Source organism: Rathayibacter sp. AY1A3 (assembly GCF_002930975.1).
Classification (GTDB): domain Bacteria; phylum Actinomycetota; class Actinomycetes; order Actinomycetales; family Microbacteriaceae; genus Rathayibacter.
In genome coordinates this window covers 1-48071 of the sequence record NZ_PSTO01000030.1, presented here as the reverse complement: position 1 = coordinate 48071, position 48071 = coordinate 1, and the positions used below count along the sequence as shown (strand labels likewise).

Here is a 48071-nt window from a genome sequence, read left to right as displayed (position 1 = left end):
CCGGCCTCCTGGTGGTCGCCGCCGGAGTCGGCGGCATCGTCGGCGCCTACGTTCTGCTGCGGGTCCCCGCGCACCGTCGCCACGGCCGACCAGAGCATGAGGGCGATGAACGCGAGGATCACCACGGCCCGCCACGGGAGTGGTCCCGTCGGCCTCGATGAGGATCGCGATGCCCTCGCGAGCCGCCTCTCGGCGGCTGGGACGCCTGCGATGCCGTGCCCTCCTCCTCCACTGCTCGACCCTGGCGCCGACCCCCGGGGAGGAGGGGTCGCGTCGGTCCTGCCGCGGATCAGGCGGGGCCCTCCTGGAGCCAGCGGCGGAAGGTCTCGACCGAGTCCTTGTTGGTGGTGGTCGGGACGATGTGGCCGCCCTGGTAGCCGTCGCTGCTGTGGTACGCGATCGTCGCCTCCTTGGCGACGGGCAGCGCCAAGCGGCGGAGACGTCCGCCGTGGAGCTCGGCGGGAGCGAGCTGGTCGGCCGTGCCGGCGCTGACGCGCAGGCGGATGCCCTTCCACGCGTCCTGCGGCAGCCGGGCGGGGTTGGTCGCGCGCATCAGCGCCCGGTCTCCGCCGTACACCGCGAGGACGCGGTTCGGCTGGGTGTCGTCGCGCGCCGCGAGGTCCTCGACGTCGAAGACGCTGCTGGCGTGGTACGCCCCGTAGATGTTCGGCACCATCTTCTTCGCGTAGGCCCAGCACATCATCGCTCCGCCGCCGGAGTTCGAACGGAGGAAGCTCGCGCGGACGTTCCAGAGGCTCTGCACCCAGGCCGTGGCCGCCGTCTGCACGGCGAGCGCGGTGGGGTTGGTGTAGTTGCTCGGGCCGCCGAAGTCGGGGCTGATGCTGACGAAGCCCAGGTCGACGAGCGGATCCGCCGAGTAGCTGTACGCGTTGTCGAGGGCTTTGTAGCTGCTGCCGCTGGCGTGGTAGAACCAGGCGACCGGCACCGAGGAGCCTGAATTCGGCTTCGCCGAGTGCGGGACGAAGAGACGGGTGGAGTCGTTGCCGATCTTCACGTCGATGATCTCGTACGGCTTCCTGCCGTTCCTCGAGATCGCGGTGTCGAGGCGCGAGACCTCGCCCGGGAGCCTCGGGATCACGCTGTAGTTCGGCGCGGCGAGCGCCGGGGTCGCTACGAGAGCGGAGGCGGTCGCGGCGGCTCCGACAGCGGAGGCGGCGAGCAGGAGGCGGCGCGAGAGGCCGCGCGGGGTGTCAGTCATATCGAGAATCCTTCGGAGCTTTCGCCATCAGTGTCGAGTCGGCCGACCATTCCGAATTCGACGCACATGAAGTGACGTCCGGCCCCCCAACCCAATCGAGAGTGTACGGGCCGCGGATGACGCGTGGATGTCGTTCTCATCACGTCTGGTCGCTCGGGCGGGGATCAGCGGGAGGAGGGGAAGAGTCGGCGGGAGAGGCCCGAGGACTTCTCGGCCGTCTCGTGCACCACGAAGGGCACGGCGGAATCGGCGGAGACGACCCGCCTCGCCGCGGCGAGTTCGAGCGTCTCGCGGGAGAGGCCCTCGATGTCGACGGTGACCGCGAGGCCGGAGTCGGCCAGTCGCGTGGCGATCTGCACCTGGTGGTCGTCGACGTGCTCGCCGAACGAGGCGCGGCGCGGGACCAGGATCGGCACCCGGCCCTGCTCGATGGCGCTGAGCGCGGTGCCCACTCCCCCGTGCGCGATGACGACGTCGGCCGCCTTCATCGCAGCGTTGAGCTCGTCGTGCGGCACGGAGTGGCGGCCGTCGATCCCGAGCCCGGAGACGTCGTTCGCTCCGGTCTGCCAGAGCACCTCCACGCCCTCGAGCAGCGGCGCGAGCGCGGCGAAGAAGCGGGGGAACGGGTAGCCGTCCTGCGTGCCGACCGAGACCACGGCGCGGCGGATCGGCTGCGGGACGACGTCCTCGACGCGGTAGGTGTCGAAGATCGAGCCGCCGAAGCTCCAGCGGTCGTCGGCCCAGGAGCGGTACTGGGTGTAGGTCGAGACGGCGGGGACCCGGGCGAGGATCCGACCGGTCATCGACGGGCCGAGCACGCGGGCGGCGCTCTCGATGTAGTGCGCGGGGATGCCGCGCGAGGCCGCGAGCGGCAGGAAGGAGAGGGCGGGGCTGGCGCCGGTGCTGAAGACGGCGTCGAAGGAGCCGCGGGCCAGCAGGGAGCGGCCGATCATCGCATTGCGGAGCACCGGCATAACGGCGCGGGGCGGCGGATCGGCGAGGTGGGTCACGCGCCGGTCGGCGAGGAGCGTGCGGCTGAGGGCGCTGTCGACGGTCGCCCAGTGCTGCTCCTCCGGGTCGACTCCGAGGAGCCCCGAGAGGGCGAACATCTCCTTGAGATGCCCGCCGCCGGAGCAGACGAAGAGATACGAAGCCATACGCGCCTTCACTGGTGATGATCGAGATAACAGGCGTGTGGATGATCGATCGTCCGCCGAGAACGACCCCCCGGTCCCTGGTGCAGAAGTCGCCCGATCATAGCAGGGAGGGTCTCCGAGGGGCACTTCTCTGAGAGAACTGTTCACCTCGCCGGAAAGCGATAGGGGCTCATTCGACAGGCGATATCCGCTCACTTCTCCGGAGGGCGGAGAGCGATATCCGCTCGATTCGGGGATGACCGGGAACGCCCATCGAGCGCTCGATACCGGACTGGCCGATTCCCGTCGATCACCTGCACCGCACGGGCCGCGCGCGTAGCGTCGGACCACCGGCGCAGAGGCCGGTCGACCCAGGAGGAGCGCCATGAGCGACAACGAGCAGAACAGCCCCGTGATGGACGGAGCCGAGGACGCCAGCAACGACGAGAAGCTCGGCGGCCTGATCGACCAGGTCGAGCACGACCACGGAGCCGAGGGCGCCGGCGCGATGGCCGACGCGCTCCGCGACCGCGCCGACGAGACCGACACCGAGATCACCGAGGAGTCGGACGCGTCCGGCCCGGTCGAGGACAGCGGCACCGCCCAGGTGTGAGCGACGGGGCCCGGAGGACGACTCCGGGCCCCGCTCCCTGATCGCTGGGGAGAGCGGTGGGCCCTCCGGATCGCTCGTCAGAGCGGCCCGGCGAGCGCCGCCCGATGTGCACCGGAGCGGCCCGGTGAGCGCCGCCCCACCCCCAAAGGCCTGTTTGACGGTGCGGGAGCCGCCGGTCACCATGGCCGCATGTCCTCTCTCGACGAGCTGCGCGCCACCGCGCATCCGATCCGCCTCCGCCTGCTGTCCCTGGTGACGGGAGCGGCGATGAGCGCCGCGGAGGCCGCCCGCGAGCTGCAGCTGTCACAGGCGACGGCGAGCTACCACTTCCGCGTGCTGGAGCGCGCCGGGCTCGTGGCCGTCGTCGAGACCGTGCGCCTGCGGGGCGGCGAGGCGAAGCGGTACCGGCACGAGGCCTCCGGAAGGCCCTTCGACGTGACCGCGTCAGTGGACGCCGGGCCGGAGGAGGAGCGGGACCTGCACCTCGAGGCCCTGATCGAGGAGCTCCGGCGGCGCTCGTCGAGCCGGGCGGACGGTCCTCAGCTCTCGACGGACGCGGAGCTCTGGGTCGACCCCGAGGTCTGGCGGCGGGTGGTGCGGCACGTCGGGGAGGCGTCCGCCCTGCTGCACGCGGCGGCCCGGCCGCCGAGGACGCCCGGTACCGCGCCGGTGTCGATGACGACCGCGATGTTCCCGCTCCGCCGGCCGTGACCCGCGACGGGCGCGGGCCGCTGGCGCACGGTCCTCTTGCGCACGGCCCCTTCCGCTGGCTCCTCGCCGCCCGCACGACCGGCGTCCTCGGCAACGCCGTCGCTCCGATCGCCCTGGCCTTCGCCGTGCTGGACCTGACGGGCTCGCCGACGGACCTCGGACTCGTCGTCGCCGCGCGCTCCCTCGCCAACGTCGCCGTCCTGCTGCTCGGCGGCGTCCTCGCCGACCGGCTCCCCCGCTCCGTGATCCTCGTCGGCACCTCGCTCGCGGCAGCAGCCACTCAGGCCGCGGTCGCCGTGACGGTGATCACGGGGACGGCGACCGTCGCGGCCCTGGTCGTGCTCAGCGTGCTCAACGGCGCCGTCGCGGCGATGAGCCTGCCCGCCGCGGCCGCCCTCGTCCCCGAGACGGTGCCGGTCGGCGAGCTCCGCCCGGCCAACGCCCTGCTCCGCCTGGGCCTGAACGCCGGGAGCATCGTCGGCGCCTCGGCCGGGGCCGCGCTCGTCGCACTGGTGGGTCCCGGGTGGGGGCTGGCGGTCGACGCCGCGGGCTTCGCCCTGGCCGCGGTCCTCTACTCCCGTGTGCGGCTGCCGCGGACGGTCCGCTCGGGCCCGGGCGCCTCCGTCCTCGCCGACCTCCGCGAGGGGTGGCGGGAGTTCACGAGCCGGCGCTGGGTGTGGATCGTCGTGGCGCAGTTCACCGCCGTCAACGCCGCGTTCGTCGGCGCGACCACGGTCCTCGGCCCGGTCGTCGCCGACCGGTCCTTCGGCCGAGCGGCATGGGGACTCGTGATCGCCGCGCAGACCGTCGGCCTGGTGATCGGGGCCGTGATCGCGCTGCGCTGGCGGCCCCGCCGTGCGCTGGGGGCGGGCGTCGCCCTCATGGCGGTGACGGCCGTCCCGGTCGCCGCCCTCGGAGCCGTCCCGGCGCTCCCCGCCCTCCTCCTCGCCTTCGCCCTCGGCGGGGTCGCGCTCGAGATCTTCGCCATCGCCTGGGACCAGTCGCTGCAGACCCATGTCCCCCGCGAGGCGCTCGCCCGGGTCTACTCCTACGACATGGTCGGCTCCTTCCTCGCCGTGCCGCTCGGGGAGGCGCTCGTGGGCCCGCTCGCCGACCTCGTCGGGCTCGACCGCACCCTGCTCGGCTGCGCCGCGGTCGTCCTCGTCGCCTCGCTCCTCGCGGCCTCCAGCAGGAGCGTCCGCGGGGTGGGCACGGACCGTCCGCGGCCGCAGACGCTCTAACGCGTCCCGGGAGGTGCGGGTGAGGGGGCGAGCGGTCGGAGGTGCCGGAGGATCCGCTCCGACTAGGCCGCGAGCCCTCCCTCGGGAACCGGGGACGGACGGTCGTCACCGAGGAGCGGCGCCTGCTCGGGCTCGGCGGCGACGACCATGTCGCGCCCGGACGCGGGGGTGAGGAGCTCGCGCAGCCAGAGGCGGTTCACGGCGTGCAGCCGCGGATGATCGAAGCGGTACTCCAGCACCGCGTTCGGCTGCACGAGGATCGCGTGCGAGCGCGACTCCGACTCCTGCAGCGTCCTCCAGGTCAAGCGGAACGGCTGTCCCTGCTCCATCCGCGCGCGCACCGCGATCCGCACGTGCGCGAGCGTCCGGTCCTCGAACTCGATCCGGCGCCGCCAGGCGCCGAAGATCAGCACTCCCACAGGGGCTCTCCTCATCGTGTCGGTCGAGCAGCCCGCAGAACGGCGGGGGCGGCGGGCGCGAGGCTCGCAGGGCCGGACCGCCATCGGACGGTCCGGTCGTGGGGACCGGAGTAGAGGTGGGTCCGAGGCTGGTCCCTTCCCGGAGGTGTGCGGACGGAGTGCGCTCCCGCGTCAGTCGGCGAAGATCGCGCCGACCGGCTCGCGCTTCTCGGCCTGGAAGCGGTCCTCGGCGCGGCCGAGAGCCCAGTAGGCCGAGAGCGAGAGCGCCCGGCGCTCCACGCCCCACCCGTCCTGCAGGAGGGCGCGCAGCTGCTTCATCGCGGTGCGCTCTCCGTGCGCGAAGACCTCGAGCACGCCCTCGGGCCTCGGCTCGGCCCGGACGGCCGCGACCAGCGCCCGGCCGGCCTCGAGACCGCCGCGGTGCAGCCAGCGCACCTCCACTCCGGCCGGAGCGGGAAGATCGAGCTCGTCGGCGGCCGAGTCGACCTCGATCAGGACCAGGCCGCGCGCGTGCGCGGACATCCCCTCGAGGGCGGAGGCGATCGCCGGCAGAGCGGAGTCGTCGCCGAGCAGCAGGTGCACGGCCTCGGGGTCGGCGCTCGGCGACCAGGCGCCGCCGGGCGCGGAGAGGGCGATCCGGTCGCCGGGAGCCGCGGCGAGCGCCCACGGTCCCGCCACTCCCTCGTCCCCGTGCACGACGAAGTCGACGGCGATCGAGCGCCGCTCGAGGTCGACCGAGCGGACGGTGTAGGTGCGGCGCACGGGCAGCTGCTCGGGGGCGACGCTCGATCGGAGCGCGTCGAGGTCGAAGGGCGGCTGGAGGTCGGAGCCGCGCGGCGGGAGCAGGAGCTTCACGTAGCGGTCGGTCGCGGCGAGGCGCTCGGGGTCGGACTCGGCGAGGAACGCGTCGAGCCCGTCGCCGCCGAGGTGCACGCGGACGAGGTGGCCGGTGAGGCGCTCGGTCCGCAGCACGGTGAGCACGTGCTGGCTGCGGGCACGGCGCGGGCGGTCGGGGGACGGGGCGGCGTCGGTCATCCGTCCAGCATGCCCGGTCGCGCTCGGTGCGGGCCGAGTGCAGGCCGCTCGCGGGCGGGCGGGCGTCGAGGGGTCACGAACGGTCGCTTCGGGAGGACGGAAGGAGCCGTTCGTGACGCATCGGAGCAGGCCGAGGCGAGCCCGGGACGTCGCGGCGGCGCCGAGCGCGAGGCGGCGGCGCGGGCGCGCGTACGGACGAACGGGCGCCGAGGGGTCACGAACGGTCGCTTCCGACGGGCGGAGGGGACCGTTCTCGACGCATCGGAGCAGGCCGGGGGCACGGCCGGGACGTCGCGGCGGCGCCGAGCGCGAGGTGGCGGCGCGGGCGCGCGTACTGATGAGCGGGCGCCGAAAGGTCACGATCGGTCGCTTCGGGAGGACGGAAGGAGCCGTTCGTGACGCATCGGAGCAGGCCGGGGCGAGGCCGGGGCATCGCGGCGGGGATCCGCGCGAGGCGGCGGCGCGGGTGGGCGCTGATCCGTCGCTCACGGCCCGCGGAGGAGCGCAGGACGGGCCGTTCGCGACGGATCGGCGCGGGCCGGGCGCGACTGGGCGCCGCATGCGGAGCGAGCGCGGGCCTGCCGGAAGGCGCCGGGCGTCGATCCGTCACGAACGGCCCGTGCGGGAGGACGGAACGGGCCGTCAGCGACGGATCGGAGCGGGCCGCCGGAGGCCCGGACCGACGGAGCGGAGCGGACAGCAGCGCACGTCGGCGGAGCGGGCGGCGCCGCGCCCGGTCGGCGACGGCTGGGAGCGGGCCGCCGGAGGCCCGGACCGACGGAGCGGAGCGGACAGCAGCGCACGTCGGCGGAGCGGGCGGCGCCGCGCCCGGTCAGCGACGGCTGGGAGCGAGCGGCCGGAGGCCCGGACCGGCGGAGCGGAGCGGACAGCAGCGCACGTCGGCGGAGTGGGCGGCGCCGCGGCGGACGGCCCGGCGGGAGGCCGGTGGCGCGAGGTGCGCTCGCGCGGGGCGCGGCGGCGGGGCCGCGCCTACTCTCGCGGGATGACTGCGACGGCTCCGCGACTCCGGCACGACCGACTGGTCGCCCCCGACGTGCTGCGCGGAGTGGCGGTGGCGGCCATGCTCGTCGCGCACGCGATGCCGCTCGTGCCGAGCGCCCGCACGGGGGTCGTCGGGTTCCTGGCGTGGAACGTCAACGATCTCGCGTCGCCGCTGTTCGCGCTGGTGATGGGGATGTCGGCGGCCCTGGTGCTCGCGCGGCCCGGTGCCTCGCCCGGGCGGGTGCTGCTGCGGAACGCGATCCGCGGCGCGGTGCTCGTGGCGCTCGGCGTCTGGCTCGAGACCTGGGGCAGCTGGATCGCGATCGTGCTGCAGTACCTCGGCGTCGTGCTCGTGCTCGGCACGCCGCTGCTCCTCCTCCGCTCCCGGACGATCGCCGCGCTGGCCGCTGTGCTCGCGCTCGCCGCCGGGCCCGCGAACGCCGCGGTCGCCGCCGCATCCGGCTCTCCGCTCGCCCTCTGGCTCTTCACCGGGCCGAGCTACCGCGCGACCAACCTGCTCCCCTTCTTCCTCCTCGGAGCCCTGCTGCTGCGGCACGGCGCGCAGCGCGACCGCCTGCTCGCGGTGCTCGCGGCGGTCGCGGTCGTCGCGTATCCGGTGCGGCCGCTGGTCGCGCTCCTGCTCGGCGTGGAGTCGCCCTCCGGCAGCCTCCCGGACACCCTGCACGACCTCGGGCTCGTGCTCCTGGCCTACGTGGCGGTGGTGCTGCTGACCACGTCGCGCTCCACCGCGGTCCGACGGCTGCTGGTGCCGCTCCGGGCGATCGGCACGCTCGCGCTCTCGGTCTACGTGCTGCAGGTGGCTCTCGTCGCGGCGCTCGCGCGGGCGGGCCTCGGCTACTCCGCCGACACTCCGCTCGCCGCTCTCGCCCTCGTGCTCGGGCTGTGCGCGGCCGCCGTGCTGTGGTGGCGGCTCCTCGGTGCGGGCCCCGTCGAGCGGCTGACGGCGCGGCTCACCGGGCTCGTGCCGCGCTGAACCGCCGGCCGCCCGGACGAGCCCGCGGCGAGGACCTGAGCCCGCGGCGGCCCGCGGCGAGTTCGCCCGAGCTCACAAGGTCCGCGGCGACCCCGGCTGATCCGCCGACACCCGGCGGCCCGCACACGAGCGCAGGCCGCCGGGTGTCCCCTCCCTCAGCGCGCGAGCGCCGACGCCTCCTTCGCGAGGGCCGGGCCGTGCGCCGCGAGCACCAGGTCGCGCACCGCGGTGGCCGGGAGCGACGCGGCTCCGGCCGGCAGCAGGTCCGCGTCCGAGGCCAGCACGAGCGGAGTGTCCGCCGACGAGGACGGCAGCCTCCCGTGCGTGCCGCGCACGAGCGACGCGTCCAGGGGCACCAGGTTCATCGCGTAGCGCAGCCCCAGGGCCTTCTTGGCCAGGTTGCCCGCCGCCTTCGCCTTCACCAGCGGGTCGGCCGGATCGAAGAAGAGCTCGGCCGGGTCGTAGCCGGGCTTGCGGTGGATGTCGACGCCGCGGGCGAAGTCGGGCGCGCGGTCGTCGTCGAGCCAGTAGTAGTAGGTGAACCACGCTCCCGGCCGGGCGACCACGACGAACTCCCCCGAGCGCTCGTGGTCGAGGCCGTAGCGGGCCTGCGCCTCCCGGTCGAGCACCTCGTCGACGCCGTCGAGCCCCTCGAGGATCGAGCGCACCCGCGGCAGGTCCGCCGCGTCCTGCACGTAGACGTGGGCGACCTGGTGGTCGGCGACGGCGAACGCGCGCGACGTCCACGGGTCCAGCTGCTCGCGGCCGTCCTGCACGTAGACCTCGAGCAGGCCCTCGCGGCGGAGCGCCCGGTTCACGTCGACCGGGGTGTCGGCGTCGGCGATCCCGTACTCGGCGACCACGATCACCGACGCGCCCAGCGCCTCCGCGTCGTCGAGCAGCGGAGCGAGCACCACGTCGAGTTCCGACGCGGCCCGGCGCGCCTCGGGCGAGTCCGGTCCGAAGCGCTGGAGGTCGTAGTCGAGGTGCGGCAGGTACGCCGTGGTCAGCTCGGGCGGGCCGGAGCCGTCTCCGGCCAGCACATGCCGGGTCGCGTCGACCATCCACTGGGTCGAGCGGAGCGACGCGGTCGGCCCCCAGTACTGGAACAGCGGGAAGGCGCCGAAGCGCGAGACCAGCTCGTCGTGCAGCGCCGGCGGGCGCACGTACGCGTCCGGCGACTTGCGGCCGTCGGCGTGGTAGATCGGGCGCGGAGTGACGGTGACGTCGGTCGTCGCCCCCATCGCGTACCACCAGCCGATGTTGGCCGCGCGGTACGGCTCCCCGCTCAGCCGGCGCGCGGTCTCCCAGACCTTCTCCCCCGTGACCAGGCGGTTGTGCTGGCGCCACAGGTGCACCTCGCCGAGGTCGCGGAAGTACCAGCCGTTGCCGACGATCCCGTGCTGCGCGGGCATCGAGCCGGTGAGCATGGTCGACTGCACGCTGCAGGTGACCGCGGGCAGGACCGTGTCCAGCGGCAGGCGCCCGCCCCCGCGGGCCAGCCGCGAGAGGCGGGGCATGTCGGCGAGCGCCGTCGAGGTCAGCCCGACCACGTCGAGCAGCAGCACGGGCCTCACAGCGCCGCCGCCTGCGGGAGGAGGGGCGCCAGCAGCGCCTCGCGGGAGGCGGGCGTGAGCAGGTGCGCGGCCGCCCAGGCGAGCTCGGCGCCGATGCCCGTCGAGAGGTCGCTCGGGGCGTCGGCGAGCACCGACCAGGTGTAGGTCTCGACGTCGAGGTGGATCTCGTCGTACGGCCAGGCGGCGTCCACCGCCGAGACCGCCTCCGCCAGGACGGCCGTGGTCGCCGAGAGCGGCGCCTCCGGCCGGTGATGCAGCGGCACGTGGAAGTGCACGCGCCACGGGCCGGTGCCGGGGAGCGTGTCCAGCGCCTCGGGCAGGTCGTCGACGCGGAGCACCCCGTCGATCCCGTTCTCGCGGGTCTGGTGCAGGTAGCGCTTCTCGACGAACGGCGTGAGCGCGGCGCGGCCCGAGGGGTCCTCCAGGTGGAGCGCGGCCGAGGCCTGCACCTTGACCACGCGCAGACCCGCGTCGCGGATGCGGCGGACGGCCGAGACCGGGTCGGCGAAGGAGACGGCGAGGTGGCAGGTGTCCAGGCACACGCCTACGTACGCCGGGTCGACCACTCCGATGCGCGGGTGCAGCCAGTCGACGACGTCGTCCACGGTGTCGAGGATGCAGCCGGGCTCGGGCTCGACCGCCAGGCGGATCGCGTGGCCGGTGGAGCGGCGCAGGTCGCGCAGCTCCTCGACGAGCCGGGCGAGGTTCCGGCAGGCGGCCTCGTCCTGCTCCCGTCCCCAGCCCTCGCGCCAGCCCAGCGGCAGAGTCGAGATGCTGCCGTCGGCGCCGGCGGGCAGCAGGTCGGCCAGGATCCGCGCGCAGTCGATCGTGTACTGCAGGCGCTCCGGCGTGGTCCAGTCGGGGCGGTAGACGTCGAGCTTCACGACCTCGGCGTGGAACGCGGCGTACGGGAAGGCGTTGAGCGTGCGCACCTCCAGGCCGTTGCGCTGCAGGGCCGCGCGGAGGACGGCGCGGTCCTCGGCGCTGGCGACCAGGCGGGCCGCGAGGTCGCGCGGGATCCACAGGCCGACTCCGACCAGGGCGAGCCCTGCGGCCACGCGCGCGGGTCCGGCGTACACGTCGAGCTGGCGGACGACTCCGGCCAGGTCCTCGGCGGGATGGACGTTGGTGCAGTAGGAGAGGTGCATCACACGACCTCCGCCACGCGCGGCGCGCCCCGGAGCACGGAGTTGCCCTCGAAGGTGCGGCCGGCCGACTCCTGCACGTCGAAGCCCGCGACGGGCGAGAGGTCCAGGCGTCCGCTCTGCCCGTAGAACTCGACCGGGTTCTGCCAGAGCAGCCGGTCCACGTCGCCCGCGCTGAAGCCGGCGACGAGGAGGAGGCGGCCGGTCTTCGCGGTCGTGAGCGGGTCGGAGCGGCCCCAGTCGGCGGCGGAGTTGACCAGCACGCGGTCCAGCCCGATCCGCTCGACCAGCGTCACCAGGCGCGTCTCGTCCATCTTCGTGTCGGGGTAGATGGAGAATCCCATCCAGCAGCCGGAGTCGCGGACCGCGTCGACGGTGACCTCGTTGAGGTGGTCGACGAGGACCCGCCCGGGCTCGAGCCCCGAGTCGGCGACGACCTCGAGGGTCCGGCGGGTGCCCGACTCCTTGTCGCGGTGCGGGGTGTGCACCATCGCGGGGAGGCCGTGCTCGCCGGCGAGCTCGAGCTGCTGGCGGAAGACCTGGTTCTCCTCGGGGGTGAGCGAGTCGTAGCCGGTCTCGCCGACCGCGACGACGCCGTCCTTGGCGAGGTAGCGGTCGAGCTCGGGCAGGACGGCCCGGCAGCGCGGGTCGTTCGCCTCCTTCGGGTTGAGCCCGATGGTGCAGTGGTGGCGGATGCCGAACTGCGCGGCGCGGAAGCGCTCCCAGCCGATCAGGGCGTCGAAGTAGTCCGTGAACGAGCCGACGTTCGTGCGCGGCTGGCCGAGCCAGAAGGAGGGTTCGACGACCGCGCGGACGCCGGCGTCGAACATCGCCTGGTAGTCGTCGGTAGTGCGGGAGGTCATGTGGATGTGCGGGTCGAAGATGCGCATCGTCGCGCCTTTCTCATCGGTGGTGGTGCCCCGCGGTCGGGGCGGCGTTCGGGGGCGGTCAGCTCGGCAGGAGCACCGCCAGATCGTCCGGGAGCGGGCGCCCGGCCGCGCGGCGCTCGTCCGCGAAGCGGCCGGCCATCGCGCGCAGCTCGGCGTCGCTGCGCTCCTCCAGCCCGGCGACCGCCGCGAGCGGGACGCCGAGGAAGACGAGCTTGAGCACCCCGTGCCGCCAGGCGTGCGCATCGAGGTGGCGGCGGGCGAAGGAGCCCATCGCCGCGGCGACGAGCCGGGTGTCGTTGGCGCGCAGGGCGTCGGCGGTCAGCTCGAGGCCGGCGAGGGTCGTCGCCGGTCCCGGGTCGCCGAGGGCGTTCAGCCCGGCCAGCACTCCGCGGCGCTCGGCGCCGTCCCCGCCCCGGTAGAGGCGGAGGAGGAGAGCGGCCAGGTCGTCGTCGCCGAGCGCCTGCGCGGCGGCCTGCACCAGGGCGGCGCGGGCCGCGTCGTCGTGCGTGCCGTGGACGAGGCCGTGCGGGTCCTCGGCGGGCCGGAGCGGCTCGCGTCCGGCCTCGCGGCCCGCGGCGGGGAAGAAGCGCTCGATCCGCGTCGGGCGCTCGAGGACGGCGGCGCGGGCGGCCGCGGTCCACGGGTGCTCGGCGTGCGAGGAGGCGCCGCCGAGCGCCTCCTCCATCGCCGCGAGGCTCGCCACGGCCAGGCGGGGCGCGTCGTGCGAGTGCCGGGGCAGCTCGACGGCGGCGATCCCGCGGTAGCCGATCTCGGCGAGGGTCGCGAAGGCGGCCGCGAGGTCGAGCGATCCGGTGCCGAGCTCGAGGTGCTCGTGCCGCTCCGGGAGCATGTCGTCGACCTGCACGTTCAGGAGCAGGTCCCCGGCGCTGCGGAGGGCTCCGACCACGCCGTCCGGCTCCACCACGACGCAGTGGCCGAGGTCGACCGTCAGCCCGACCGACTCCGGGTCGCCGAGCTCGCGGCGCAGCAGCAGCGCGTCGGCGACCGTCTCCACCAGCATCCCCGGCTCGGGCTCGACGGCCAGCCGCACGCCGTGGCGCTCGGCCGTCGCGACGACGCCGCGCATCCGCTCGACGAGCAGCCGCCAGGCAGCGGCCGCATCGGCGCCCGCCGGCACGATCCCCGACCAGAGGGAGACGGCGTCGGCGCCCAGCAGCGCGGCGATCTCGATCGCGCGCTCGAGGAAGCGGACCCGGGGGCCGGCCTCCTCGTCGACCAGCGTGGGGCGGTGCTTCGCGAACGGGTCGAGCAGGTACCGCGCTCCCGTCTCGACGACCACGCGCAGGCCCAGCTCGTCGAGCCGCGACCGGAGCGCCAGCGTCCGCTCGCGCCAGTCGGCCGCGAAGGGATCGAGGTGCGGGTGCCCGAGGGTGAGCGCGACGGCGCGGTACCCCGCGGCGTGGATCACCGTGAGCGCGTCGTCGAGGGTGTGGTCGGCGAAGCCGTTGGTGCCGTAGCCGAGGACGGGTCCGGTGGTGCTCATGTGATGTCCGCCGTCCGCGGGCGGCGGAGCAGGAGGGAGCCGAGCGCGTCGAGCGCGAGCAGCGCCGCGCCCAGCTCGGGACGCTTCAGACCGGCGAGCGCGGCCTGCAGCGGGATCATCCCGGTGATGCCCGCGCGGGTGGCCGTCCGCGCGGCCGCGGCCGTCGGCGTCCGCACGGACTGCAGCTGCGCGGTGAGCACGAGCAGGAGCCAGCGCCCGAGGCCCGCGGCGACGACCGCGGCGGGGGCGGCCCGGCGCTCGGCCAGAGCGCCGGCCGCGGTGGACAGCGCGATCGCCGCGGTGCCGGCCGAGACCGCTCCCGCCGCGACCGGGGTGGTGCCGTGCACCTCGCCGTGCGAGAGCACGGTGACGCCGAGCGTGTGCGCGGCCACAGCGGCGGAGGCGGGGGCCGCCGCGCGCACGCCGTCGACGCCCGCGCCGAGCAGCACGTCGAGACCGCGGCAGGCCGCCATCACGACCGGGCCCAGCGGAGTCGGCTTCGCGAGCAGGTCGTACGACCAGATCCCGGCCGCGAGCGGCAGCGAGAGCGCGAGCGAGCGCCGCCCGTCCACGACGGCCGCCACGACGATCCCCGCCGCGGTCAGCGCGGCCGCCGTGCCCAGTGCCGCCGAGCGCCGGATGCGCCCCGAGGGGATCGGCCGCTCGGGCCGCTCCCGGGCGTCGAGCTCGGCGTCCGCGTAGTCGTTGAGCGCCATGCCCGCCGAGTAGAGCAGCGCCGAGGACAGCGGGAGCGCGACCGTGCGCGCTCCCACTCCGCGGCCCGCCCACGCTCCGCCCGCGACGGTGTCGCCGATCACGGTCAGCGCGGCCTTCGCGCGGACGAGCTCGAGGTAGTCGCGCAGCTCAGCCATCGCTCCGCGTCCCGCTCGTCACCGGGGTGCGGCGCTCGGCGACGAGCGCGCCGGTGCGGGCGGACCAGGCCACCAGCTCCGCGGTCTGCTCGGCGAAGCCGTGCACGTCGCTGCCCCACGGGTCCTTGAAGAAGAAGCCGAGCTCGCCGACCGGGCCCGAGACGCCGGCCTCGTCCGCGAGCGCCAGCAGGCGGGCGAGGTCGAGGATCAGCGGCGCCGCGAGGGCCGAGTCGTACGCCGACCAGATCGTCTGCACCGTGATCCGCGAGCCGAGGAAGCCCTCGGCGTGCACGTGGTCCCAGGCGGTCTTGACGTCGCCGAGGTCCGGGACGTTGTCGATGTGGAGCGGAGTGACGACGTCGTCGCCGAGGAGGCTGCGGAGTCCGCGGTTCTTCGAGACGAGCTTCGAGCGCACCGCCTCCGGGTCGGCGAGGGTCTGCCCGTCGCCGCCGCCGAGGAGGTTCGCCCCCGCCCAGGAGAGCACGCGCATCCCGCGCGCCGTGAACATCGGCGCGAGCACGCTGCGGAGCAGGGTCTCCCCCGTCTTGCCGTCCTGGCCGGCGATCGGGATCCCGGCCTCGGCGGCCCACTCCTCCAGGGCCGGCAGGGCCAGCGCGGTCGAGGGAGTGAAGCAGGCGTAGGCCGCGCCCGCGACGACGGCCGAGAGGGCGGCGATCGAGCTCGGCGGCAGGAGGCGCTCGCCCGGACGCGCCAGGGCGGCGCGCAGAGCGGCGAGGTCGTGGAACTCGGGACGGTCGGCCGGCAGCACCTCGGTCGAGGCGACGTCGATCACGACGACCCGGGCGAGGCCGTGGCGCTCGCGGAAGGCGACGATGTCGGCGGCCCGGCGGTCGATCTCCTCCTGCTGCGACCCGGCGTCGGAGGGGGCGAGGCGGATCTCGGCGTCGGTCGCGTCGATCCGGTCGGCCACCTCGGCGACGACCGAGGTCGGGAACATGCCGCCGGCCGCGAGGCCCGTGGCCTTCTCGAGCAGCGGGGTCGGCGAGACGTCGTGGCCGCCGATGACGATGTCGGCGAACCCGGCGAGCGGGACGTCCTCGAAGGCGGGGGTCGCGGTGGCGCAGCCCGAGCTGGGCGCGGCTCCGGCGGCGATGGCGTGCAGGCCCACGGCGGCCGTGGTGGCGACGCTGCCCCGGGCCCCGATCAGCCAGAGGCCGATGCGCCCGCTCGATCGGGGGGCGCCTTTGGTGGTGGTGTCGGACGAGGTCATCGTTCTCTCCTGTCTGGAAGGGCTGGCTGAGCGGCGATCGTCGGGGCGCACCCGGGCGATCGGAGTGGGGAGGGGCCTCGGCCGGGCGCGCGTCGCGCCTCCGGCCGGCCGTGTTGCGCAGGACCCGCACGCAGGGCCCGCCGAGATTGCGCGACCGTGCGTCGACTGGTTTCCTCAGGTGTGCTGTCCCCCGAACCCGTTCTCCGGGCCGAGAGAAGGAGCTGAGCGTGGCCGAGCGCGCGGGTACCGCGACCGGCGACATGCTGAGGCTGTTCGCCGACGGTCGACCGCGCACCCGCGCCGAGCTGGTCGAGGAGACGGGCCTCGCGCGGACCGCGGTGATGACGCGCCTGGAGCAGTTCTTCGACCTCGGACTGATCGCGCACCTCGACCGCGCTCCGTCGACCGGCGGCCGCCCCTCCGCGCGCCTCGTCTTCGACCCGGGCGTCCGCTCGCTCCTGGCCATCGACCTGGGCGCGGCGCACTCGACCATCGCGCTGACCGACTTCGACGGCCGCATCATCGCCGAGCGCCGCGAGGAGCTCGACATCGCGCAGGGCCCCGTGGCGGTCCTCGGGCACGCGCTCGACGTCTGCGACGGGATCCTCGCTGCGGCCGGGGTCGACCGCTCCGCCCTCGCGGGCATCGGGGTCGGCGTGCCCGGCCCGGTGGAGCACGCGAGCGGCCGCCCGGTGCGCCCGCCGATCATGCCCGGCTGGGACGGCTTCGACATCCCCGCCTTCGTGCGCCGGCGCTACGACACCACGGTGCTCGTCGACAACGACGTGAACCTGCTGGCGCTCGGTGAGCGGGCCTCGCGCTTCCCGCACGCCCTCGACCTGATGTTCGTGAAGGTCGGCACCGGCATCGGCGCGGGCATCGTCTCCTCCGGGCTGCTCCAGCGCGGAGCCCTCGGCTCCGCGGGTGATCTCGGCCACGTCCAGGTGCCGCGCACGGCCCCGGCCGCGGCGGGCGGTCAGGAGGGGGACCTCGAGGCGGTCGCGGGCGGCTCCGCTCTGGCCGCCGGGCTCGCCCGGGCGGGCCGCGACGTGCAGTCGGTGCGCGAGCTGATCGACCTGCTGAAGGCGCGCGATCCCGAGGCCGTGGAGGCGGCGCGGATCGCGGGACTCCAGCTCGGCGAGGTGCTGGCCACCTGCGTGAGCCTGCTGAACCCCTCCGTCATCGTGCTGGGCGGCGCGGTCGCCCTCGCCAGCCCGGAGATCCTGACGGCCGTGCGCTCGGTGATCGACGAGCGCTCCCTCCCCCTCGCGACGCAGCGGCTCGACGTGGTGACCGCCGAGCTGGGCGGCAGCGGGGGCGTGCGCGGTGCCGCGCTGATGCTGCGCGGGCACCTGCTCAGCCCCGCCGTGGTGGACGGCTTCCTCGAGCAGCTGCGCGCCGAGGGGCGGGCGGTCCGCTAGAGCGGCGGCCGCGCGCCCGGAGGCGGCGGGCCGCGCCGGCGCGATCCCCCGCGGACCGCGTCGGCCGCACCCGGTCAGGAGCGGACCTCCGCGCGGTCGGCGTCCTCCGGCTGGGCGCCGAGAGCGGCGGCGACGGCGGCGTCGATGCGCGCCTGCTCCCCCGCGGCCCGGCGGCGGCGGCGGACGACGGCCAGCACGATGAGCCCGATGAGCAGGGCGAGGAGGAGCACGGCGCTCCACGGCACGGCCGCGGCCGAGGTCTCGGCGGTGGCGACCGGCACGTCGGGGACGACGACGGCGGAGTCGGCCTGCGCGGCCTGGTCGGCGGTGACGACGGTGCCCGAGAGCGCGGCGCGGGCGGTCGCGACGAAGAGCGGCCAGACTCCGGCGACGGTCACGGTGCGCGAGACGGAGGTTCCGGGGAGGAGCTCGGGCAGCGGCTCCGGGTCGGTCGCGGACACCGGCGCGAGGCCGAAGAGGCCGGCGACGCTGATCTCGGCGCCCGGCGCGATGCGGGTGTTGCCCGCGTTGGTCACGGTGTAGTCGACGGTCGCGGAGCCGGGGGCGAAGGGGTTCCAGCCGCCCTGGTACGAGACGGCGAGGCCGTCGATCGACAGGCGCGGGGCGAGCTCGCCGCCGACGCGGAGGTACATCCGCGAGCCCAGGCGCCGGTCGACCGAGACTCCGGTCTCGCCCTGCACCAGGATCGAGGAGACGACGCCCGCGGCGTAGTCGCCCGGGGTCACGTCGTCGGGGACGACGACCTCGAACGGGACCTGCACGCTCTCGCCGGCGGGCACGGTGACCTCGGGCTCGGGGAACGCGATCCAGCTGCCGAGCTGCGTCGAGGGCTCCGCGGCGGGGAGCAGGTCGAGCTGGCCGGCCTCGGTGATGAAGCCGTCGGAGCCGTAGACGCGGAACGTCTGCTCCTCGTCGTCGTAGTTGGAGACGATCAGGGCGTCGCTGAGGCGTCCGCCGGGATCGAGGGCGTACGCGTAGTTCGGCCGCTCGCTGCCCTGCTCGGTGTCGGCGGGGCGCACCCCCCAGGTGACCGGCGTGGAGGCGGGGTCCGCCTCCTGGGCACCCGCCTGAGCCGAGAGGCCGCCGGCTGCGAGGAGCGTCATCAGCAGCAGGGCGGCGGTGGTGCGGGAGGTGCGTGGCATGAGCGACATCGATCAGGCTTCCGTTGCAAGGGGGGATGCCTCCCCGCGGGACGCCGCTCCGGTACGCGGCACGCCGAGCGGGGCGGACCGGAGTGGCGTCTCGCGGAGAGACGGGGTGAGGGTGGGGCGGCCCGGAGGCCGCCCCACCGGTGCTAGCCGAGCGCGGTGAGCGTCAGCGTCGCGGTGTAGGTGCCGGTTCCGACCGAGAGCGGGAGCTTCAGGTCGAGGTCGGCGCCCAGGACCGAGGATCCGGTCGGGTGCTGCGCCGCGGCGGAGCCGAGGACGCGGGGCGTGGCGAGGCCGTTGCCCGAGTCGAACCCGGAGGGGACGGCTGCGCCGGCGACGGCACCGCCCGTGTTCTCCAGGACCTCGGGGGTCCAGCCGAGGTGCTTGCCCGAGAACGTCTTCTCGCCGGAGCGGAAGTCGCTCAGCTGGCCGGTGACCGACCAGGCCGGGCCGTTGAGGCGGGTGTCGGTCACGCGGACCGGCACGAGCTCACCGGAGGCGGCGAAGTGGTCGCCCTGCTCCTCGGCGACGCCGAGGTTCACCAGGTTGCTGGTGCCCTCGAGCGTCCAGGTCAGCTCGCCCTTGTTGGCCTCGGGGACGATGACGGCCACAGCCTGGTCGCCGGCCGCCGCAGCGCCCGCCGCCGTTCCCGTGAAGGTGCCGTCGACTCCGGCGGCGGTGTTGCCCGCGCCGAAGTTGACCGCCGGCGCGTTGTCGGCGAGCGCGATGCGCCCGCCGACCGTCGAGCCCGCGAGCTGGACGTTGCCGGAGTTGCCCGAGAGCGTGAGGTTCCCGCCCACCGTGTTGCCGAGCGCCGAGGCCGAGCCGTCCTCGTTCGCGCCCAGGAGGACGCCGCGCGAGGAGCCGGTGACGGCGAGCGAGCCGCCGACGATGGCGCCCTGCACGTTCACGCCGAAGTCGCTGCCGGCGAAGGTGGCGTCGCCGCCGACGCTGGTGCGGTCGACGTCGACGTAGTTCGCCGCGTCGGTGCTGACCGAGCCGTCGACCGAGAGGTCGCTGAACTCGACGTCGATCCCGCCGGCCTCGACCATGCCGCCGACCGTGAGGTCGCGCAGGTAGAGGAAGCCGTTGCGGCTGCCGTCCGAGAACGAGACGACGTCTCCGCCGACGCTGGTGCCGTCGATCGAGATGCCGTACGCGTCGGTGCCGATGACGTCGCCGCCGATGGTCGCCGAGGTGGCGTCCAGCCAGGCGTCGTCGCCGACGATGACGTTGCCGGTGACGGTCACGTTGCCGAGCACGCAGGTCTGGCCCGCGCCGACGTTGAGGTCTCCGGTGATCGTCTGGTTCCCGAGCTCGGTGGTGCAGTCCGTCGTCGCCGCGAAGGCGGACGGTGCGGCGACCATCGCGAGGGAGGCGGCCGCGAGGACCGCCGTGGGCGTCTTCCACTTCATGGGGGTTCTCCTCGGTGCGCTCGTGCGCGTCGTGCTGGTGGTGGTGCTGTCGGTGCGGCGCGCGCGGCGCGGGCTGCGCTCAGCCACGGAGCGCAGCGATCGCGGAGTAGCTGCGGGAAGCGGCCTCGAGGGAGTTCCCCGTGCTCGGCGGCGTCGCCAGCGTGGGAGCGGTGTCCTGCTCCCAGACGCCGAAGCGCTGGCCGCGGTCGCGCAGCTCCGAGAGGAACGCCTGGTAGGGCAGGTTGCCCGCGCCGAACTCGACGATGTCGTAGCCGTTGGTGTTGGCGTTGTTCGTCTTGCCGTCCTTGAGGTGCAGGATCGGGTAGCGGCGCGGGTTGCGCTTGATGTAGTCGAGCGGCTCGAAGCCCGGGTAGAGCTTCTTGCCGACGTACGCCCAGTAGACGTCCATCTCGAGGTACACGTGACGCGGGTCGGTGTTGTCGTAGAAGAGGTCGTACAGGCGGGTCTTGGGGTCGTCCGTGGCGAACCCGAACTCACCGGCGTGGTTGTGCTGGTAGAGCTTCATGCCCGCGGCCGAGACCTGCTGGCCCCACTTGTTCCACTCCTCCGCCGCGGCGAGGTAGCCCGCCTTGGTGTTGACGTTGGTGGGCGCGTTGCCGGTGCCGAGGTGCGGCGTGCCGAGGATCTGCGCGATCTCGATCTGCTTGCCCAGCTCCGAGCGGAGGAGGTTGGTGCCGACGTGCGAGCCGACGGCGCGGAGGCCGTTGTCGTCGAGCAGCTGGCGGATCTGCTGCGGGGTGATCGCTCCGACGTTGCCCTGGGTGTACCCGGCGAACTCGATCTCGCTGTAGCCGATGCGGCCGAGCTCCTCGAAGACGGCCCGGAAGCCGAGCGACGAGACCTTGTCGCGGACGCTGTAGAGCTGGATGCCGATGCGGTTGATCGGGACCAGGCGCGTGGATCCGGACGAGGGCGCGGGGGCGGCCGTGGCGGGTGCCGCGAGGGCTCCCGCTCCGACGCCGACCGCGACGGTCGATGCGGCCAGGGCCGTCATCAGCGAGCGCCGGCTCATCGGCTTGGCCGTGATGGATGCGTGGTGGTGGTGCATCATTTCTCCTTCGAAATGGCAGATGGTGCAGGGGGTGGGGGGCCGGCCGGCCCGGTCGAGCCGGCCGGCCCCTGCGCGGGGGCTACTGCTGGACGGTCAGGTTCAGCAGCGCCGACGCGGCGTTGGTGTCCGCCGTGGCGGTGTGGGTGACGGTCAGCTTGTAGCTGCCCGCCGCGAGCTTCGGGAGCGTCACCACGACGTGCCCGTTCTCGTCGAGGGTCCCGGTGAGCATCGCGACGGTGGAGAGGTTCCTCTTCACCATCACGCTCACCTGACCGGTGCCGGCGACACCCGTCGAGGACTTCGCGTCGACCGTGACCTGCGCGCTGGCGCCCGGCTTGACCGGGTTGGGCGAGACGGTCGCGGTGAGCTCCGAGGCGGCCTTCGAGACGATCAGGCGGGCGGTGCCCTCCGAGGCCTTGAAGGTGGCGTCCGAGCCGTACGCCGCACGGAGGGTGTGGGTGCCGGCGCCGAGGGTCTTCGGCAGGGCGAAGGTCGCCTTGCCGTCCTTCAGCGTCGCGCGGCCCAGCTCGGTGGCGCCCTCGTAGAGGACGACCTCTCCGCCGGGGTTCCCACCCTGACCGGTGACCGTGACGGTCGCCTCGCCGGGTGCCCCGAAGGTCACGCGGGGAGCCGAGAGCGCCACGGTGGTGGTCGACGCGGCGGTCGGGGCGTTCGCCGCGGCCAGGTCGATCGTGAACTTCACCGTGCCGACCGCCGAGACGTTGCCGCCGGTGTCGGTGGCGCGGTACTGGATCGTCCGGGCGCCGTTCGTGGTGAACGGGACCGTGTACGCGCCGTTGACGGCGCGGACCGTGGTCCACGTCGTGCCGTTGTCGGCCGAGTACTGGACGGTGGAGAGCGCTCCGTTGTCCGTGGCGGTGAGGCCGAGGGTCACGGGCTTGTTGTAGACGCCGCCGACGCCCGCAGGCGCTGCCGGGTCGAGGGTCGCCGCGACGGTCGGAGCCGTCTTGTCACCGGCGCCGGCACCCTGGAAGGTGAGGGAGTCGAGCGACAGGCCGCTGGGCGAGGTCACGTAGAGCGAGCCGGTGCCGCGGGGGACGTTGGTGCCGAAGGGGACGAGGACGTCCTTCCAGCCGGCTCCCGCGGGGATGGTCGCCGTTCCGAAGGGCGCTGCGTCGGCAGCGTTCCAGCGGAGGTCGACGGTGCCCTCACCGGTGGCGCGGACCACGACGCCGGTCAGGTTGGCGAAGTTCACCGGGTCCCAGCGCAGGAAGGATCCCGCACCGAGTCCGCTGACGGCGTTGCCGCCGCTGGCGGTGGTGTCCGCGTAGGGCAGGACGCCCTCACGGGCGGCGTGCTCCGCCTCCTGCGTCTTCGGGTTCAGCCGCAGCGTCGCCTCGGCCGCAGCCGGGGGCAGGCCGTTGAAGCCGCCGTCCGTGTAGGTCACGACGACGGTGCCGTACAGCAGCGCGCCGGGGCCGTGCTCGGGCGAGTCCTTGGACGTCGGGAACGCTCCCTTGGCACCGGTGCCGGTGACCTCGGGGTGGGCGTGCTCGTCGTGGCCGAGGCCGTAGGTCCAGCCCACGCGGCTGCTGACGATCTGATCGCCGTCCTCAGCGTCCTTGCCGGTCACCTGGTAGGGGATCGCGTCGCCCCAGCTGAAGAACGAGCCGTTGCCGGGCGTCTGGATCTGGATCTGCGGCGCCTGGTTGCCGACCGAGATGACCCGCGAGGTCAGGCTGAACTTGCCCTTGGCGTCGGTGACGCGCAGACGGGCCGTGAACTGTCCGAGCTCGGTGTAGGTCTTCTTGACGGTCACTCCGGTGGCGTCGAAGGTGCCGTCGCCGTCGAAGTCCCAGTCGTAGGTGAGCGCGTCGCCCTCGGGGTCGGTCGATCCCTTGGCGTCGAACGTGACCTCGAGCGGGGTCTGCGAGGCGGACAGGGGGGTCGCGGTGAAGCGGGCCTGCGGCGCCTTGTTGCCCTCGGCGTAGTCGATCCGGTACAGGCCCGCGTCGGGGTTGGCGCGGAAGAATCCGTCGCCGTACTCGATCACGTACATCGACCCGTCGGGGCCGAACTCCATGTCCATCGGGTTGTCGTGGATCGGCTGCGCGGCCTGGCTGAGCGCCGCGTTGGGGAGGAAGTCCTCGATGTGCGTGACCGCGCGGTCCTCATCGAGCGTGAACGCCGCGATGTAGTCCTGCGAGAACTCGCCGAAGAAGGTCTTCTTGTCCCAGTACTCCGGGAACTTCGACGTCGAGGGGTTGTCCGCGTCGAAGTGGTACACCGGTCCGCCCATGGGGCCCTGGCCGGTGCTGGTCCCGAAGTTGACGAGCTCGTCGAACGGCTGGTCGCCGGGGTTGTCGCCGTAGTAGACGGTCGCCGCCTTGGCGTCCGGGATGTCGACGAGGCCGGTGTTCCAGCGCGAGTTGTTCTTCAGGTTCTCCGGGTCGAAGAAGCCGCGGGGCGTCGACGTCTCGAAGTTCCACTCGTTGTACGGCGCGTTGGGTCCGTGGACGTAGGGCCAGCCGGAGTTGTGCGGCTCGTCCAGTCCGGTCGCGTTCCACTCGACGAGGCCCATCGGGCCGCGGACGCCGTCGGCCGCAGCGGCCTTCGTGGCGTCGGGGCCGTAGTCGCCCCAGGAGAGGGTGTTCGTCTCGGCGTCGACGTCGATCTTGAACGGGTTGCGGACGCCCATCACGAAGATCTCGGGGCGGGTCTTCTCGGTTCCCACCGGGAAGAGGTTGCCGTCGGGGATCGTGTACGAGCCGTCCTCCTGCACGGTGATCCGGAGGATCTTGCCGCGGAGGTCGTTCGTGTTGCCGGCGCCGCGACGCGAGTCGAAGCCCGGGTTCATGCGGGGCGCGTCGTTGTTCGGCGCGAAGCCCGCGGCACCCGGAGCGCTCGCCGGCGTGTTGTCGCCGGTGGAGAGGTACAGGTTGCCGTCGGCGTCCCAGTCGAAGTCGGCACCCACGTGGCAGCACTGCCCGCGCTGGGTCTCGATGTCGATGATCTTCTGCTCGCTCGCGAGGTCGAGGCCCGAGCCGGTCCACTTGAACCGGGAGAGGCGGTTGATGCCCTTCCACTGGTCCCAGTAGCTGTCGGTCGCGCCCTCGGGCAGCATGTTCGGAGCCGCGCCGGTCGGGGTGTTCCCGGGGGGCGCGTAGACGAGGTAGACCCACTTGTTCTCGGCGAAGTCGGGGTCGATGCCGACGGACTGCAGTCCGTCCTCCGAGTTCTGGTACACGGGGATCGTGTTGACGACACGGGTGGTGCCGGTCTTGGGGTCGGTGTGGCGGATCTCGCCGTTCCGAGCGGTGTGGAGGACCGACTTGTCCGGGAGGACGGCCAGGTCGAGGGGCTCGCCGACGTTCTTCGTCAGCAGGACCTTCTCGTAGTTGCTCCAGTCGAGAGCGGATGCTCCGCCCTCGGAACCGTGGTCCACTCCGTCGTGGGCCGAGGCGGGCAGGCCGAGGGCGGTGAGTCCGGAGACCGTCACCATCCCGGCGATGCCGAGTGCGAGAAGACGCCTGATGCTTCTTCTCGAGGATCGCTTACCATTCATGCGTGATGTGATTCCTTCAATGAGGTGTTCATCGCAGAGGCCGGGTCCGTCGCTGTCCGCACGACTGAGCGGATCCGGTCTCCTCCTGTCCGGCCCTGGGGCCGGTGTCTTGCACTCCTCCTCCTCTCGCGGATGCCGGTGGCGCTGCGCTGCGGGTCGTCAGTGATCCCGGGGCGGCGCCGAGGTGGGGGCCGGCGCGGGATGGTTCCCGCGCCGACCCGGGCTGGTGGGGCCGATCAGGACTCGAAGGCCGAGGGCAGGTACTCGGAGACGTTGTCCTTGGTGACGACCGGCGCGAAGAGCTGGATCTGGCGCGGGACGCCGAGCGAGCTGGTGTCGGCCATCGACTTGTTCTGCTCGACGAGGCGGGCGAGCTTGATGCCGTCCGCGGCCTGGGTCGAGGGGTAGACGACCGTGGCCTTGACGACGGAGTCGTCGGCCTCGATCGCGCGCATCACGTTGGCCGAGCCGGCGCCGCCGACGAAGAGGAACTCGTCGCGTCCGGCGGTGTCGATCGCCGCGAGGACGCCGACGCCCTGGTCGTCGTCGTGGTTCCAGATGGCGTCGATCTTCGGCGCGGCCTGGAGGAGGTTGGCCGCGGCCTGCTCTCCGCCCTGGACGGTGAAGTCGGCGGCGACGCGGTTGTCCACGTCGAGTCCGCAGCCCTCGAGCGCGTCCGAGAAGCCCTGGCTGCGCTCCTGGGTCAGCGGGAGGGAGTCGATGCCGGCGATCTCGGCGACGACGGCGTCGGGGTTGTCGCCGAGCTCCTCGCAGATGTAGGTGCCGGCGCTGACGCCCATGCCGTAGTTGTCGCCGAGGATGGTCGACCGGGCGGCGAAGGGGCTGGAGAACTCGCGGTCCACGTTGATGACGGTGATGCCCGCCTCCATCGCCTGGGTGGCGACCTGCGTGAGCGCCGCTCCGTCGATCGGCAGGAGCACGATCGCGTCGACTCCGTCGTTGATGAAGGTCTCGACCTGGCTGATCTGGAGGTTGACGTCGTTGGTGCCCTCCGCGGTGCGGAGCTCCACGTCGTCGTACTTCTCGGCCTCGGCGATGGCGGCGCGGCTGACCGCGCCCATCCAGCCGTGGTCGGCGGCGGGAGCGGTGAAGCCGATGACGACGTTGTCGCCGGAGGCGTCGTTGTCCGAGGCGGCCACGGCGGCGGCGGTCCCGCCGGAGGCGGCGTTGCCGGTCTCGACCGGGGCGTTCGAGATGCAGCCGGTGAGCATCAGCGCGACGGCGCCGAAGGCGACGCCGGCCGAGCCGAGTCGGGCGGTGCGGGAGAGGCGGCTGCGGGTGAAGGGGCGTGCGGGCATGGAAGTGATCTCCTTCGATCGATCCGAGGGGTCCGAGGGCACACGTGTCCTCGGAGAGGTGACCTGAGTGGTCGGGTGGGTTGCTGTGTGTGGAGGAGCGGGGCCGGAGCCCCGGGGTCAGGACTTCCTGCCGCGGGCGGCGAACCGCTGCTGCAGCAGGACGGCGGCGACGATGATCGCGCCCTTCGCGACGGCCTGAGTCGAGGTCGACATGTTGTTCTGCGTGAACACGTTGGTCAGGGTCGTGAAGATGAGGACGCCGAACACGGTGCCGACGATGGTGCCGCGGCCGCCGGCCAGCAGCGTGCCTCCGACGACGACCGCCGCGATGGCGTCGAGCTCGTAGAGGAGGCCGTTGGTCGAGCTGCCGGCGGTGGTGCGGGCGAGCATCATGACGGCGGCGATGCCGGCGGTGAGCCCGGCGAGGCCGTAGACGTACATGGTGTGGCGGCGGACCTTGATGCCGGCGAGGCGGGCCGCCTCCGGGTTGCCGCCGACCGCGATGGTGCGGCGGCCGAAGGTGGTGCGGTTGAGCAGGATCCAGCCGGCGACGGCGACGACCACGAAGATCAGCACGAGCACCGGGATGCCGAGCACGTCGGCGCGGAAGAAGTCGAGGAACGGCGTGACCGTGACGACCTGCGTCTGGCGGTTCGAGATCAGCTCGGCGAAGCCGCGGGCGGCGACGAGCATCGCCAGGGTCGCCATGAAGGCGACGACCCGGCCGTAGGCGATCAGCGCGCCGTTGATCAGGCCGCAGACGAGGCCGACGACGACCGCGGTGAGCACGATCACCAGCCAGGAGGTGTTGGCCGCGTAGTACTGGGTCGAGACCGTGCTCGCCCAGACCGTCGCGAGCCCCATCACGGAGCCGACCGAGAGGTCGATGCCGCCGGAGGTGATGACGAAGGTCATCCCGATGCTCAGCACGCCGATGACCGCGGCGAGGCGGAGGATCGTGAGCACGTTGTCGACGCTGGCGAAGCGCTCCCCCGCGGTGGCGAATCCGACGATGCAGAGGATCACCAGCGCGAGCAGCAGCCCGACGTTGCGGCCGAGGGAGCCCTGCATGAGGCGGGCGATCCCGGAGCGGGAGTCCTTCGAGGGCACGCCCCCGGAGGAGCCTCCCGTCGCGGCCGACGCGTGACGGGCGGCGTCCTCCTGCGGACCGCCGATCGACGGCGACGCGGTGTCGAGCTGTCCGCTCACGCTGCACTTCCTTCCATGACGAGATCGAGCACGCGGTGCTCGTCGATCGAATCGGCCGGGCCCTCGTGGACCACGGCGCCGTCGGAGATCACGAGCACTCGGTCGGAGAGTCCGAGGACCTCGCCGATCTCGCTGGAGACCACGAGCACGGCGGCGCCGTTGGTCGCGAGGTCCCTGATCAGGGTGTAGATCTCGGCCCGTGCGCCGACGTCGACCCCGCGGGTCGGCTCGTCGAGCAGCAGGACGCGGCAGCCGCGCACGAGCCAGCGGGCGAGGAGCGCCTTCTGCTGGTTGCCTCCGGAGAGGGTGCGGGCGTCGCGGTCGACCCCGGAGGGCCGCAGGTCGAGGGAGACCGCCTGCTCGGCCGCCGCCGCGCGCTCGGAGCGCTCGTCGAGGAAGCCGCGCTTGGCGAAGCGGTCGAAGGTCGAGAGGGTGATGTTGCGGTAGACCGGCTCGTCCAGGAGCAGGCCCTGGCTCTTGCGCTCCTCCGGGCAGAGGCCGATGCCGGCGTCGACCGCCGAGGTGACGGAGCCGGCGCGCAGGCGCTTGCCCGCCACGCTGACCGTCCCGGTGCTGGCGCGGCGCGCCCCGTAGATGGTCTCGAGGATCTCGGAGCGGCCGGAGCCGACCAGCCCCGCGAGGCCGACGACCTCGCCGGCGCGGATCTCGAGGGAGACGTCCGAGAAGGAGCCCTGCAGGCCCAGCTTCTCGACCTTCAGCAGCGTCTCGGCCTCGACGTCGAGCTCCTGGCGGTCCGGGAAGACGTACTCGACGGCGCGGCCGGTCATCAGGGTGATGAGCTTCGAGGTGGGGGTGTCGGCGACCGCGAGGTTCTGCGCGACGGTCGCGCCGTCCTTGATCACGGTGATCCGGTCGCCGATGGCGCGGATCTCGTCGAGGCGATGCGAGATGTAGACGATGGCGACGCCGGAGGCGGTGAGCTGGCGCACCACGTGGAAGAGGTTCTCCACCTCCTCGGAGTCGAGCACCGCGGAGGGCTCGTCCATGATGATGACCCGCGCGTCGTGCGAGAGGGCACGGGCCATCTGCACGATCTGCTTGCCGGCGGCGGAGAGCGTGCCGACCTCGCGGTTCGGCGAGATCTCGGAGTGCCCGAGGCGCTCCATCAGCTCGCGGGTGATCCTCGTGGCCTTCGCCCGGGCGGTGAAGCCGCCGCGGGAGAGCTCGTGGCCGAGGAAGATGTTCTCGGCGACGGAGAGGCCGTCGACGACGTCGAGCTCCTGGTACATCGTCGCGATGCCCAGGGCGAGGGCCGCCGTCGGGGACGGGATCGTGACGACGTTCCCGTCGACGAGGATCTCGCCCTCGGTGGGCTGGTGGGCCCCGGCGAGGGTCTTGATGAGGGTGGACTTGCCGGCGCCGTTCTGGCCGAGGAGGCAGTGCACCTCACCGGGTCGGACATCGAGGTCGACGCCGTCGAGAGCACGGGCGCCGGGGAAGACCTTCACGATGCCGCGCATCTGCAGAAGCAGCTGCTGAGACTCGTCGGAGGTGCGGGGAAGAGGCTGTGCAGCAGTGCTGCGGGGGTCTGCGGTGACCATGCGGATGAAGCTACTTCCACTTACGTCGCGGGTCAAGCAAAAGTTCTGAACCGATTCGAAGGCGGTTCGAGTGATCGCCCAGTCGCCCCAAGGGCTTCCTGCTACCGCGTCAGGGCTGGGATCCGCGGGATTACGCGACATCTGACGGCGGCGGTTGAGACATTCCGTCCGTGATAGAGCGCTCTCCGAACCCTATGAACGCGCTCATGTCCGTGCAGCCCGGGCGCGTCGCCCCGGAGGCGGCCTCGCCGAGCGCGGTAGCGCCCGCGCCCCGACCCGTGGCAGGGTCGTACGGCCGACGAAAGGACGACGATGTCGAACGACCGAGCCCTGCGCGTCGCGATGGTGGGGACCGCCTTCATGGGCCGCACCCACTCGCACGCCTGGCGCACCGCCTCCCGCTTCTTCCCCCTCCCCCTCCGCCCCGAGCTCGCCGTGCTCGTGGGGAGCAACCCCGACTCGACCGCCGAGCGCGCCGAGCGGCTGGGCTGGAGCGAGGCCTCCACCGACTGGCGGGCCGTCATCGCCCGCGACGACATCGACCTCGTCGACATCTGCACCCCGGGCGACACCCACGCCGAGATCGCCATCGCGGCCCTCGAGGCCGGCAAGCACGTGCTGTGCGAGAAGCCACTCGCCAACTCCGTCGAGGAGGCGGAGCGGATGGTCGCCGCGGCCGCCGCCTCCGGGAAGGTTGCGATGTGCGGCTTCAGCTACCGCCGCACTCCGGCCCTCGCCCTCGCCAAGCGCTTCATCGAGGAGGGCCGCCTCGGCGACATCCGCCACGTGCGCGCCCAGTACCTGCAGGACTGGCTGTCCGACTCCGAGGCGCCGCTGACCTGGCGCCTGCAGAAGGAGCGCGCCGGCTCGGGCGCCCTCGGCGACATCGGCGCGCACAGCATCGACACCGCCCAGTGGCTGACCGGCCGCGGCATCACCTCGGTCTCGGCGACGCTGCGCACCTTCACCACCGAGCGCCCCGTGCTCAGCGAGCAGGTCGGCCTCGGCGGCCGCGCCGGTGCCGACGCCCCGCGCGGCGCCGTGACCGTCGACGACGCCGCGGCCTTCACCGCCTCCTTCGAGGGCGGTGCCCTGGGCGTCTTCGAGGCGACCCGCGTCGCGACCGGCCGCCGCAACGCCAACCGGATCGAGGTGAACGGCGAGCTCGGCTCGATCGCGTTCGACTTCGAGCGGATGAACGAGCTCGAGTACTACGACGCCCGCGACCCCGAGGAGGCGCAGGGCTTCCGGCGCATCCAGGTCACCGAGCCGGCGCACCCGTACATGGCGGCGTGGTGGCCGACCGGGCACGGCATCGGCTACGAGCACCTCTTCACGCACCAGGTCGTCGACCTCGTCGAGGCGATCGCCGGCGGCACGGCGGTCACGCCCACCTTCGCCGACGCCCTCGACGTGCAGCGAGTCCTCGACGCGGTGGCCACCAGCGCCGGCGCGTCGTCCGTCTCCACGCCGGTCGCCCGCTGACCCGCCCGTCCCCTCCCCGCGAGATGCCGCTCCGGTACGCCTCCCCTGCGTGTCGCGCACCCGAGCGGCCTCTCGCGAAGGGGCACGGAGGGCTGGTGCGGGACGCGTTCGGCGCCGTGCGCCGATCCTGCGCCATAATGCGCCTATGAGCAAGAAGATTGACGCCGCGCATCGCGCGCTGGTAGACGCCCTCGACAAGCACGCCCGACTCGTCTCGGACAAGGAGTCGAAGCCGCGGAAGGTCGAACGGGCGGGAGCCGAGCTCCGCGCCGCGACGAAGGCGTACGCCGCGCTCGTGTCCGCGCGCACCGGCGCCGCGAGCCCCTTCGCCGACCTGGCCGACCCCCGCCTGGACAAGCCGACCATCGCGTCGCTCCGGGCCGAGCGCGACGCGATCGCGAAGCGGATCGCCAAGCACGAGGCGTCGGCGGGCGAGGACGGCGCGCTCGCGAGCTGAGCGGCCGCCACGGCGCGCTCAGGCGCTGAGCAGCAGCCCCAGCGCTCTCGAGAGCTCGTGCGCGCGGCACGGCGCGATCCCGCGCTGAGCGGCCGCCACGCCGCGCTCTGGCGGTGAGCGGGCACCTCCGCTGCCTCCGAGTCGCCGTGTTACGCGCGGGTTCCGCGCGGGTCCGACCGCCTTCGTAAGGTGATCCCCGGGATCCGCGCAGTCGCGGCGCCGAGCGACCGGAGGCCGGTCGCAGCGCCGGCGGTGACCAGCACCGCCCGGTCGGCGCCGAGTGCCCGGATCCTCTCCACGGAAGGATCCCCACAGCCATGACCCTGCGCACCCGACTCCTCGCGACCTCCGCGATCGCCGCCTCCGCCGCCCTCCTCCTCGCCGGCTGCTCCGGCGCGGGCGGTGGCGACGACACCGTCCGCATCGGCGTAGTCGGCGCGAGCGACCCCTACTGGGCCACCTACGAGAAGGCCGCCGCCGCCGCCGGGATCGACGTCGAGATCGTCGACTTCAGCGACTACAACCAGCCCAACCCCGCCCTCACCGAGGGCGAGATCGACCTCAACCAGTTCCAGCACATCGCCTACCTGGCGCAGTACAACACCTCGGCCGACGCCGACCTCGTGCCGATCGGCGCGACCGCGATCTACCCGCTCGGCCTCTACTCCTCGCAGTACGACGACGTCGCGGACATCCCCACCGGTTCCACCGTCGCGATCCCCAACGACGAGACCAATCAGGCGCGCGCGCTGCTGGTGCTGCAGTCGGCCGGGCTCGTCGAGCTGAAGGACGGCGGCGGAGTGCTCTCGAACGTCGACGACGTCGAGTCCTCCTCGAAGGTGGAGGTCACCGCGCTCGAGGCCTCCCTCACCCCGACGTCGCTCCCGGACGTGGCCGCCGCGATCATCAACAACGACTTCATCGAGAACGCGGGCCTCAAGGCCTCGGACGCGATCGCCCAGGACGACCCGAGCGACCCCGCCTCCCTGCTCTACACGAACATCTTCGCCGCCCGGGCCGACGACGCCGAGAACGAGACCTACACGAAGCTCGTCTCGATCTACCAGGACAGCCAGGACGTGCTCGACGGCGTCTCGGAGCAGTCCGGCGGCACCGCGGTCTTCCTGAAGACGCCCGCCTCCGAGCTGGAGACCTCGCTCGAGTCCGCCGAGACCGACATCTCCGCCGCCTCCTGACTCCGGCATCCGCGGCACCGCGCCGGTCGGGTCCTCCGCTCGCGGAGCTCCCCACCGGCGCGGTCCCGCGCCTCCCCCGCAACAGAAAGGGCGCCCCGTGCCGCTCATCCGCATGACCGACGTGCGCAAGGTGTACCCCGGCGCAGGGCGCGGCGCCGCCCCGACCGCGGCCGTCGACGGCGTGAGCCTCGAGATCGAGGCGGGCGACGTCTACGGCGTGATCGGCTACTCCGGCGCCGGCAAGAGCACGCTCGCGCGCCTCGTCAACGCCCTCGAGCCCGCGACCAGCGGCAGCATCGAGATCGACGGCCGCGAGACCGTGGGCCTGCCCGAGCGCGAGCTGCGCCGGCTGCGCCTGGGGATCGGGATGATCTTCCAGCAGTTCAACCTGTTCGGCTCGAAGACCGTGGGGCAGAACGTCGCCTACCCGCTGCAGGTCGCGGGCGTCCCGCGCGCGGAGCAGCGCGCCCGCGTCGACGAGATGCTCCGCTTCGTCGGCCTGAGCGACAAGGCGCGCAGCCACCCGGAGCAGCTCTCGGGCGGGCAGAAGCAGCGCGTCGGCATCGCCCGCGCCCTCGCCGCCTCCCCGCGCATCCTGCTGGCCGACGAGGCCACCAGCGCGCTCGACCCGGACACCACCGGCGAGGTGCTCGCCCTCCTCCGCCGCATCAATGAGGAGCTGGGCGTCACCATCGTCGTGATCACCCACGAGATGGACGTGGTCCAGCAGCTCGCGACGAAGGTCGCGGTGATGGAGTCGGGCCGCATCGTGGAGCGCGGGCCCGTCTTCGAGGTGTTCTCGGCCCCGCGCGAGCCGGTCACCCGCCGCTTCGTCTCCACGGTCGTCCGCTCGGTGCCCTCGCCCGCGGAGGCGGCCGTGCTGCGCGCGCGCCACCGCGGCCGGCTGGTCACGCTCTCGTTCTCGGACGACTCCGCCTCCCAGGGCGACGTCTTCGCCGAGGTCGCGGCCGCCGGCGTGCCGCTCGAGCTCGTCTACGGCGGCATCACCGACGTCCGCGGGCGGGCCTTCGGCCACCTCACGGTCGCCCTCGACGCGCCGGACGGCGTCGTCGACCCCCTCCTCGCCCGCCTCGGCGGACGCGTCGCCCTCACGGAGGTGCCCCGATGAACGAGCTGATCCCGCTCCTGCCCAAGCTCGTCCAGGCGACCGGCGAGACGCTCTACATCGTCGCGCTGAGCCTCCTCTTCGGCGGGCTCGGCGGACTGCTGATCGGACTGGGCCTCGCGCTCACCCGCGGCGGCGCCCTCTACGCGAACCGGGTGGTCCACGGACTGCTCAACGTGATCGTGAACGTGTTCCGGCCGATCCCGTTCATCATCTTCATCGCCGCGGCCCAGCCGCTGGCCCGGCTGGTGGTCGGCTCCGGCATCGGCACGGACGCCATCGTCTTCACCCTCTCGCTCGGCGCCGCCTTCGGCATCGGGCGGATCGTGGAGCAGAACCTGCTGACCGTGCAGCCCGGCGTGATCGAGGCGGCGCGGTCGGTCGGAGCGAGCCGGTTCCGGATCGTCCGCACGGTGCTGCTGCCGGAGGCGCTCGGTCCGCTGATCCTCGGCTACACGTTCGTGTTCGTCGCCGTGATCGACATGTCGGCGGTCGCCGGATACATCGGCGCCGGCGGGCTCGGCAACTTCGCGATCCAGTACGGCTACCGGCAGTTCGAGCCGGTCGTCACCTGGGCCGCGGTGCTCGTGATCATCGTGATCGTGCAGCTGGTGCAGCTGCTCGGCAACGTGCTGGCCCGCCGCGTCCTGCGCCGCTGAGGCCGCCCCCCGCACGGATGCGAAACGCCACCCCGGTACGCGACACGCGGGTGTCGCTGTACCGGAGTGGCGTCTCGCGGAGTGCCGTCCGCCGGGGCGGGAGGCGTCAGTAGCGCGGCTTGCGCTCCGGGCGCTCGCTCGAGCGGCTCGGGCCGCTGGGGCGTGCGCCGCGGTCGGCGCCGGCGCGGCTCGGACGGCGGTCCGGCTTCAGCTCGATCAGCTGGCCGCTGATGCGGGTGTCGGCGAGGCGGTCGAGCACGTCCTGGGGCAGGTCGGCCGGCAGCTCCACGATCGAGAAGTCCGGGCGGATGTCGATGTGCCCGAAGTCGCCGCGGTTGAGGCCGCCCTCGTTCGCGAGCGCGCCCACGATCTGGCGGGGCTCGACGCGCTGGCGGCGGCCGACCTCGATCCGGTACGAGGCGAGGTTGCTGTTCGCCGGGCGCTGACGGCGCTCGGGACGCTCGCCCCTGTCGCCGCCGCGGTCGAAGCGGTCGCCGCGCTCGGGGCGGTCGCCGCGGTCGGGCCGGGAGTCGCGGTCCTCGCGCTCGCGACGGGCGAAGCGGGGGTCGTCGGGCGAGAGCAGCAGCGGCTCCTCGCCCTGCGCGACGATGGCCAGCGCGGCGGCGACGTCCGACTCGACCACGTCGTGGTGCTCGACGTAGTGGCCGATGATGTCGCGGAAGCGCTGCAGGCGCTCGGTGTCGGCGAGCGCCGCGGTGATCGCGTCGTCGAAGCGCGAGAGGCGGGTGACGTTGACGTCCTCGACGCTCGGCATCCGCATCTCGGTCAGCGGCTGGCGGGTGGCCTTCTCGATGGCGGCGAGGAGGCGGCGCTCGCGCGGCGTGACGAAGCTGATCGCCGCTCCGCTGCGCCCCGCGCGGCCGGTGCGGCCGATGCGGTGGACGTACGACTCGGTGTCGATCGGGATGTCGTAGTTGACGACGTGGCTGATGCGCTCGACGTCGAGGCCGCGGGCGGCGACGTCGGTCGCGACGAGGATGTCGAGCTTGCCCGACTTCAGCTGCTCGACGGTGCGCTCGCGCTGGGCCTGGGCCACGTCTCCGCTGATCGCCGCCGCGGTGTAGCCGCGGGCGCGCAGCTTCTCGGCCAGCGTCTCCGTCTCGCTCTTCGTGCGGACGAACACGATCATGCCCTCGAAGTTCTCGACCTCGAGGATGCGGGTGAGGGCGTCGACCTTCTGCGGGTACGACACCATCAGATAGCGCTGGGTGGTGTTGACGGAGGTCGTGGTCTTGTTCTTGACCGTGATCTCCTCCGGCTCCTTCAGGTACTTGCCGGAGATGCGGCGGATCTGCGCGGGCATCGTCGCCGAGAACAGCGCGATCTGCTTCTCGACGGGGGTGTCGGCGAGGATCGTCTCGACGTCCTCCGCGAAGCCCATCTTGAGCATCTCGTCGGCCTCGTCGAGCACCAGGAACTTCAGCTGCGAGAGGTCGAGGGTGCCCTTCTCGAGGTGGTCCATGATGCGGCCGGGGGTGCCGACGACGACGTGGACGCCGCGGCGGAGCGCGGAGAGCTGGGTGCCGTAGCCCTGGCCGCCGTAGACGGGGAGGACGTGGACGCCGCGGAGGCCGGACGCGTAGCGCTCGAACGCCTCGCACACCTGCAGCGCGAGCTCGCGGGTCGGGGCCAGCACGAGGGCCTGCGGCGTCTTCTGCGAGACGTCGAGGCGCGAGAGGATCGGCAGCGCGAACGCCGCGGTCTTGCCGGTGCCGGTCTGGGCGACGCCGAGGACGTCGCGGCCGGAGAGGAGGGACGGGATCGTCGCGGCCTGGATGGCCGAGGGCGTCTCGTAGCCGACCTCCTTGAGGGCCTTGAGGACCGGGTCGGAGAGACCGAGGTCGGAGAAGGTGAGCGTGGGGGCGCTCTCGGAAGCGGTGTCGGCTTCGGGGGCGGAATCGGGGGTATCGGTGGACGCCATGGTGCAACGGTAGTGCTCCGGCGGCGCCGCCGTCCGAGGGAACCCCGAACGCTCGGGCGATCCCGACCCTCCGGAGGCGCCTCGAGCGCCCGTCACGGGGTGAAGTCGAGCAGCACCTTGCTCGAGCGCGAGGCGTCGCGGGCGAGCTCGAAGGCCTCGAGCGCGCGCTCCAGCGGCAGCACCTGCGTGACCACCGGCGCCACCGCGAGGCTCCCGTCGGCGAGCGCCGCCAGCACCTCGTCGATCTCGTCGACGAAGCGGAAGGAGCCGATCAGGCGCAGCTCCCGGGTGATCGCGAGCGAGATCAGGGCCGGCTGCTCGCCCGAGGGGAGGAGTCCCACCATCACGACGGTGCCGCCGCGGGCGGCGCCCCGGACGGCCGAACCGAGGCCGCGCGGGCTGCCCGAGGACTCGAAGACGACGTCGGCCGCGACCTCGGCGATCGCGTCGGCGTCGGTCGCGCGGATCGTCCGGGTCGCGCCGACCGCGCGGGCGATCGCAAGGGGCTCCTCGGCCAGGTCGACGGCGACGATCTCGGCCGCCCCCGCCCGCCTCAGCACGGCGACGATCAGCGCCCCGATCGGGCCGCTGCCGATCACCAGCGCGCGCCGTCCCGACACTTCACCCGCGCGCGACACCGCGTGCCAGGCGACGCTCGCCGGCTCCGCGAGCGCCGCCTCCCGGAGCCCGAGGCCGGCGGGCAGCTCGCGGAGCATGCGCGCCGGCAGCACCGCGTGGCGGGCGAACGCGCCCTGGGTGTGCGGCATCCGCGCGGCGCTGCCCAGGTAGGTGCCCTCGGTCGCGAGGTTCGGCCGCCCGTCGGGCCACTCGCCGCGAGCGGTCGCGGGGTGCACGGCGACGGCCGCGCCGACAGGGGGTCCGGAGCCGTCCGCCGCTGCCTCGACGACCGTGCCGACCACCTCGTGGCCGAGCGTCAGCGGCTCGCGGAGGATCGACTCGCCCGCGGCGCCGTGCGTCCAGTAGTGCAGATCGGAGCCGCAGATCCCGCCGTACGCGACGGCGACGAGGGCCTCGCCGGGGCCGCGCGGCGCGAGCGGCGCCTCCTCGACGCGGAGGTCGCCGGCGGCGTGGACGACGACGCGGGTGGTGGAGTCGGGGACGAGCGCGGTCATGCGGGTTCCGTTCGGTGGGTCGAGGGGTGGCTCAGACGACGACGGTCATGCCGCCGTCGATGAAGACGACCTGCCCGTTGACGTAGTCCGAGCCGTCGGAGGCGAGCCAGACGGCGGGGCCGATCAGGTCCTCGACGCGGCCCCAGCGCGCGGCGGGCGTGCGGCCGAGGATCCAGCTGTTGAACGCCACGTCGTCGACGAGGCCCTGCGTCATCTCGGTGTGGATGTACCCCGGAGCGATCGCGTTGACCTGGATGCCGTGCTGCGCCCACTCCGCCGTCATCGCGCGGGTGAGGTTGCGGATCCCGCCCTTCGAGGCGGTGTAGGGCGCGATCGTCGGCCGCGCGAGATCGGCCTGCACCGAGGCGACGTTGACGATCTTCCCGGCGCCGCGCGGGATCATCCGCTTCGCCGCCGCCCGGCCGACCACGAAGGCGCTGGTGAGGTTCGTGCGCAGCACCCGCTCCCAGTCGGCGACCTCGAGTTCGAGCAGGGGCACGCGGTGCTGGACGCCGGCGTTGTTGACCAGGATGCGCAGCGGGCCCACCGCCTCCTCGATCCAGGCGACGCCCGCCTCGGCGGCCGCGTCGTCGGCGACGTCGAAGGCGCGGGCGTGGATCCGCGGGCGGTCGTCCGTGCCGGGGAACCGCTCCGCGAGCTCGGCGCGGGCGGCCTCGAGGCGCTCGGGGTCGAGGCCGTTCAGGACGACGGTGGCGCCCGCCTCGGCGAGGCCGGTGGCGACGGCGCGGCCGATGCCGCGGCTGGATCCGGTGACGAGCGCCACGCGGTCGGTCAGGTCGAAGAGCACGGTTCCTCCAGAGGGTCGGAGCGGATGTCAGGGCTGCGGAGGCGCCGCGCGCGGAGGGCCCGCGACGGTGCGGCTCGCGAGCGCCCCGATCCCGTCGAGGACGATCAGCACCTCCTGGCCGGGCCCGACCTCGACGGCCGTGCCGGGCGAGCCGGTGAGGACGACGTTCCCCGGGTGGAGCGTGAGGTGGGAGGTGAGGTGCACCAGGATCTCGGCGGCGCGCCAGCCGAGGCGGTCGGTCGAGGAGACGGCCCGCACCTCCCCGTCGACGCTCACCGTGATGCCGACCGCGTCGACGTCGACTCCGGTCTCGATCCACGGTCCGAGCGGCGTCCAGCCGTCGCCGTTCTTGCCCTGGAGGAAGAGGCCGTCGGCGGCGATCATCCCGGGAGCGGTGACGTCGTTCGCGACCGTCGCTCCGAGCACGTGCGCGAGCGCGTCCTCGGGCGTGAGGTGCCGCGCGGTGCGGCCGATGACCAGGGCGAGCTCGCCCTCGACGACCACCGGGCCGATGCCCTCGTCGAGGACGATCGGGTCGCCGGGCCCGGCCAGCGTGTGCGCGGTCTTGTGGAAGGCCTGCGGCGGCAGCAGCCGGTCGGCCGCGGAGCCGTTGTGCGCCATGCCGAGGATGACGCGGGGCTCCACCGGGGCCAGCAGGTGCGCGCCATCGACGGGCCAGCGGCGGCCCGTCTCGACCGGCTCCGCGGCGAAGGCGTCCGCGATCTCGCGCCACTCCCCCGCGACCTGGAGGACGACGGCCGGTCCGTCCTCGGCCCGGATCCGCGCGAGGCGCATCAGCGGACGCCCCTCGGCTCGACGCCGGTGCTGCTGCTCGTGCTGCTCGTTCTGCTGGTCGCCACGGTGCCTCGCTCACTCCGGCCCGCGGAGGCGGGATGGGCCGAGCGTAACAGCCCAGTGAACGGGATTCAACGGAATGGACGGCGAAGCGTCAGGCGGGTGCTCCGGCGACGAGGGGCGGGCGGCCGAGCGCCGCGGCGGCCTCGCGGAGGGCCGCGACGACCTCCTCCTGATCGTCGCCGACCGGCCGGACCAGCGAGACGCCGACCGCGACCGAGAGATCGGAGCGGGTGGCGGCCGGGACCGCGACGGCGACGCCCAGGACGCTGGGGTGCAGCTCGCCGTCGTCGATCGCGTAGCCGCGCACGCGCGCCGCGGCGACCTTGCGGAGCAGCTCGCGGGTCGAGGACGTGGACCGGTCGGTGAAGACGACGATGTCGCGGTCGTCGGCGAAGCGCTCGGCGATCTCGCTGTCGTCGAGCTCGGCCAGGAGCGCCGTTCCGACGGCCGTGGCGGAGGCGGGGTACCGGTCGCCGACGCTCGCGGAGAGCGCGAACCGCTCCCGCCCCTCGTGCACCGCCAGGTAGAGGACCCGCGTGCCGTCGAGCAGCGCGATCTGCACCAGCTGATGCGAGAGCACCGGCGACTCCTCGCAGAGCCGGTAGAACTCGCGCACCGGGTCGAAGCCGGCGAGGTAGTGGCTGCCGAGCTCGACGGTGCGCCGGCCGAGGAGGAAGCCGGAGCCGACGCGGCGGATGAGCCGGCCCTCCTCGAGCGCGGCGCAGAGGTTCGAGGTCGACGACTTGGCGATCCCGAGCTCGCGGGCGATGTCCGTCAGCGTGCGCGGTCCGCCCGCGTCGGCGAGGAGGTCGAGGATCCGCATGGCGCGCGACACGGCCGGGGCGCCCGAGCCCCTGTCGGAGTCGACCGTCGTCGGGGGCGCATCGGGGCGGGCCATGGCGTCCTCTTCCGGGGGCGGGATCAGTAGAACTCCACCGTATCGACTCGGTTGATCAGGGGCTCCCCGTCGAGGAAGCGGGTGGCGTTGCGCGCGAAGAGCTCGGCGATCAGGCGGTCCTCCGCGACGTTCAGCGCCGCGGTGTGGGGGCTGATCAGGACGCTCGGGTGGCTCCAGAGCGGGCTGCTCTGCTCGAGCGGCTCCTCCGCCACCACGTCGAGCGCGGCGAAGCCGACGCGGCCGTCGTCGAGGGCGGCGAGCAGCGCCTCCTCGTCGACGACCGTCCCGCGGCCGACGCTGACGAACGAGGCGCCGGGGCGAAGCGCGGCGAAGAACTCGGAGCCGACCAGCTTCTCGGTGGCGGCGGTGCCGGGGAGCGTGACGACGACCCCGTCGATCCGGCCCGCCACCTCCGCGATCGCGTCGGGGGCGACGATCTCGTCGACGTGCTCCACCTCGGTCTCGTGGCGGCTCGTGCCGATCACGCGGGCGCCGAGCTGCTGGAGCTTCCGGGCCGTCGCGCGCCCGATCGCGCCGAGCCCCACGATCAGGACCGTCTGCTCCGAGATCAGCCCCATCGTCCACCGGCCGCCCCAGACGCGCTCGCGCTGGAGGGACTGGAGGCGCGGGAGGGACTTGGCGCCGGCCAGGAGTCCGAAGACCCCGAACTCGGCGAGCGGCTCGGAGTGGACTCCCGCCGAAGTGGAGAACGCGATGCGCTCGAGCTGCGCGTCGTCGAGCCCCGCGGCCCGCACCTGCGCGCCTCCGCCCGCGGGCATCGTCTGCACCCAGCGGAGGCGCGGATTCGCGGCCGCCGTGCGCGCGAGGGCGGCGGGGGTCTCGTCCGGCACGCCGTAGAGCACGTCGGCGGAGTCGACGAGCTCGTCGAAGGCGCGCTGCTGCTCCGGGGTGCGCCGGAAGGAGGGGTCTCCGCCGTGGTCGCCCGGGTGGCGCATCGGAGGGAGGAGGCTCTGGTCGGCGACGACGTCGAGGCGCGGCTCGAGCTCGACGATGCGGGCGATCAGCTCGGGGCTGAGCGGCGAGGCGATGACGACGCGGAGGCGATCGGTCACGGGTGTCCCTTCGCGGGACGGTGCGGGAGGCTCTCCCCCGGATCGGCCCGCGCCCACCTTACTTCACTCCTGTGAACCGTGTTCGATATGCTGGGCGCATGCCGGACACCACGACCGCCGCCCTCCCGCCCGCGCGCACTGGCTTCATCGGGCTCGGGAGCATGGGCGCCCCGATGGCCCGGCGCCTCGTCGCCGCCGGCGTCCCGCTCGGGATCACGGCGCGCCCCGCGTCCGCCGACCGCGCCCGCCGCGCCGTCCCCGAGGCGCAGTGGCACGACTCCGCCCGCTCGCTCGCCGCCGCCTCGGACGTGCTGATCGTGATGGTGCCGGACCTGCCGCAGCTCGAGGAGGTGCTCGAGGGAGAAGAGGGAGTGCTCGCCGCGGGGTCGGACCTCGTGCTCGTCGTCTGCTCCAGCGTGTCCGCCTCCGGCCTGCGCGAGCTGGCGGGACGCCACCCGCGGCTCCGCCTCGTCGACGCCCCCGTCAGCGGCGGCACCGAGGGCGCCGAGGCGGGGACCCTCTCGATCATGGTCGGCGGGGCGGAGGAGGACGTCGCCCGGGTGCTGCCCGTGCTGTCCGCCTGCGGGACCGCCGTCCGCCTCGGGCCGCTCGGCGCCGGCGAGGTGGCGAAGGCCTGCAACCAGCTCGTCGTCGCCGCGACCATGACCGCGATCGCGGAGGCCGCCGTCATCGCCGAGCGCTCCGGCCTCGACCTCGACACGCTGCTCGCCCTGCTGCAGGGCGGCTACGCGGGCAGCCGCGTGCTCGAGACCAAGCGCGCCGCCCTGGTCGCCCGCGACTACACGCCGACCGGCGTCGCCTCCTTCATGGACAAGGACCTGCGGGCCGCGGCCGACGAGGCGGAGGCGACGGGCACCTCCGCTCCGCTGCTCGGCACGCTCCGCACCGTGTTCCGCGACCTGGTCGACGCCGGCCTCGGCGACGAGGACCTCGCGGTGGTGCACCGCTTCGTCGCCGAGCGCTGAGGCGGGGAGCGTTCGCGCGGAGGCCGGGCGGAGACGTCCCGCTGCGCGCCGGGACGCCGGCGAGGAGCGGCGTCTCGGCGGGGAGGCGCCCGCGCGAGAGCAGCCTCCGCGCGTCGGCGCAAGGGCCCCCGCTCCGGGCGTCCCCGACCTAGCGTCGGAGGAACGGCATCATCGAGCGAAGGAGCACGACATGGCATCAGGAGTCGCAACGGTCTGGGTCCCCGTCACGGACATGGAGCGGGCGGTCGCGTTCTACCGCGACACGCTCGGCCTCGAGGTCAAGGACACCTCGGACGACTGGTCGGAGCTGGACGCCGGCGGGCTGATGATCGGCCTGAACGCCCGCGAGTCGGCCACGGTCGCGGAGCAGGGCGGGGCGGTCATCTCGTTCCAGCCCGAGGGCTCGATCGAGGACGAGCTGGAGCGCCTCACGGCGCGGGGCGCGTCGATCGAGGGTGAGATCAGCGACCACGAGTGGGGCCGCATCCTCCCCTTCAAGGACTCGGAGGGCAACGACCTCCAGTTCTACTCGCCGCCGCAGGGCTGAGCGGAGGACCGCCGTCGAGGCGGCCGCGACGAGCGGCGGGCGGGCCGGAGCCGGAGGGCTGCGGTCCGCCCGCCGCTGTGCGTCGCGCGGCCCGTCGGTCCTCGCGCAGGCGCGTCGCCCGGCCGGTCCGATCCTCGGATCGTCTCTCCGCCGTATGTGAAGCCCCACTTACAGCCCTTCTCCGCACCTGAGGTCTTAGGATCAGCTGTCCGCCGCATCTGCGGACTCTTGATCCGGAGGTCCCCGTGCGTCGTCGCCTGCTCCCCCTCGTCCCGGCCGCTGCCGCGCTCCTCCTGCTCGCGGGCTGCTCCGCTCCGTCGACCCCCGCCGGCGATGCGGCCCCCGGCGGCGCGACGTCCTCGGTCGGCGGCTCCCTCACGGTCTTCGCCGCCGCCTCGCTGAAGGGCGCGTTCACCGAGCTCGCCACGGGGTTCGAGGCCGCCGAGCCCGGAGCGCAGGTCGAGCTCTCCTTCGCCGGCTCCTCCGACCTCGCGACGCAGATCGTCAACGGCGCCCCGGCCGACGTCTTCGCCTCCGCCGACGAGCGCACGATGTCCACCGTCGCCGAGGCCGGGCTCGTCGACGGGGACCCGGTCGACATCGCCACGAACACGCTCGAGATCGCCGTGCCTCCCGGCAACCCGGCGCAGGTCGCCTCGCTCGCCGACCTCGCCCGGCCCGGGACCGCCACCGTCGTCTGCGCGCCGCAGGTGCCGTGCGGAGCAGCGGCCGTCGCGGTCGAGCAGGCCGCCGGGGTCGACATCTCCCCCGTGAGCGAGGAGTCGTCGGTCACCGACGTGCTCGGCAAGGTGTCCTCAGGCGAAGCGGACGCCGGGCTCGTCTACGCGACCGACGTCCGCGGGGCCGCGGGCTCGGTCACCGGCATCCCCTTCGCCGAGGCCTCGGAGGCGGTGAACACGTACCCGATCGCGGCGCTGACCGGAGCGGGCGACCCGGCCACGGCGGCGGCCTTCGTCGCGTACGTCGCCTCCGACGCCGGACGCGCGGCGCTCGCGGCGGCCGGGTTCGGAGCGCCGTGAGAGGCGTCGCGGCGTCGGAGGAGGCCTGCAGGGCGGTCGGCAGGTCGGTCATAGGAGGGTCGTAGGACGGTCATCGGAGGCGCAGAGCCCCGGCCGCCAGGGTTGCTCGCGACGGACACCACGATCGACGAGGAGCACGACCATGACCCGCATCCCGGAGCCCCGCAGCACGCCCGACGGACCGGCCTACGAGGGCCGCCGGCTCGACCGCCCCGAGGAGGAGGTGGTCGACCAGGGCCTCCCGTTCGACGTGGGCACCCTCTTCTCGCGGCGCGGCGTGCTGACGCTGGTCGGCGCGGGGGCGGCGACCCTCGGGCTCGCGGCGTGCTCCACAGGAGGACCGGGATCCGCCTCCTCCGCAGCCGCGACCGCCACCGCGACTCCCACCGCGACCGCCACGGCCGGGGCCGGCACCGCGGTCGCCGGCGAGATCCCCGACGAGACGGCCGGCCCCTACCCGGGCGACGGCTCGAACGGGGTCGACGTCCTCGAGCGCTCCGGGATCGTCCGCAGCGACCTGCGGACCAGCATCGGCGGCGGCGCGACGGCCGACGGGGTCCCCCTGGCGCTCACTCTGACGATCCTCGACGCGGCGAGCGGGGGCGTGCCGTTCGCCGGAGCCGCCGTGTACGTCTGGCACTGCGACGCGCACGGGGACTACTCGATGTACTCCAGCGGTGTCGAGGACGAGACGTACCTCCGCGGCGTACAGGTCGCCGACGCGTCGGGCGTCGTCTCCTTCGTCTCGATCGTCCCGGCCTGCTACTCCGGCCGCTGGCCGCACATCCACTTCGAGGTGTACCCGGGGGTGGACTCGATCGCCGACGCGTCGAACGCGATCGCGACCTCGCAGGTCGCCCTGCAGGAGGAGGCGTGCACCGCTGTCTACGCCCTCGACGCGTACGCGGGCTCGGCCGCGAACCTCGCCCGGGTCGGCCTGGACACCGACTCCGTCTTCGGCGACGACGGCGGAGCCCTGCAGCTCGCGACGATGTCCGGCAGCCCGGCGTCCGGCTACTCCGCGGCACTCACGGCGAGCGTCGACACCCGCACCGCGCCGACCGCGGGCGCCGCGCCCCGCAGCCGCTGACCCCCCGTCCCTCTCCGCGAGATGCCACTTGGGTACGCGACACGCCGTGCGAGGCGTACCGAACTGGCATCTCGCGGAGAGGGGACGGGCGGGGCGCGGGCGTGCGCGAGGGCGAGATTCCACTTGGGTACGCGACACGCCGCGCGAGGCGTACCGAACTGGCATCTCGCGGGGAGGGGATGGGCGGGGAGCGGCGCAGGCGCGGACGTAGGATCGACGGCATGCCGCAGATACGGATCAGGGACGCCGCCGCCGCGCTCGGCGTGAGCGACGACACGCTGCGGCGCTGGATCGAGAACGGGACGCTCGAGAGCGCGAAGGACGCGTCCGGGAGACGCGTCGTCGACGGCCTCGAGGTCGCCCGGCTCGCCCGCGCGAACGCCGTGCTGCCGGAGGATCCGTCCCCGGTCGCGCGCTCGGCCCGCAACCGCTTCGTCGGGATCGTCACCGGCATCGTGATGGACACCGTGATGGCGCAGGTCGAGCTGCAGTGCGGTCCGCACCGCGTGGTCTCGCTGATGAGCAGCGAGGCGGTCCGCGAGCTCGGGCTCGAGCCCGGGTCTCCCGCGGTGGCAGTGGTCAAGGCGACCACGGTCATCGTCGAGACGCCGCTCGCCCGCGGCTGATGCGCACCGGGTCCGGCCTGCCGCGCTGGGTCGTGGCCGTCGCCGCGCTCGGCGCCCTGCTGGTGCTGCTCCCGCTCGCCGCGATCCTCGCCCGCGTCGACTGGCCGCAGTTCCTGCCGCTGATCACCTCCGACTCCTCCGTCGCCGCGCTCCTGCTGAGCCTGCGCACCTCCGCCGTCGCGACCCTGCTCTGCCTGCTGCTCGGCACCCCGATGGCCCTCGTGCTCGCCCGCACGGCCTTCCCCGGCCAGCGCCTGCTCCGCTCGCTGGTGCTGCTGCCGCTGGTGCTGCCGCCGGTGGTCGGCGGGCTGGCGCTGCTCTTCACCTTCGGGCGGATGGGCCTCCTCGGCGGCGCGCTGGAGGCCCTCGGCGTCCGCATCGCGTTCTCGACCACCGCCGTCGTGATCGCGCAGACCTTCGTGGCCCTGCCGTTCCTGGTGCTGACGCTCGAGGGCGCGCTGCGGAGCGCCGGCGCGCGGTACGAGTCGGTCGCCGCGACGCTCGGCGCCTCGCCCGGGACGGTGCTCCGGCGGATCACGCTGCCGCTGATCCTGCCGGGCCTCGCCTCGGGCGCGATCCTCTCGTTCGCGCGGGCGCTCGGCGAGTTCGGGGCGACGCTGACCTTCGCCGGCAGCCTCGAGGGCACGACGCGCACCCTCCCGCTCGAGATCTACCTGCAGCGCGAGAGCGATCCGGACGCGGCGGTCGCCCTCGCGCTGGTGCTCGTGGTGGTCGCGGTGCTCGTGATCGGTCTCGCGCACGGCCGCTCCGCCCGGGGGGTGCCGCGATGAGCCTGCTGCTGGAGGCGCGGCTCGCGGCGCGCGGGATCGATGTGCGGATCGACGTGGCCGAGGGCGAGACGATCGCGCTGCTCGGGCCCAACGGCGCGGGCAAGTCGACCGTGCTCGAGTTGATCGCCGGCCTCGTCCGCGCCGACTCCGGGCGGGCGACCGCCGGCGGCGCGCTGCTCTTCGACGACCGCCGCTGGACTCCTCCGCACCGGCGCCCCGTCGCCCTGCTGGCGCAGGATCCGCTGCTGTTCCCGCACCTCAGCGTCCGCGAGAACGCGGCGTTCGGTCCGCGCAGCGCCGGCGCCGGACGGGCGCGGTCCCTCGAGCGGGCGGAGCGCGAGCTGGCCGCCGCGGGCGTGGCCGACCTGGCCGACCGGCGCCCGGGGAGCCTCTCCGGCGGCCAGGCTCAGCGGGTCGCCCTCGCCCGGGCCCTCGCGACCGACCCGCGCCTCCTGCTGCTCGACGAGCCGCTGGCCGCGGTCGACGCCCGGACCGCCCCCGTCCTCCGCCGGATGCTCCGCGAGGTGATCGCCGACCGCTCGGCGATCGTGGTCACCCACGACGTGCTCGACGCCTGGACCCTCGCCGACCGGGTTCTGGTGCTGCACGGCGGCCGCGTGGTCGAGGAGGGGCCGACCGCCCGCGTCCTCACGCGCCCGCGCACCGCGTTCACCGCCGAGCTCGCCGGGCTCGAGCTGCTCGAGGGCGTCCGCACCGCGACGGGTCTGCGCACCGCCGACGGGCACGAGCTGTCCGGAGTCGCGGCCGAGCCGGTCGCGGTCGGTGCCGCGGTGCTCGCCGCGGTCCGTCCCTCCGCCGTCTCCGTCGGAGAGGGACGCCTCCGCGCCGTGATCACCGATGTGGAGCAGCGGGGGGACGCGGTGCGGGTGCGCAGCGCGCTCCTGACCGCCGACGTCCCGGCGGCCGACGCGGCGCGCCTCGACCTCGCGCCCGGCCGCGAGGCAGGCTTCACCGTCGCTCCGGAGCACCTGCTGGTCTACCCGGCGTGAGGGGCGCGCACGAGGAGACGGCTCGCTGTCCGGCATGAATCCGCCCCTCGGACCGCCCTGTGCTCGACGCGAGGGACGGCGCGAGCGCCCGTCCCGCTACTCCGCCCCGCCGCCGTCCCCGTCGGGCGCCGCGCCGGACAGCGGGAGCCGCGCCCGCAACCGCGCCCCCGCCAGCACGGGCGAGTCCGAGAGCTCCAACGAGCCCCCGTAGACCGCGAGCTGCCGCTCCAGCCGCGCCAGGCCCGAGCGCGTCGACCCCTCGACGAGTCCGCGGCCGTCGTCGTCGAGGGTGAGCACCACGACGCCCGCCTCCTCGTCGCCGCGCACCCGCAGCGAGGAGGCGCCGCCGTGCTTCAGCGCGTTGGTGACCGCCTCCTCCAGGAACCGGACCAGGAGCATCCGCTGGTCGAGCGGCGGCTCGGCGCCCTCGGCGGCGAGCGCCGGGATGCGGCCGAGGTCGAGGTCGACGGCGATCTCGGGAGGGAGGCGCGCGACGAGGTCGCGGACGGCGGGGACCAGGCCGTGGTCGATCTCGACCGGGTAGAGGGCGTGGCCGACCGCGCGCACCTCGTCCTCGCGGAGCCGGTCGAGCCGGGCGGCGATGGCGAGCAGCCGCTCCGAGGCCGCCTCGTCGGATGTGCTCGCGACCGCGTGCAGCTCGGCGGTCAGCACCACGAGTCCGTTCTGGAGGCCGCCGTGCAGGCTCTGCGCGACGTCGCGGCGCACCCGCAGCTCCTCCCGCTGCAGGGCCTGGACCGCCTCGAGCGCCTGCACGGAGGCGCGGGCGTGCTCCCGCTCCTTCTCGCGAACCCGCCGCGCCGCGCGCACGAGCAGGTAGCCGTAGGCCGTGATCAGCGCGATCACCGTGGATCCGACGACCAGCTCGACCGCGAGAGCGGGGAGGGCCGAGAGCGGGTAGACGCCGGTCAGCACCTGGAGGCAGCAGCGGACCAGGCCCATCCCCACGGCGATGACCGCCGTCCGGGCCACGCGGGCGCCGCCGGTCGAGCGCTCGGGGCGCAGCACTGCGACCAGGGCGATCGCGAGCCCGATCGTCGACACGTTGACCAGGACGCGCGTCGTCACGTCGAGCAGCGGCCCCGGATCGACGCCCCGCAGCGTCCGCGACAGCATCCCGAGCGCGAAGACGGCCTGGAGCGCGGCCAGCAGCGAGAGCACGCCGCCCAGGAGGGCCATCGCTCCGAGGACGATGCGGTTGTCCTCGCGCGCGTCGCGCGGGCCGGCGCTCATCCGGTGTGCTCGAGGAAGAGGAGCGTCGCGTCGACCCGCGGGTTGCGCTCGCCGTCCGAGCGGACGCCGAGGGACGCGTAGACGGCGTTGACGTGGTTGTCGACCGAGCGGACCGCGATGCCGAGGCGCTCGCCGATCGCGGCGTTGGTCAGCCCCGATGCGAGACCCGAGAGCACCTCGTACTGGCGCGGGCTCAGCGCGGCGACCGGGGAGTCGCGGCGGGCCGCGCGGGCGGCGACCAGCGCCGGATCGAGCACGGTGCGGCCGTCCGCCGTCGCGCGGACGGAGGCGAGCAGCGCGGGGGCGGAGAGGGAGGAGGTCTTCGAGAGGTAGCTCCAGCCGCGGGCCTCGGCGCGGTCGAGGCGGAGGAAGCGGTGCATCGCGTCGACGGCCGAGAGCAGGACGATGCCCAGCCCCGGCGCGGTGGACCGCAGCCGGCGCCCGAGCTCGATGCCGTCCCCGTCGCCGAGCTCGATGTCGAGGATCGCCACGTCGAGCTCCGCGGGCCGCAGCACCGACCGCGCCTCCGTGGCGGATCCGGCCTCCACGACGCTCCGCACGCCCGGCACCGCGCGCAGCAGCGACGACAGCATGTGCCGGTAGAGGGGCTGGTCGTCGACGACGGCCAGCCTGAGCTCCGGAACGCCCCCCACGGATGTCATCCGCCCATCTTCACCCATGCTCCGGAGGTCGAGGCGTCCCTCGACCGGGGGTCACCGCGCGAGGATCCGCGTCGGCTCGCGGGCGGCGGCGGGCGCCTGCCCCGTGAGCGGGGGGATCAGGAGTGACGGGGCGGGGTCGATGAGGCGGGTG

Annotated in this window: 42 protein-coding genes; 17 read left to right on the top strand and 25 right to left on the bottom strand. The window is 73.9% G+C overall.

Features of this window, described 5'->3' with window-relative positions; genetic code table 11:
* Nucleotides 1-289 precede the first annotated feature (289 nt).
* Together C5C10_RS13345 and C5C10_RS13340 are read right to left on the bottom strand one after the other, a co-directional pair.
* Nucleotides 290-1219, bottom strand: coding sequence for a S9 family peptidase (locus C5C10_RS13345; RefSeq protein WP_104329468.1), 930 nt, complete (start codon nucleotides 1217-1219; stop codon nucleotides 290-292).
* Between the two features lie 164 nt (nucleotides 1220-1383).
* The gene (locus C5C10_RS13340) at nucleotides 1384-2376 is read right to left on the bottom strand and encodes a glycosyltransferase (RefSeq protein ID WP_181073465.1); all 993 of its coding nucleotides are present in this window, start codon (nucleotides 2374-2376) and stop codon (nucleotides 1384-1386) included.
* A gap of 364 nt (nucleotides 2377-2740) precedes the next feature.
* On the opposite strand from C5C10_RS13340, the gene C5C10_RS13335 reads away from it, so the two are divergent.
* From C5C10_RS13335 to C5C10_RS13325, 3 genes are all read left to right on the top strand, one after another.
* Entirely contained in the window at nucleotides 2741-2968 is a 228-nt protein-coding gene (locus tag C5C10_RS13335) for a hypothetical protein (RefSeq protein WP_104222474.1), read from the top strand.
* A gap of 189 nt (nucleotides 2969-3157) precedes the next feature.
* Complete coding sequence (locus C5C10_RS13330) at nucleotides 3158-3679, top strand: helix-turn-helix domain-containing protein (protein ID WP_104222473.1); 522 nt, start codon at nucleotides 3158-3160, stop codon at nucleotides 3677-3679.
* The gene (locus C5C10_RS13325; RefSeq protein WP_258060583.1) at nucleotides 3676-4920 is read left to right on the top strand and encodes an MFS transporter; all 1245 of its coding nucleotides are present in this window, start codon (nucleotides 3676-3678) and stop codon (nucleotides 4918-4920) included. Before C5C10_RS13330 ends, C5C10_RS13325 begins: the two co-directional genes overlap by 4 nt.
* Before the next feature lie 62 nt (nucleotides 4921-4982).
* Here C5C10_RS13325 and C5C10_RS13320 read toward each other — a convergent pair whose 3' ends face one another.
* Nucleotides 4983-5339, bottom strand: a complete 357-nt coding sequence (locus tag C5C10_RS13320; protein WP_104329466.1) for a hypothetical protein — start codon at nucleotides 5337-5339, stop codon at nucleotides 4983-4985.
* Nucleotides 5340-5510: 171 nt separating this feature from the next.
* Nucleotides 5511-6374 carry a siderophore-interacting protein gene (locus C5C10_RS13315; RefSeq protein WP_104329465.1) on the bottom strand — a complete coding sequence of 288 codons (864 nt, stop codon included), beginning with the start codon at nucleotides 6372-6374 and terminating at the stop codon, nucleotides 5511-5513.
* Between the two features lie 1003 nt (nucleotides 6375-7377).
* Here C5C10_RS13315 and C5C10_RS17900 point away from each other — a divergent pair.
* Nucleotides 7378-8370: a DUF418 domain-containing protein gene (locus C5C10_RS17900; protein WP_181073464.1), complete on the top strand. Its 993-nt coding sequence runs from the start codon at nucleotides 7378-7380 to the stop codon at nucleotides 8368-8370.
* Nucleotides 8371-8525: 155 nt separating this feature from the next.
* On the opposite strand, the gene C5C10_RS13305 is transcribed toward C5C10_RS17900, so the two are convergent.
* The 6 genes from C5C10_RS13305 to C5C10_RS13280 are packed head-to-tail and all read right to left on the bottom strand — an operon-like array spanning nucleotide 8526 to nucleotide 15589.
* Nucleotides 8526-9947, bottom strand: coding sequence for an alkaline phosphatase family protein (locus C5C10_RS13305; RefSeq protein ID WP_104233534.1), 1422 nt, complete (start codon nucleotides 9945-9947; stop codon nucleotides 8526-8528).
* On the bottom strand, nucleotides 9944-11095 hold the full coding sequence (gene eboE / locus C5C10_RS13300; protein ID WP_104329472.1) for a metabolite traffic protein EboE: 1152 nt from the start codon (nucleotides 11093-11095) through the stop codon (nucleotides 9944-9946). Before eboE ends, C5C10_RS13305 begins: the two co-directional genes overlap by 4 nt.
* The gene (locus tag C5C10_RS13295) at nucleotides 11095-11982 is read right to left on the bottom strand and encodes a TatD family hydrolase (protein ID WP_104329463.1); all 888 of its coding nucleotides are present in this window, start codon (nucleotides 11980-11982) and stop codon (nucleotides 11095-11097) included. The genes eboE and C5C10_RS13295 overlap by 1 nt, the downstream gene beginning before the upstream one ends.
* Nucleotides 11983-12040: 58 nt before the next feature.
* Nucleotides 12041-13486: an EboA domain-containing protein gene (locus C5C10_RS13290; protein WP_104329462.1), complete on the bottom strand. Its 1446-nt coding sequence runs from the start codon at nucleotides 13484-13486 to the stop codon at nucleotides 12041-12043.
* Nucleotides 13483-14358: an SCO3242 family prenyltransferase gene (locus C5C10_RS13285; RefSeq protein WP_219813264.1), complete on the bottom strand. Its 876-nt coding sequence runs from the start codon at nucleotides 14356-14358 to the stop codon at nucleotides 13483-13485. Before C5C10_RS13285 ends, C5C10_RS13290 begins: the two co-directional genes overlap by 4 nt.
* Entirely contained in the window at nucleotides 14351-15589 is a 1239-nt protein-coding gene (locus tag C5C10_RS13280; RefSeq protein ID WP_104329461.1) for an inositol-3-phosphate synthase, read from the bottom strand. The genes C5C10_RS13285 and C5C10_RS13280 overlap by 8 nt, the downstream gene beginning before the upstream one ends.
* A gap of 227 nt (nucleotides 15590-15816) precedes the next feature.
* Between C5C10_RS13280 and C5C10_RS13275 the strand changes: the two genes are divergently transcribed.
* Nucleotides 15817-17010 (top strand): ROK family protein, encoded by a 1194-nt coding sequence (locus C5C10_RS13275; protein WP_258060580.1) that lies wholly within the window; start codon nucleotides 15817-15819, stop codon nucleotides 17008-17010.
* A gap of 74 nt (nucleotides 17011-17084) precedes the next feature.
* Here the strand turns inward: C5C10_RS13275 and C5C10_RS13270 are convergent, their stop codons facing one another.
* The 7 genes from C5C10_RS13270 to C5C10_RS13240 all read right to left on the bottom strand — a co-directional run bounded on the left by C5C10_RS13270 (nucleotide 17085) and on the right by C5C10_RS13240 (nucleotide 28201).
* Nucleotides 17085-18173: a hypothetical protein gene (locus tag C5C10_RS13270; RefSeq protein ID WP_146082166.1), complete on the bottom strand. Its 1089-nt coding sequence runs from the start codon at nucleotides 18171-18173 to the stop codon at nucleotides 17085-17087.
* A 152-nt stretch (nucleotides 18174-18325) separates the two neighbouring features.
* Complete coding sequence (locus C5C10_RS13265) at nucleotides 18326-19594, bottom strand: hypothetical protein (RefSeq protein WP_104226600.1); 1269 nt, start codon at nucleotides 19592-19594, stop codon at nucleotides 18326-18328.
* Between the two features lie 79 nt (nucleotides 19595-19673).
* Nucleotides 19674-20663 carry a sugar phosphate isomerase/epimerase gene (locus tag C5C10_RS13260; protein ID WP_219813126.1) on the bottom strand — a complete coding sequence of 330 codons (990 nt, stop codon included), beginning with the start codon at nucleotides 20661-20663 and terminating at the stop codon, nucleotides 19674-19676.
* An 82-nt stretch (nucleotides 20664-20745) separates the two neighbouring features.
* The gene (locus tag C5C10_RS13255; RefSeq protein WP_181073463.1) at nucleotides 20746-24192 is read right to left on the bottom strand and encodes a PQQ-dependent sugar dehydrogenase; all 3447 of its coding nucleotides are present in this window, start codon (nucleotides 24190-24192) and stop codon (nucleotides 20746-20748) included.
* A gap of 236 nt (nucleotides 24193-24428) precedes the next feature.
* The gene (locus C5C10_RS13250; protein ID WP_104222461.1) at nucleotides 24429-25511 is read right to left on the bottom strand and encodes a substrate-binding domain-containing protein; all 1083 of its coding nucleotides are present in this window, start codon (nucleotides 25509-25511) and stop codon (nucleotides 24429-24431) included.
* A 117-nt stretch (nucleotides 25512-25628) separates the two neighbouring features.
* The gene (locus C5C10_RS13245) at nucleotides 25629-26582 is read right to left on the bottom strand and encodes an ABC transporter permease (RefSeq protein ID WP_068256795.1); all 954 of its coding nucleotides are present in this window, start codon (nucleotides 26580-26582) and stop codon (nucleotides 25629-25631) included.
* A gap of 134 nt (nucleotides 26583-26716) precedes the next feature.
* Nucleotides 26717-28201, bottom strand: coding sequence for a sugar ABC transporter ATP-binding protein (locus C5C10_RS13240; protein WP_208543410.1), 1485 nt, complete (start codon nucleotides 28199-28201; stop codon nucleotides 26717-26719).
* Between the two features lie 393 nt (nucleotides 28202-28594).
* On the opposite strand from C5C10_RS13240, the gene C5C10_RS13235 reads away from it, so the two are divergent.
* The 5 genes from C5C10_RS13235 (at nucleotide 28595) to C5C10_RS13215 (ending at nucleotide 33205) form a co-directional block, all read left to right on the top strand.
* Nucleotides 28595-29767: a Gfo/Idh/MocA family protein gene (locus C5C10_RS13235; protein WP_104226598.1), complete on the top strand. Its 1173-nt coding sequence runs from the start codon at nucleotides 28595-28597 to the stop codon at nucleotides 29765-29767.
* 145 nt (nucleotides 29768-29912) lie between these two features.
* A complete protein-coding gene (locus C5C10_RS13230; protein WP_104233529.1) occupies nucleotides 29913-30224 on the top strand; it encodes a hypothetical protein in 312 nt (103 codons plus the stop codon).
* Nucleotides 30225-30541: 317 nt separating this feature from the next.
* Entirely contained in the window at nucleotides 30542-31420 is an 879-nt protein-coding gene (locus C5C10_RS13225) for a MetQ/NlpA family ABC transporter substrate-binding protein (protein WP_104329459.1), read from the top strand.
* A 97-nt stretch (nucleotides 31421-31517) separates the two neighbouring features.
* On the top strand, nucleotides 31518-32549 hold the full coding sequence (locus C5C10_RS13220) for a methionine ABC transporter ATP-binding protein (protein ID WP_258060579.1): 1032 nt from the start codon (nucleotides 31518-31520) through the stop codon (nucleotides 32547-32549).
* Nucleotides 32546-33205, top strand: coding sequence for a methionine ABC transporter permease (locus C5C10_RS13215; protein ID WP_104233527.1), 660 nt, complete (start codon nucleotides 32546-32548; stop codon nucleotides 33203-33205). Before C5C10_RS13220 ends, C5C10_RS13215 begins: the two co-directional genes overlap by 4 nt.
* A gap of 106 nt (nucleotides 33206-33311) precedes the next feature.
* Here C5C10_RS13215 and C5C10_RS13210 read toward each other — a convergent pair whose 3' ends face one another.
* The 6 genes from C5C10_RS13210 to C5C10_RS13185 form a co-directional block, all read right to left on the bottom strand.
* Nucleotides 33312-35147 (bottom strand): DEAD/DEAH box helicase, encoded by a 1836-nt coding sequence (locus tag C5C10_RS13210; RefSeq protein WP_104237941.1) that lies wholly within the window; start codon nucleotides 35145-35147, stop codon nucleotides 33312-33314.
* Nucleotides 35148-35239: 92 nt separating this feature from the next.
* Nucleotides 35240-36280, bottom strand: a complete 1041-nt coding sequence (locus C5C10_RS13205; protein WP_104329458.1) for an L-idonate 5-dehydrogenase — start codon at nucleotides 36278-36280, stop codon at nucleotides 35240-35242.
* 31 nt (nucleotides 36281-36311) lie between these two features.
* Nucleotides 36312-37088: an SDR family oxidoreductase gene (locus C5C10_RS13200; RefSeq protein ID WP_104329457.1), complete on the bottom strand. Its 777-nt coding sequence runs from the start codon at nucleotides 37086-37088 to the stop codon at nucleotides 36312-36314.
* A gap of 27 nt (nucleotides 37089-37115) precedes the next feature.
* Complete coding sequence (locus tag C5C10_RS13195) at nucleotides 37116-37883, bottom strand: fumarylacetoacetate hydrolase family protein (RefSeq protein ID WP_104329456.1); 768 nt, start codon at nucleotides 37881-37883, stop codon at nucleotides 37116-37118.
* Nucleotides 37884-38037: 154 nt separating this feature from the next.
* The gene (locus C5C10_RS13190; RefSeq protein ID WP_104329455.1) at nucleotides 38038-38844 is read right to left on the bottom strand and encodes an IclR family transcriptional regulator; all 807 of its coding nucleotides are present in this window, start codon (nucleotides 38842-38844) and stop codon (nucleotides 38038-38040) included.
* A gap of 23 nt (nucleotides 38845-38867) precedes the next feature.
* Nucleotides 38868-39917, bottom strand: coding sequence for a D-2-hydroxyacid dehydrogenase (locus tag C5C10_RS13185; protein WP_258060578.1), 1050 nt, complete (start codon nucleotides 39915-39917; stop codon nucleotides 38868-38870).
* A gap of 98 nt (nucleotides 39918-40015) precedes the next feature.
* Here C5C10_RS13185 and C5C10_RS13180 point away from each other — a divergent pair, with 98 nt between their 5' ends.
* From C5C10_RS13180 to C5C10_RS13150, 7 genes are all read left to right on the top strand, one after another.
* On the top strand, nucleotides 40016-40903 hold the full coding sequence (locus C5C10_RS13180) for an NAD(P)-dependent oxidoreductase (protein ID WP_104329453.1): 888 nt from the start codon (nucleotides 40016-40018) through the stop codon (nucleotides 40901-40903).
* Nucleotides 40904-41093: 190 nt separating this feature from the next.
* Nucleotides 41094-41450: a VOC family protein gene (locus C5C10_RS13175; RefSeq protein ID WP_104233520.1), complete on the top strand. Its 357-nt coding sequence runs from the start codon at nucleotides 41094-41096 to the stop codon at nucleotides 41448-41450.
* A 245-nt stretch (nucleotides 41451-41695) separates the two neighbouring features.
* Complete coding sequence (gene modA / locus C5C10_RS13170; protein WP_104329452.1) at nucleotides 41696-42490, top strand: molybdate ABC transporter substrate-binding protein; 795 nt, start codon at nucleotides 41696-41698, stop codon at nucleotides 42488-42490.
* A gap of 142 nt (nucleotides 42491-42632) precedes the next feature.
* Complete coding sequence (locus C5C10_RS13165; RefSeq protein WP_104329451.1) at nucleotides 42633-43580, top strand: intradiol ring-cleavage dioxygenase; 948 nt, start codon at nucleotides 42633-42635, stop codon at nucleotides 43578-43580.
* Nucleotides 43581-43801: 221 nt separating this feature from the next.
* Entirely contained in the window at nucleotides 43802-44206 is a 405-nt protein-coding gene (locus C5C10_RS13160) for a molybdopterin-binding protein (RefSeq protein WP_104222447.1), read from the top strand.
* Nucleotides 44206-44997 carry an ABC transporter permease gene (locus tag C5C10_RS13155; RefSeq protein WP_104222446.1) on the top strand — a complete coding sequence of 264 codons (792 nt, stop codon included), beginning with the start codon at nucleotides 44206-44208 and terminating at the stop codon, nucleotides 44995-44997. Before C5C10_RS13160 ends, C5C10_RS13155 begins: the two co-directional genes overlap by 1 nt.
* Nucleotides 44994-46007: a sulfate/molybdate ABC transporter ATP-binding protein gene (locus C5C10_RS13150; protein ID WP_104329450.1), complete on the top strand. Its 1014-nt coding sequence runs from the start codon at nucleotides 44994-44996 to the stop codon at nucleotides 46005-46007. The genes C5C10_RS13155 and C5C10_RS13150 overlap by 4 nt, the downstream gene beginning before the upstream one ends.
* 96 nt (nucleotides 46008-46103) lie before the next feature.
* Here C5C10_RS13150 and C5C10_RS13145 read toward each other — a convergent pair whose 3' ends face one another.
* Together C5C10_RS13145 and C5C10_RS13140 are read right to left on the bottom strand one after the other, a co-directional pair.
* Complete coding sequence (locus C5C10_RS13145; RefSeq protein ID WP_104329449.1) at nucleotides 46104-47258, bottom strand: sensor histidine kinase; 1155 nt, start codon at nucleotides 47256-47258, stop codon at nucleotides 46104-46106.
* Nucleotides 47255-47920, bottom strand: a complete 666-nt coding sequence (locus C5C10_RS13140; protein WP_104237929.1) for a response regulator transcription factor — start codon at nucleotides 47918-47920, stop codon at nucleotides 47255-47257. Before C5C10_RS13140 ends, C5C10_RS13145 begins: the two co-directional genes overlap by 4 nt.
* Nucleotides 47921-48071: the final 151 nt, after the last annotated feature.

Excerpts from the sequence above, each read along its gene's own strand:
- C5C10_RS13165 (WP_104329451.1), top strand. The coding sequence starts at position 42,633 with ATGACCCGCATCCCGGAGCCCCGCAGCACGCCCGACGGACCGGCCTAC.
- C5C10_RS13245 (WP_068256795.1), bottom strand. The coding sequence starts at position 26,582 with ATGCAGGGCTCCCTCGGCCGCAACGTCGGGCTGCTGCTCGCGCTGGTG.
- C5C10_RS13145 (WP_104329449.1), bottom strand. The coding sequence starts at position 47,258 with ATGAGCGCCGGCCCGCGCGACGCGCGCGAGGACAACCGCATCGTCCTC.
- C5C10_RS13340 (WP_181073465.1), bottom strand. The coding sequence starts at position 2,376 with ATGGCTTCGTATCTCTTCGTCTGCTCCGGCGGCGGGCATCTCAAGGAG.
- C5C10_RS13250 (WP_104222461.1), bottom strand. The coding sequence starts at position 25,511 with ATGCCCGCACGCCCCTTCACCCGCAGCCGCCTCTCCCGCACCGCCCGA.
- C5C10_RS13160 (WP_104222447.1), top strand. The coding sequence starts at position 43,802 with ATGCCGCAGATACGGATCAGGGACGCCGCCGCCGCGCTCGGCGTGAGC.
- C5C10_RS13335 (WP_104222474.1), top strand. The coding sequence starts at position 2,741 with ATGAGCGACAACGAGCAGAACAGCCCCGTGATGGACGGAGCCGAGGAC.
- C5C10_RS13255 (WP_181073463.1), bottom strand. The coding sequence starts at position 24,192 with ATGAATGGTAAGCGATCCTCGAGAAGAAGCATCAGGCGTCTTCTCGCA.
- eboE (WP_104329472.1), bottom strand. The coding sequence starts at position 11,095 with ATGCACCTCTCCTACTGCACCAACGTCCATCCCGCCGAGGACCTGGCC.
- C5C10_RS13230 (WP_104233529.1), top strand. The coding sequence starts at position 29,913 with ATGAGCAAGAAGATTGACGCCGCGCATCGCGCGCTGGTAGACGCCCTC.
- C5C10_RS13150 (WP_104329450.1), top strand. The coding sequence starts at position 44,994 with ATGAGCCTGCTGCTGGAGGCGCGGCTCGCGGCGCGCGGGATCGATGTG.
- C5C10_RS13205 (WP_104329458.1), bottom strand. The coding sequence starts at position 36,280 with ATGACCGCGCTCGTCCCCGACTCCACCACCCGCGTCGTCGTCCACGCC.
- C5C10_RS13295 (WP_104329463.1), bottom strand. The coding sequence starts at position 11,982 with ATGCGCATCTTCGACCCGCACATCCACATGACCTCCCGCACTACCGAC.
- C5C10_RS13210 (WP_104237941.1), bottom strand. The coding sequence starts at position 35,147 with ATGGCGTCCACCGATACCCCCGATTCCGCCCCCGAAGCCGACACCGCT.
- C5C10_RS13235 (WP_104226598.1), top strand. The coding sequence starts at position 28,595 with ATGTCGAACGACCGAGCCCTGCGCGTCGCGATGGTGGGGACCGCCTTC.
- C5C10_RS13240 (WP_208543410.1), bottom strand. The coding sequence starts at position 28,201 with ATGCGCGGCATCGTGAAGGTCTTCCCCGGCGCCCGTGCTCTCGACGGC.
- C5C10_RS13190 (WP_104329455.1), bottom strand. The coding sequence starts at position 38,844 with ATGGCCCGCCCCGATGCGCCCCCGACGACGGTCGACTCCGACAGGGGC.
- C5C10_RS13315 (WP_104329465.1), bottom strand. The coding sequence starts at position 6,374 with ATGACCGACGCCGCCCCGTCCCCCGACCGCCCGCGCCGTGCCCGCAGC.
- C5C10_RS13180 (WP_104329453.1), top strand. The coding sequence starts at position 40,016 with ATGCCGGACACCACGACCGCCGCCCTCCCGCCCGCGCGCACTGGCTTC.
- C5C10_RS13330 (WP_104222473.1), top strand. The coding sequence starts at position 3,158 with ATGTCCTCTCTCGACGAGCTGCGCGCCACCGCGCATCCGATCCGCCTC.
- C5C10_RS17900 (WP_181073464.1), top strand. The coding sequence starts at position 7,378 with ATGACTGCGACGGCTCCGCGACTCCGGCACGACCGACTGGTCGCCCCC.
- C5C10_RS13260 (WP_219813126.1), bottom strand. The coding sequence starts at position 20,663 with ATGCACCACCACCACGCATCCATCACGGCCAAGCCGATGAGCCGGCGC.
- C5C10_RS13285 (WP_219813264.1), bottom strand. The coding sequence starts at position 14,358 with ATGGCTGAGCTGCGCGACTACCTCGAGCTCGTCCGCGCGAAGGCCGCG.
- C5C10_RS13175 (WP_104233520.1), top strand. The coding sequence starts at position 41,094 with ATGGCATCAGGAGTCGCAACGGTCTGGGTCCCCGTCACGGACATGGAG.
- C5C10_RS13195 (WP_104329456.1), bottom strand. The coding sequence starts at position 37,883 with ATGCGCCTCGCGCGGATCCGGGCCGAGGACGGACCGGCCGTCGTCCTC.
- C5C10_RS13215 (WP_104233527.1), top strand. The coding sequence starts at position 32,546 with ATGAACGAGCTGATCCCGCTCCTGCCCAAGCTCGTCCAGGCGACCGGC.
- C5C10_RS13140 (WP_104237929.1), bottom strand. The coding sequence starts at position 47,920 with ATGACATCCGTGGGGGGCGTTCCGGAGCTCAGGCTGGCCGTCGTCGAC.
- C5C10_RS13280 (WP_104329461.1), bottom strand. The coding sequence starts at position 15,589 with ATGACCTCGTCCGACACCACCACCAAAGGCGCCCCCCGATCGAGCGGG.
- C5C10_RS13265 (WP_104226600.1), bottom strand. The coding sequence starts at position 19,594 with ATGAAGTGGAAGACGCCCACGGCGGTCCTCGCGGCCGCCTCCCTCGCG.
- C5C10_RS13270 (WP_146082166.1), bottom strand. The coding sequence starts at position 18,173 with ATGCCACGCACCTCCCGCACCACCGCCGCCCTGCTGCTGATGACGCTC.
- C5C10_RS13345 (WP_104329468.1), bottom strand. The coding sequence starts at position 1,219 with ATGACTGACACCCCGCGCGGCCTCTCGCGCCGCCTCCTGCTCGCCGCC.
- C5C10_RS13290 (WP_104329462.1), bottom strand. The coding sequence starts at position 13,486 with ATGAGCACCACCGGACCCGTCCTCGGCTACGGCACCAACGGCTTCGCC.
- C5C10_RS13155 (WP_104222446.1), top strand. The coding sequence starts at position 44,206 with ATGCGCACCGGGTCCGGCCTGCCGCGCTGGGTCGTGGCCGTCGCCGCG.
- C5C10_RS13225 (WP_104329459.1), top strand. The coding sequence starts at position 30,542 with ATGACCCTGCGCACCCGACTCCTCGCGACCTCCGCGATCGCCGCCTCC.